The following is a 57671-nucleotide window of genomic DNA, read 5'->3' as shown; positions in this document are numbered from 1 at the left end:
AAACAATACATCGAAAGTCCAGTTACAATGTTGGCGTAATCGTTGTTAATTTTATAATTAAATCCCGTTTTGTTTATTCAAAACGGGATTTTTTATTTAATTTTCATCCTCAAATTCAATACCTCATAATATGAAGAAACTAATCCTTGTAACTTTGTTTCTGACAGCAATTGCCTGCCAGAAAAAAGAACAAACCGAAAAAACAACAGCCGTTGTCGATGAACACAGTTATTCTAAACCAGAACTTGCTGTTGCAAAACATCTTGACCTTGACATTAAAGTTGATTTTGATACGCAAACTATTTCAGGAAAAGCATCTTGGACAATTGACAATATCAGCAAAGGAAATGAAATTATTTTCGACGAAAATACACTAGAAATTACAAAAGTAACTTTAGGCAACGACGAAAAAGAAACCAAATTCGAACTTGGAAAAGACACTGAATTTCACGGAAAACCGCTTCATATTACCATTGAACCAAATACAACTAAAGTAAACATTTACTACAACACAACTAAAGACGCTGTTGCTTTGCAATGGTTAAAACCGGAACAAACGGCAGACAAAAAGAAACCATTTTTATTCTCTCAAGGAGAAAGCGTTTGGTCTCGTACTTGGATTCCGTGTCAAGACTCGCCTGGAATTCGTTTTACTTATAATGCAACAGTTACGGTTCCTAAAGATTTATTGGCTGTAATGAGCGCTGTAAATCCGCAGAAGAAAAACGGTACTGGAATTTATACTTTCAAACAAGACAAAGCAATTCCGTCTTATTTAATGGCGATTGCAGTTGGAGATATTGAATTTCAAGCTATTGACAACAGAACGGGAGTATACGCAGAACCATCAATGCTAAAGAAATCAGCATACGAATTTGCTGAACTTGGAAAAATGGTTAATGCTGCTGAGAAATTATACGGACCATATCGTTGGGGACGTTACGACGTTTTGGTTTTACCGCCTAGTTTCCCTTATGGCGGAATGGAAAATCCAAACTTAACTTTCTTAACGCCTGGCGTAATTGCAGGAGATCGTTCGCTGACAAGTTTATTAGCACACGAATTAGGACACAGCTGGAGCGGAAACTTAGTTACCAACGCAACTTGGGATGATATTTGGTTAAACGAAGGTTTTACAACTTATGTAGAACACAGAATTGGCGAAGCAATCTTTGGAAAGAAAGAATTTGAAATGCAAAACGTTATCACCAACAAAGAATTGGTTGATAATGTTACTGAATATGGCGATACAAGTCCAGACACTAGATTAAAAGTTAGTTTGACTGGAAGAAATCCTGATGACGGAATTAGTATGATTCCTTACGTAAAAGGTTATGCTTTTTTAAGAGTTATTGAAAATGCTGTTGGTCGTGAAAAATTCGATCCGTTTATTAAAAACTACTTTGATTCTCATGCATTCAAATCAATTACAACAGAAGATTTTGTTAAATATATCAATGAAAATTTAATCAAAGGAGACAAAGCTTTAGCAGATAAAATCAAATTAGAAGATTGGATTTACAAACCAGGAATTCCGTCAAATATTCTTCCTGTAAGTTCTCCTGATTTTGATGCGATTGACGCTATTCAAAAAAGCTGGAGAGAAACTGGTGTTGCGGGATTAAGCAAAAAAATCACCACAACTGCAGAGAAACAGCATTTTATAGACCATCTTCCTGCTGATATTACTGTTGCAGAAATGGATGCCATTGACAAAGAATTCAACTTTACAAAAGGTGGAAATTTTATCATTAAACGTCAGTGGTTTGTTCAGGCATTAATTCACCAATACAAACCAGCTTATCCTGCAATCGAGCAATTCTTAATTGGAATCAGCAGAACTGGATCTGTTATGATGCTTTATAAAGAAATGGTTAAAACTCCTGAAGGAAAAGTGTGGGCGAAACAAGTTTTTGAAAAAGCGAAGTCTGGTTATCATGCTACGACTATTCAGGCTGTTGAAGGTGTTTTGAAATAGTATTTAGTTTTCAGTCGCAGTCACAGTTTTCATCTCACAAACTACGACTGACAAATGAGACTGAGAACTAAAAAAATAATTTAAAAGAGGTTGTCTTTATGAAGACAACCTCTTTTAAATTATTGATAAGTCCCAGCGGGACGAAATATGTATAGAAATAATTAATTTCAATTCAAAAAAAGCTCCAGCGGAGCGACACATCTAGTTATCTCGATTATAAATATGTCGCTCCGCTGGAGCTTTTTTAAATATCCTAGACAATTAATCTATAAATATTTCATTCCTCTGGAATTTTTATTCCTAAAAAACATCTTATAAAAACGAGTGCCCTAGCCCAGATTGAAGTGGAAAGCCCGGAGCTCAAAAGCTTGATTTTTCTTGCCAGAAAACAGCGACCAACGGAAGCTCGTTTTATGGCTTAGAAAAATCAGGCTTTTGTGCGAGGACTTGAAGCGGAAAGCTGGATTAGCTCCTGAAAATAAAGAGAGGGAAAATTATCCATCACATAGCGTCAATCCTCCATGTTCTAAAATCTGTCATAGTTGCAACTTTGTAATGTCAAAAGACAACAACAAATAACAACTTTAAAAATTAAATAAAATGACACGATTAACAGCATTAAACCCAGAAGAAGTAACAGGAAAAACTAAAGATTTATTCAACGCTGTACAAGCAAAATTAGGCGTTGTTCCGAACATGATGAGAACAATGGGGAATTCTCCAGCAGTTTTGGAAGGATACTTAAATTTAAGCGGTGCTTTGAGCCACGGAAAATTGAGTGCAAAAACAGGTGAATTAATCGCCTTGGCAGTTTCAGAAAGCAATTCATGTGATTACTGTTTAGCAGCTCACACTTTTATTGGAGAGAAATTAGTTAAAGCAGATCCAGCAGTTTTAAAAGCAGCGAGAACAGGAAATTCTGATGACGCGAAAACAGAAGCTATTTTGCAATTGGCTAAAACTTTGATCAGCAAAAATGGTTTGGTAAACGACGAAGATGTAAACAAAGCTAAAAATGCTGGAGTTTCTGATGCAGAAATTGCCGAAACTGTTGCACATACAGCTTTGAACGTATTAACAAACTACTTCAACAATTTAGCGAATACTGAAATTGATTTTCCTGCAGTATAATTAAACAGCACTTTCACAATAACAAAAAACAATGTATAAAGATAGCTCCGAATTTATTTGAGAGCTATCTTTATATTTCCAAAAATGAAATAAATCATGAGTTCGCAAAATGTTTTCACTTTAACAAATCCGCAGAATGGTAATTTGGCTTTTAAGATTCTTTCTTTTGATGACAACAGCCATTTTGACCATTTACAGCGAAATAATTATTATTCTTTGATTTGGGTTACCAAAGGAAAAGGCAAAGTAAAAGCCGATTTTGCAGAACATCATTTTGAAGAAAACTCACTTCTCGCCTTTTCTCCATATCAGCCGTTTATGCTTTGCGTAAATGAAGAAATTGAAGGAATTGCGATTCATTTTCATCCTGATTTTTATTGTATTCACATGCACCAGAAAGAGGTTTCTTGCAATGGCGTTTTATTCAATAACATTTATCAGCCTCCTTATGTGAAAGTTACGGAACAAGCCGCATTGACTTTTAATATGGTTATTGATCAAATGAAAACGGAGATTCAGAATGCAGAATTAGCGCAATACGAATTGCTTATTTCGTATTTGAAAATCTTTTTAATTACAGCTTCAAGATTAAAAACGGAGCAATTAGAAGAAATGAAATCGGTTCCTGATACCAAAGAACCTATTATTCTTCAAAATCTAAAAGACGCAATCGAACTGAATTTTAAAACCAAACATTCAGCTGGAAATTATGCTGATTTACTGAATATTTCGCCAAAAGCTTTAGCCAAATTATCTAAGAATTATTTCAATAAAACCTTGACCGATTTGATTTCGGAACGCATTATTATTGAAGCCAAAAGAGAATTATACCTGACCAACAAAACAGTCAAAGAAATCGCCTACGAATTAGGTTATGACGACGAACATTATTTCAGTCGTTTCTTCAAAACCAATGCCGATGTTTCGCCACAAATTTATCGTGAAACAGTAGGCTTTGGAAAAATGGAAGCTTAGATTAGTTTTCAGTCGCAGTTTTCAGTCGCAGTCACTAGTTACTGCAAACTGTGACTGTGACTGTGACTGATTACCTATTCTTCGCTTCAATCCATTTTGACATGTACATGGTACTTTTAAATGCGTGGTGTTGCAATAAATTGCCCATAAAATTATGCAGACGATGATTTTTGGAATCTGCCAAAAATGAATTTGTCAATGCAATCAATTTCTCGGAATAAGTGCTTTTTTGATAACATTTATTGATGATTTCGATTCCGTTTTTTTGAGATTGTTTCCAAAGATTTTCTTCTTGATAAAGTGCAATTGCTTTTTTAGCAAATTCGGCTGGATTATCTTCGATGAAACCGTTCCAAGGTAAATTTTCATGCATTGCTTCAGAACCAATCGAAGTTGTTATACTTGGCGTTCCGCATTGCATGGCTTCTAATAATTTACCTTTTAATCCTGCTCCAAAACGAATTGGCGCTAAAACAATTCTTGCTTTTTTTACAATTTCATTGGCGTCTTCTGCCCTTCCTTTGATGTAAAAACCATTTTTAGGCTGATGCAATTGCAATACTTTTTGAGAAGGATATGCTCCATAAACTTCTAAAACAGCTTCTGGAAAATCCTTTCTTATCAAAGGCCAGATTGCTTCTTTTAAATGCTGAACGGTATTCCAATTGGGTTCATGAAGAAAGTTTCCGATGAACACAAAGTTTTTTCTTTCCTCAAAAGAAGGTAATTTTAAAAGTTCTTCTTCTTTCATTTCATCAACCAAAAACGGAAGATAAAACAGTAAATCTTCATTAATTCTGAAAACCTCTTTTAGAATATTCATTTCGAATTCAGAAATAATTAGAGACAAATCACATCTTAAAATACTTGCGATTTCTCGTTTTGCTACTTCTTCAGACAATAAATCAAAAAGTTCAAAAGTTCTGCTTTCTTTGAAGGCTTTTTGTCTTGCTGTCCTCAAACAATGCAAATCTTCTGTATCTAAAATTCGAATGGCATTTGGACATTTTTCGATTACTCGCCAGCCGAATTGTTCTTCAATCATAAAACGATCAAACAAAACAACATCTGGATTTAATTCTAAAACAAAATCATCGAAACTCGAAGAATTAAGCTCGATGCTTTTTTTGATTACGCCAAACTCAGACAAATCAACCATAAAATCACTGTCTTGCGCAGCACTGGCAAAAGTAACTTCGAATCCGTTTTGCTTAAAAATCGAAATCAATTGCATCATTCTTCCGCCCGCTGCAGAAGAATTTGGTTCAGGCCAGACAAACCCAATAATTAAAAGTTTTTTTATCTGATTCATTGCATTTTTTTTGAACATACAAAATAATGCTTTTTTAAGCTTAATACCACGATATTTCCTGATTTTTGGTCATAAAAAAACACTAATTTTGCAGAACTAAATTCTGGAAATTATGTTGGGATTAAAATTAGCTACAGACCCTCGTTGGGTAAATATCGTGGAATCGAATATCGAAGAAATTTTAACGGATCATGCTTGGTGCGAGCAAAAAGCCGCTTCAAACGCGATCAGTATCGTAACGTATAACTCTGAATTAGAAGAATTAGTAACCGAAATGCTTGAAATTGCACGAGAAGAACTAGAGCATTTTCAGATGGTTCACAACATTATAAAACAACGCGGACTTACTTTAGGTCGCGAAAGAAAAGATCATTACGTAAATGAGCTTTTTAAATTCATGAAAAAAGACGGAAGTCGACGTGATGCACTTTGCGATCGCTTACTGTTTTCTGCGATGATCGAAGCTAGAAGTTGCGAACGCTTTAAAGTACTTTCTGAAAACATTCAAGATCAGGATTTAGCAAAATTCTATCGCGATTTAATGATTTCTGAAGCTGGACATTACACTACATTTTTAGGTTTTGCTAGAAAATATCAAGACAATATCGACATCGATAAACGATGGAAAGAATGGATTGAATATGAAGGTTCTATTATTACCAATTATGGTAAAAACGAAACCGTTCACGGATAAATTACGCTCTTTTTTCTATAGTTTTTACATCTAAATACCACACAACTCGTTATGCAAAAAAGTAAATCCAGATCAATCGTATTTAAAATTGCGAAGTATTTCGGAATAACTTTCGCTGTTATTTTAGGATTATTATTTTTAACGCCTATCGTTTTTGAAGATCAAATAAAAGAGCAGATCAAAAAAACCGCTAACGAAAGATTGAGCGCAGAATTGAATTATTCTGATGTTTCCGTTTCTTTTTTTCGTCATTTCCCTTCGCTTACTTTAACCTTAGACAATTTAAGTTTAAATGGTTCTGCTCCTTATAAAAACGAAAAATTCATCACTGCCAAAGAGGTTTCTTTCGGAATAAATGTAGCGAGTTTGATCTTTAGTAAATCGGTAAAAATTGACCAGATTTATTTATCCGATTCTTTTATTAATGTAAAAGTGAATCCGAATGGAGAAGCTAATTACAACATTTATAAATCTCAAGAACAAGCTTCACAATCCAAAGACAGTTCTGATACGGCCTTAAAATTAGAACGAATTGAGATTTTAAATAGTAAAATTGTTTACGATGACAAATCGACAAAAGTTCATTTTGATGCTTTTGGCTTTAACTATTTAGGAAAAGGAGATTTGAATAAAGCCGTATTCGATTTATATTCAAAAGCTAAAATTGAAAAATTAAATATTGTTTATGAAGATGAGCCTTATTTAATGAACAAAAAGATTGATGCCGATTTGATTACTAAAGTAAACATCAACTCGCTTTCTTTTTTCTTTCAACAAAACAACTTAAAAATCAATCAGCTTTTGGTTGATTTTAAAGGGAAATTTGATATTTTGAAGGATGGCTATAATATGGATTTTGTTATTAAATCTGACAATAGCGAACTATATGATGTCTTCACAGCGTTTCCGCCAAAATACATTACTTGGCTTTCTCAAACAGAGCTAAAAGGAAAAACAGATCTTCTTTTTACTTTGAAAGGAAAATATATTACTTCGCAAAACTTGGCACCAGATCTGAATTTGGATGTAAAAATAAAAGACGGATTTGTGAATTATCAGAAAAGTGCATTTCCTGTATCCAATTTAAATTTAGATATCAAAACAACAGTTCCGTCGCTAAATCCAGATTTAGTAATTGTTGATGCTAAAAACTTGGCTTTAAACATCAATCAGGATTATTTGAAATCTAAGTTTTTGGTTAAGGGAATTAATACACCAGATATTAATGCTGATTTTAAAGCAAAAATTGATCTTGAAAAATTGACTAAAGCACTCGGAATTCCTGATATTGAATTAAAAGGAGCTTTGACTGGAGATTTAAAAGCAAACGGAATATTCGACCAGAAAAACAAACGTTTTCCTGTTACAAACGGTGTAGTTGATTTAGAAAACGGATATTTAAAAACACCTTATTATCCAAATCCAATTACAAACATTACCATTAAATCTAAGATTGAAAACCAAAAAGGAACTTTTCAGGATTTACAAGTAAGCTTAAAACCAACTCAATTTACTTTTGAAGGAAAACCAGTTTTCGTACAAGCTGATTTGAGCAATTTTGATGATTTAAATTATGATGTAAAAGCAAAAGGCGAATTGGACGTAAATAAAATTTATAAAGTTTTCTCGCAAAAAGGTCTTGATTTAGATGGTTTCATCAAAGCTGATTTAGCTTTAAAAGGAAAACAAAGTGACGCTGAAAAAGGAAACTACAGCAAATTGAACAATAAAGGAACTCTTGAATTAAGAAATATCGGAATTGCTTCTGAATATCTTCCACAAAAATTCATCATTAAAGAAGGAATTTTCAAAATCAATCAGGATAAAATGTCTTTCAATAATTTCTTGGCTGCTTACGGACAATCTGATTTTAAAATGAACGGTTATTTACAAAACGTAATCAATTATGTTACGACGAATACAGGCGTTTTAAGAGGTTCTTTTAAAGTTACGGCGCGATATATCAATGTTGACGAATTTATGTCTAGCACAAATCCTAATGCTTCTGTGACACAAAACAACGCACCGAAACCAGAAGCAAAACCAACCGACAATAAACAAACAGGCGTTATTATTGTTCCAACAAACTTGAATTTACAATTGCTAGCAAATGCGCAAAAAGTAAATTTTGACAAATTAAATCTGCAAAATGCAACTGGAAATCTAAGCATGAAAAATGGAAAATTAACCATGCAGAATACTGGTTTTGATTTAATTGGCTGCAAGGTTTCTATGAATGCCAATTATCAGGCTGTAACTCCTCAAAAAGCTAATTTTGACTATTCAATCAAAGCGGCTGATTTTGACATTAAAAGAGCTTATAACGAAATAGAAGTTTTTAGAAAAATGGCAAGTGCAGCAGAAAAAGCACAAGGAATTGTTTCTTTAGATTACCAATTAAAAGGTCGTTTAAACGGAAATATGGAACCTGTTTATCCTTCACTTGCTGGAGGCGGGGTTCTTTCTGTAAAAGATGTGAAAGTAAGAGGTTTGAAAATGTTTAATGCCGTAAGCAAACAAACCAATTCGGAATCGATGAAAAACCCAGATCTTTCAAAAGTTGATATTAAAACCACGGTTAAAAACAATATTATAACTGTAGAACGCTTTAAATTTAAGTTTGCAGGTTTTAGACCAAGAATCGAAGGAACATCAAGCCTTGACGGAAGATTAAATCTAAAAATGCGTTTAGGATTACCTCCTTTCGGAATTTTTGGAATTCCATTAACCGTTACAGGAACCCAAGATAATCCAAAAGTAAAAGTAGGACGTAAGACTGAGGATTTAGAAGAAACTAAGGATACGGATAATTAAATTTCAATTTTAAAAATTCCAAATTCCAATCTTTATCATATTGACCTTTGTCAAAGTTTTGAACTTTGACAAAGGTTTTTTCTTTTTAGAATGTTGGGTTCAGAATGAATATTACCTTAGAAACATATAAAATCCCTTTAGCTAACAACCACAGTAATAAAGCTGCCCCAAGCAGTTTCCAAGCCCAAGCTTTTCCTCTTTTCCAATCTGAGAAGAATGAAAAAATCTCAAAGTATTTTATCATAATATAAGTACTTGTGCCTAACAACGAAAACCACACAATCTCATTAAAATGATGCTTAAAACCATACCCGAAAATCAGACCTAAGAAAAGCATTATTATAAATTGCAGATAATAATAATTCCCAAAATGGTACCTATAATTAAACTTTGAAGACAAAATCAGAAACGATATTAACAACAAAACTAGTAACGCCGAGATGACATTATACAAAAGAGAATTATTTTGAAAAATAAGCGCAATGACCACAATTAGAGCAACTACTGTACAACCGGCCAAAGAATTTATACTTCTTTCCCTATTATCAGATTTAAAAGGCAACAAAACCGGATATAAATATTTTTCAAGAACACGCCAGAAAGGCAAAGCATAAATTGCCGCAATTCCTGAAAGTACGATTTCATAGTTATAAAAAACATCCTGAGGAACTTTATACAATACGTACAAAAGTGCAAGGGTAAGACATAATGCAGGCAAACAAATTGTTTTAACAGCCTCCCACGGATTTTCTCCCCAAAAATTATTCTCTATCTTAAAAATATATCGCTTCATTAGATATTCTCTGGCAAAAACAGCTGTTGTTTGACTCCACAACAAACACAATCCGACATGAATAAGGACTGTGCGCAGCACAAATTCTTCAACAGAAACCCCATAATAAATAAAAAGAACACTGATGACCAACAATTCATAAGTCAATAAAATTGGCGAAAACAAATACCTGAACAAAGGTGTAAAATGTTTAATTATGAAATCAATCAGCAAATTCCAATATCTTTTAAACAAAGCAATAATAGCACAAATAGCAATAAACGCAGACAAGTAAAACATCCAATTGGTTAGCGATTGTGCTTCTATCCAGAACTGAATAGATGAATTTTTAGGCGGAGTATATACAATATGAGAATGAGCATAAACTTGCGAGGCCAGTTCATTTCTCACTTTATCATCAAATTGTGGAAATTGATTTTTATGTTTCAGCCAGAATTGTTCTGTTTCAAAACCATTCTTTTTAAGAACCGCCAATTCATACAAAACGCTTTTTTGTTCCTCACTTAACGAATTCAAATAATTGTTAGTATTATCTGAAACAGCTTTTGCATACGTACTGAAACAGCACAGCAGTATAAGTAGTATTATTTTTTTCAACTTTTAATATTTAAGACATAAAAACAAATGCAAAAAGTAAATATAAGTTTTTAAAGTCTTTCTAAAAATATAAAAACAAAAAACCCGATCATTTCTGAACGGGTTTTTTATAAAAAGTAATCTATGATTATTATGCCTCGAATGGGATAATAGATACATAAGATTTGTTATCTCTTTTCTTTTGGAACTTAACAACTCCAGCAACTTTAGCATGCAAAGTATGATCTTTACTGATGTAAACGTTTTCACCTGGATTGTGTTTTGAACCTCTTTGTCTAACGATGATGTTCCCAGCAATAGCAGCTTGACCACCATAAATCTTAACGCCTAGACGTTTTGATTCTGATTCTCTACCATTCTTCGAACTACCGACACCTTTCTTGTGAGCCATGACGTATGAGTTTAAATATTGTTATTATTCTTTAGTAGCTTCTTTTTTTGCTTTTGGAGCTGCTTTTTTTGCTTTTGGAGCTTCTACTTCTTCAGTAGCTGCTTCTTCTGCTACAACTGCTTTTTTAGTTGCTGCTTTTTTAGTTCCTCCTGCTGCAGTAATACCTTCAATTACAATTTGTGTAAGATATTGTCTGTGACCATTTCTTTTTTTGTATCCTTTTCTTCTTTTCTTTTTGAAAACGATAACTTTATCACCTTTTAAGTGTTGTAACACTTTAGCTTCTACTGAAGCACCTTCTATAGCTGGGGCGCCTAAAGTTACATTTCCATTGTCATCTAATAAAAGAACTTTGTCAAAAGAAACTTTTGAACCTTCTTCGTTAGCTAAACGGTGAACATAAACCTTTAAGTCTTTGCTTACTTTAAATTGTTGCCCTGCTATCTCTACGATTGCATACATACCAAATTGATTTATTGATTTTTAAGGTTGCAAATATACAACTAAAAATTTACTGTGCAATCCCTAAAAGCAAAAATATTTCATTCGCAAAAAACACTGTATATCAAGCATTTTTAAAACCAAAAACGCATTTATTTAAAGTAAAAGATTGTTAAAATATCATGTAATTGTAAACAAATCTGTTATTGATAATTAAAAAAAACTATTTTTGATGTAACTAAAATCAACTCTTGTGTACCTACTCTTGTTTGATATATAAAATTATTAATCTTTATGAAAAAATCAATAATGATGTTAAGTGCTGCATTAATGCTTGGCGGAGTAGCTCATGCTCAAAAAGTAGCTTTTGAAGAATACAATTTAGATAACGGTCTTCATGTTATTTTACACAACGACCCTTCTGCTCCTGTTGTTATTACATCGGTAATGTATCATGTTGGATCAAAAGATGAACGCCCGGACAGAACTGGATTCGCTCACTTTTTTGAACACCTATTATTTGAAGGAACCCAAAATATCAAACGTGGCGAATGGATGAAAATCGTTACCGCAAATGGAGGAGTTAATAACGCCAACACATCTGATGACAGAACCTATTATTATGAAGTTTTTCCTTCCAACAGTCTAGAACTTGGTTTATGGATGGAATCTGAAAGATTAATGCATCCTATTATTAATAAAATTGGTGTTGACACCCAAAACGAAGTAGTTAAGGAAGAAAAAAGAATGCGTTACGACAACCAGCCGTACGGAAATATTCTTTCGGAAGTTAAAAAGAACATGTTCAAAAAACATCCTTACAGATGGACTACAATTGGTTCTATGCAAGATTTGGATGCCGCAACTTTAGAAGAATTTCAAGCTTTCAATAAAAAATTCTATACTCCAAACAATGCTGTTTTAGTAGTTGCAGGAGATTTTGAAAAAGCCAAAACCAAAGAATGGATTCAGAAATATTTTGGACCGATTCCGAGAGGTGAAGAAGTTAAAAAACAAACTTTTGTAGAAGATCCAATCACGCAGCCAATTAAAGCGACTTATGAAGATCCGAATATTCAGATTCCAATGATTGTTGCTTCATATAGAACGCCTTCAATGAAAACCAGAGACGCTAGAGTTTTAGATTTAATTTCTTCTTATTTAAGTGATGGAAAAAGTTCTAAACTTTACAAGAAAATAGTTGATGACAAAAAAATGGCCCTGCAAATTGGCGCCGTAGGATTCAGTCAGGAAGATTATGGAACGTATATTTTATATGGTCTACCAATGGCTCCAAACACAACTGCCGATATTTTAAAAGAAATAGACGAAGAAATAGTAAAAATTCAAACCGATCTTATTTCTGAAAAAGATTATGAGAAATTACAAAACAAATTCGATAACAATTATGTAAATGCAAATTCTAGCGTAGAAGGAATTGCAGAAAATCTTGCGTCTTACTATTTACTTTATGGCGATGTAAATTTGATCAATACCGAAATCGACATTTACCACTCTATAACAAGAGAAGAAATTAGGGAAGTTGCCAAGAAGTATTTAAATCCTAATCAGCGCTTAATTTTAGATTATATTCCGACGCCTAAATCTCAAAACTAAGAATATCGAATCATGAAAAAAATATATACTTTTTTAATCCTTTTATTCCTAACTGGAATTATGCAAGCACAAGATCGTCCACAACCTAAACCAGGTAACGCCCCAGTAGTCAACATCAAAAAACCACAGACCTTTGTTTTAGCAAACGGAATGAAAGTTTTGATTGTTGAAAACCATAAATTGCCTCGAGTAAGTTTTACACTTACTTTAGACAACGCACCATTTACTGAAGGCAATAAAAAAGGAGTTGACGAATTAACAAGCAGTTTGATTGGAAACGGGACTAAAAAAACAACCAAAGAAGCTTTTAATGAAGAAATTGACTTTTATGGAGCTAATATCAATTTCACTTCTCAGGGCGCTTATGCGAGTTCATTATCCAAATATTCTGGACGTGTTTTAGAACTTTTAGCCGAAGGTGCTTTACAGCCAAATTTCACACAAACAGAATTTGACAAAGAAAAAGCAAAACTTTTAGAAGGACTTAAAGCAGACGAAAAAAGCGTTCCAGCGATTTCAAATAGAGTTGTTGATGTTTTAGCTTTTGGAAAAAATCATCCAACTGGCGAATATCTTTCTGAAGAAACTGTAAAAAATGTTACGTTAGAAGATATTCAAAACAATTACAAAACTTATTTCGTTCCAGAAAATGCTTATTTAGTAGTTATTGGAGATGTAAAGTTTAAAGACGTAAAAAAAGCTGTAGAAAAACTATTTAGCGGATGGAAAAAACAAGCAGCACCAAAAAACATTTATCCTGATCCTATTAATCCTTCAAAATTACAAATTGATTTTGTAGATGTTCCAAATGCAGTTCAGTCTGAAATTTCACTGGTAAATACTGTGAATTTAAAAATGAGTGATCCAGATTTTTTCCCTGCTGTTATTGCAAATCAAATTTTAGGAGGTGATTTCAACAGCTATTTAAACATGAACTTGCGCGAACAACACGCATGGACTTATGGCGCAAATTCAAGTATTGGAAGCGGAAAATATGTAACTAAATTCAAAGCTTCTTCGGCAGTTAGAAATACTGTTACAGATAGTGCTGTTGTGCAATTCATTAAAGAAATCAAAAGAATTCGTACTGAAAGAGTCGATCCTGAAGTTTTAAGAAACGTAAAAGCTGGTTATATTGGAAGATTTGTTATGCAGGTTGAAAAACCTCAGGCTGTTGCACGTTATGCTTTGAACATTGAAACAGAAAAACTTCCAGCTGATTTCTACGAAAAATACATTCAAACGATCAACAATGTTACCGCAGATGACATTTACCGCGTAGCAAACAAATATTTCCTATTAGATAATATGCGAATTGTTATTGTTGGAAAAGGATCTGATGTAATTTCAGGTTTAGAAAAACTACAAATTCCGATTTCGTATTTCGACAAATATGGAAATCCTACTGAAAAACCTTCAACAAAAAAAGAAGCTCCAAAAGATCTTACAGCTAAAACTGTTTTTGAAAATTACATTAAAGCAATTGGCGGAGAAAAAGCGGTTAGTTCTGTAAAAACACTTTTTATGAATGGAACGACTTCTATACCACAAGCTCCTACTCCATTAACTTTTATTTCTAAATCAGATGCAAAAGGAAAAATGATGGTTTCTCTTTCAATGGGAACAATGACTTTAATGAAACAGGTAGTTAACGAAAAAGGCGCTTATGTAGAACAACAAGGACAAAGAAAAAACCTTGAAGGCGACGATTTAGCTGAAATGAAAGCCAACGCAGCTCCTTTTGAAGAATTACAACTGGCAAAAAGAACCGATTTAAAAGTAGATGGAATTGCACCAATCAACGGAAGCGATGCTTATGTTATCAAAGACGGCAAAACAACCTATTATTACGATGTGAAATCAGGCCTAAAAACCGCTGAATCAAAAGTTCGTGAACAGGGCGGAAAATCAGCAGAACAAATCACCAATTTCAATGATTACAAAGAAGTAAAAGGTGTTAAAGTTCCTTTTAATTTAGTTCAGAATGTTGGTTTTGAATTGGATATTAAAATGTCTGATGTAAAAATCAACGAAGGAGTTTCTGAGAAAGATTTTCTTTAATATAAGATAACTAAGGTACTGAGGTGCTAAGTTTCTAAGATTCTAAGGCTTTGTCAAAGTTTTGAACTTTGACAAAGCTTTTTTATAAAGTATGTAAGACCAAGCAAAGCAGAAAACTATTTCACAAATAACTTATAACTTATAACTCATAACTCATAACCAAAAAATCACTTTTTCGCCGATAAATAAACTCCAATCAAAATAACGAATGCTCCAATCGATTGAATTGGCGTTAAAAATTCATTATCCAATAATCCCCAGAAAAAAGCAACAATTGGAATCAAATATGTTACCGATGTTGCAAACACAGGCGATGACATTTGAATCAATTTAAAGAAAAGAATGTTGGCTATTCCGGTTCCCAGAACACCTAATATCATTACAAAAAATATAGAATGTTGCGTTTCTACCAAATGTATTTTCTGATTGATATCAGTTGTACTTAAAATAATCAATGCTGGCAAAAATAAAACTGCAAAATTTCCGGTTGTAATACTAACCGAATTCAAATCATGCAAATATTTTTTAATCAGATTTACATTGATCGCATAACTTAAGGTCGCAATAACAACCACCAAAATATAAATATAGTTTTGACTTCCTGAAGAAGAATCGCCACTTAAAACCAAAAGAAGACAACCTACAAGACCAACGAAAACACCTAAAACTTGTCTTTTTTGAAACTGAATTCCGAAAGCTATAATTCCTAAAACTAAAGTATTTAAAGGCGTCAGCGAGTTTAAAATGGCTACAATTGAACTATTTACCTGAGTTTCGGCAATTGCAAAAAGATAAGCAGGCATAAAAGTTCCGAAAAACGAAGTGATCGCAACATATTTCCACTGGCGTTTAGAGATTTTCTTTAAGCTATTAAAACCAAAAATCAACAGAAAAAGCGCTGCAAAAATAATTCGGAACGATCCTACTTGAATAGCAGTCAAGCCAATTAGTCCTTTTTTTATTAAAATAAAAGAACTCCCCCAAATAAGAGAAAGAATCGTTAGGTAAATCCACTTTGACTGTTTTGTATCCATAAATTGTAATTTACTGCAAATTTGTAATTATTTTACGAACTGAGCGCGCTCTTTTTATTAATTTTGCAGGAAAGTAATTCGCAATTTAAAATTTATATATAATGAAAATTTCAAAAATCTTAATCGCCGCAACAATTGCTGGTTTAGTATTTGTTGGTTGTAAAAAGGCAGAAGACAAAAGTCTTGAAGTTGTAAATGCCGAAAAAACTACTCCAAAAGAACACAAACCAATTGCTGCCGAAAATCTTCAAACAGCAAGTTTCCAAATTGAAGGAATGACTTGCGCTATGGGATGTGCTAAAACAATCGAAGAAGAATTAGCAAATCTTGACGGAGTTGACAAAGCAACAGTCGATTTTGACAAGAAAACAGCAACAGTAAGTTTCGACAAAACAATCCAAAATCCTGAATCTTTAACAAAAGTAGTTCAAGAAACAGGAGACGGAAAAACATATAAAGTTTCGAATTTTAAATCTTAACTCGAATTCAAGACAAAAAAAGGCGTTCAAATTTGAACGCCTTTTTAATTTATATTTGTTACAAAGCGAACGATTCATTAATATAGAAACATCATTCAAACAGATTTAGTTCATGAAAATTACTTTTCCAATTCTAATAACATGCATGTTGTTATTTTCTTGTAATGAAAAAACAAAGACACAAAAAGAAAAACCAAATAAAAAAGAGACTATAGCCAAAAAAGAAAATCTAAAATCCATTACAGAAAGAAAAAACAACTCAAAAGAAGATATCCAAATTCAATTTTCAGATTTATCGATTTCAATGAAAGATTTTGATACAAGCTGGAAAGACGAACACATAAATGATAATATTTACGAAACCAAAAATGATACAGCCGTCTTTTATCTAGACCCTGGTTATTTACTGGAAAGACCATTCAAAATCGATCAACCTGAATTTGATGAAATAGAATTGTTTGGACAATTTGAGACAAAAGTAGGGATATATTCCAAACAAGAACTCGAACAACCATTGTGCATTTTAGAAGACTGGAAAAATCACTTATCAGAATGGACAAAATTAGAAGTCAACAGAAAAGATTTACAATTTCCCATTATTAATGATAAAACAAACAATCCAATATCCTTTACTATAGACGAACTCAAAATTGCTGTTGAGAAGCATTGTGGATCTGAATGGTTAAATGAAGTCAGAAATATTAAATCTTTAGATAAAATTAATACCAATTTTTTCACTACTAGGTACATTTATAAAATTAAAGCAAAAAATAGCAGAACAAGCAAGACAGTTGAGAAATTCTTTGTTTTTTATACACCTACAAGTTGCTAAATTTTAGCTTAAACTTCTTTCCCATACCTTTCAACACATCCATCCTTTCCTTAGATTTATCATAAAAAAAGAGATCCAAATTTGGATCTCTTTTTTCTTTATTTCCATTTCAACGTTTCCATCAAACGCTGCATATCGTTTTTAACATAACTCGCGGCAGGCATAATGGAGTCAAAGTTTGGTTTTGCGTAAAAATACATCGAACCAATTAAAAAGTGTTTTGTACTGTCGGTAACGTAAAACTGAGAATTTGTCGCTGCATTTCCATCAACTTGATAAAACATTCCGTAAACCTTTTTTTGTGGGTTTAAATACGGTTGTTCTAAAATATCATCTGCCTTAATTACATGTTCGTACGTTAATTTTTGGGCATCACGTAGTAATTTATCAATATTACCGTTTACAGGCTTATAAGTCAAATAAATTGTTGCTTTCATTTTTGGATACGTGATTGCAAAACTGCATTCTTTTTCACCTTTAATAATAGCATCTTCATTCATTTCAAAAGCAAACGGACAAGTATTCTCAAAATTTACATATTTCGCTTCTGGATAATCTAATCGTAAAAAACTTGTTGGCTTTGGCAAGACATCATTTTTACAGCTTATAACCGTTAAAGCAAGTAAAATTGCTGCTATTGAAAGTATTCTATTAAACATTTTTATTTATTGTTACTTTTATTTGTTTTACGCGCTTTTTATCAACTGTTTCGACTGTAAATACACAGTTTTCGAAAGGCACTTTTTGATCTTTTTTCGGAAAATTACCTAAAATTTCCAAGATAAATCCAGCCAATGTTTCTGCTTCTCCTTTATGAGACTCAAAAACATCCTCATCAACATCTACAATTCTGTAGAAATCTTTAAGATTTATCTTTCCTTCAAAAAGAAAATTATTATCATCAATTTGCGAGAAGTTTAAATTTTCATCATCAAACTCGTCGCTAATATCTCCAACTATTTCCTCAATAACATCTTCTAAAGAAACCAATCCAGAAGTCCCTCCATACTCATCAACTACAATGGCTAAGTGGCTTTTTAAACTTTGAAAGTCCTTTAAAAGATTGTCAAGCTTTTTATTCTCAGGAACAAAGAAAGCTTCTCTAATCAAAGACGCCCAATCAAATTCTTCCTTATCAATATGAGGCAGTAAATCTTTTACGAAAAGAACTCCTTCTATTTGATCAATATTATCACGATAAACTGGAATTCTAGAAAAACCTGTTTCAATTATTTTTGGATAAATTTCAGCGAATGTTTCTGATATTTCCAATGCAAAAATATCAATTCTCGGACTCATTACCTGTTTTGTATCAGTATTTCCAAAAGAAACAATTCCTTCCAAGATTTTTTGTTCTTCTGTTGAAGTTCCTTCAGAATCGGTCAATTCCAACGCCTGAGAAAGTTGATTGATTGAAAAATTATTTTTTTGTTTCCCTAATTTATGCTGCAAATATATAGTAACAGCGCGCATTGGCAAACTTATAGGAGAAAGTACTTTATCTAAAAACGCCAACGGATAAGCCACACGTTTGGCAAAACGAATACTATTTCTACTCGCATAAACCTTTGGAAGCACTTCGCCAAACAATAAGATTAGAAAAGTAACCAAAACAACTTCGAGCGTAAATTTGAAAGCTGGCGAACTTACACTAGCAAAAATATTCTGCCCCATGTAAGCAAACAGAATAACCACACCAATGTTAAAAAAGTTATTTGCAACGAGTAATGTTGCCAAAAGCTTTTTAGGTTTATCTAATAAATTGGAAATAATTTTACCTTTTGCAAGATTATCATTTAAAGTATCATCGATATCTTGCTGCGATAAAGAAAAGAGAGCAACTTCAGCCCCTGAAACTATAGCTGAAAGAAATAACAAAATAAATATTCCGACGAAACCAATAATTAAATTGGCGTCAAGATTGGTAGAAAAAAGTAAACTGGGCTCTGGGTCCAAATTGCATAAAATTAGTTAAACATGTCTTAGAAAGGCAGATCATTAATTGGAAGCCCTTCATTAGGAGCATCAAAGTTAGTATTTTTTGTTGGTTCTGCCTCTTGATTTTGTTTGGTATGTGCAGTTTCTTTTTTGGTAGTCAGAAAAGTAAATTCTGTAACCTGAATTTCTGTCGTATATTTTGTAGTCCCGTCTTCGGCTTGCCATTGACGAGATTTGATTCTTCCCTCGACATATATTTTATCTCCTTTAGAGAGATATTTTTCGCAAATTTCTGCTGCTTTGTTTCTAACAACCAAATTATGCCATTCTGTGGAAGTTATTTTTTCATTGGTCGTTTTATTGATGTATACCTCATTGGTAGCCAGCTGAAAACGCCCGATGCAGTTTCCTCCATCAAAATAATGCATCTTCACATCATCGCCTAAATGGCCAATAAGCATCACTTTATTTAATGTTCCGTTCATAGTTTTTGGTGGTATTTCTACCAAAGATACATTTTTTTAGCAATTTATTTCTTGCTTTTCTATAAAATTGTAAATTACAATAGGAAAAGGAAATGTTTTTAATTCTTCTGCATCTACTCCATTTTCAATTTTTTCTTTCACTCTAATTTTCCAAAACTGTATATGAAGGTGTTGATGCGAAAGCTTGTGCACAATCGTAGATTCATTATAATCTTCTATACCTATAATAGTATATTGATTAAACATTTCTTCTTTGGCTATTTTTGAAACGGTTTCAAAATCTGCAATCGATAGTGTTTCTAAAAGCGGAAACTCATATAAATTATGCCAGATTCCTTTTGCCGTTCTTTTTTGAATTAAAGTATTACCATTAACATCTTCCAATATCAAATAATTAAAGAAACGATTGGATATTTTTATTTTTTTGGACTTAACAGGAAGCTGATTGACTTTTCCTTTTTGTAATGCCGCACAACTGTCATTAAATACGCAATTCGTACAATCTGGACTTTTAGGCACACATTGCAACGCACCAAACTCCATTATAGCCTGATTAAAAACTGCAGGATTATCTTTAGGCATTAATTCTTGAGCCAAAGCTGTAAATTCTTTTTTAGTTGCAGGAAGAGCAATATCAGACTCTACATCAAAATATCTAGACAATACCCGAAAGACATTTCCATCAACAACAGGCACCGATTCATTATAAGAGAAAGAGGCAATTGCAGCGGCTGTATATTCTCCAACTCCTTTAAGTTTTAATAATTCTTTATAAGAATCCGGAAAAACCCCATTTAAGTCGTATGCAATGTACTGAGCTGTTTTATGAAGATTTCGAGCTCTCGAATAATACCCCAAACCCTGCCAAAGTTTCAAAACTTTCTCTTCTGAGGCATCTGCCAAATCTTTTACAGTAGGAAATTCCTTGGTAAATGCAAAAAAATACGGCATTCCTTGCGCAACTCTTGTCTGCTGAAGCATAATTTCTGAGAGCCAAATTTGGTACGGATCGACCGTTTTTCGCCATGGCAAATCACGCTTGTTTTGTAAATACCATTTTATCAATATGTTAGAAAAATCCATTCGAAAATACTTAGAATACAAAAGTAAATGTTTATGTAATTAAAATTTAACGAATTAGCTTGATTAATTATTTTTTTAATTCCTATATTTGCAAACTCAAAAAAATAGTACACCATTTATAAAATAAAATAGGAAAGAAAATGACGAAAGCAGATATCGTAGCGAAGATTTCAGAGAAACTAGGTCTTGAAAAAGGAGACGTTCAAGCAACAGTAGAAACTTTTATGGAAGAAGTTAAAACTTCTTTAGAGACTGGAGACAATGTTTACCTAAGAGGTTTTGGTAGTTTTATCGTTAAAACTAGAGCTGAAAAAACTGGAAGAAACATTTCTAAAAACACTACAATTAAAATTCCAGCACACAACATTCCTGCGTTTAAACCTGCAAAAGTTTTTGTAGAAGGAGTTAAAACAAACAACGAAGCAAAATAATATTAATTAACATAAATCAGACACGATATGCCAAGTGGTAAAAAAAGAAAGAGACATAAGGTAGCTACTCACAAACGTAAGAAAAGAGCGAGAGCTAACCGTCACAAAAAGAAAAAGTAGTTTTAAACTACTTTTTTCTTTTTAAAAGTTCATTGAAATTGGAGTTTGATAGTCTCAGTCACAGTTTAAAGTTTGCAGCATAAAACTGCTTACTGCCACTGAAAACTGGCAACTAACTCCTCCGGGTAAATACCTGTTAAAAATATTGTTTAATCCATCTGTAGATAAGATTTTAGATTTTAGATTCCAGATTTTAGATTTTTACAAGTCTATTTTCTTTTCTCTTAATTCTATTTTCTGAAAAAACAGATAAAAATTTACAGTGTGAATAAAGAATTAATCATTAGATCTAGTTCTGAAGCCGTAGATTTTGCCTTATTAAAAGATGGAAAACTAATTGAATTACACAAAGAACAAGAGACAAGCAACTTTCAGGTTGGTGATATTTTTATTGCCAAAATACGAAAACCAGTTGCTGGACTTAATGCTGCTTTTGTAAATGTAGGCTTCGAAAAAGATGCTTTTTTACATTATCATGATTTAGGTCCAAACTTAGCTTCCCAACTGAAATTCATAAAACTTGTAAGCGCAGGTAAAATAAAAGATTTCTCCCTAAAAACCTTTCAGTTTGAAAAAGAGATTGACAAAGATGGCATCATTACTGATATTTTAAGTGCCAATCAATCTGTCTTAGTCCAAGTTGTAAAAGAACCTATATCGACCAAAGGCCCAAGGATAAGCGCTGAGCTTTCATTGGCAGGAAGATTTATCGTTCTGGTTCCGTTTTCTGACCGCGTTTCTATTTCACAAAAAATAGAAGACAAGAAAGAAAAAGACCGTTTAAAAAAACTTGTTCTATCGATCAAACCTAAAGGATTTGGTGTTATTGTTCGTACAGTAGCCGAAGGCAAAAATACAGCCGAATTAGAAAAAGATTTGCAGAACCTGCTTAGCAGATGGACTGCAATGTGTAAAAAATTACCAACTGCTCATCATCCGTCAAAAGTATTAGGAGAGCTTAACAGAGCTTCTTCAATATTAAGAGATGTATTTAATGATACCTTCAGCGGTATTCAAATAGATGATGAAGAGTTGTACCATCAAACGAAGGATTATCTGCAAGAAATTGCGCCTTCAAAACAATCGATTGTTAAGTTTTATCAATCAAATGACACTCCGATTTTCGAGAAATACAATATAGAGAGACAAATCAAAACTTCTTTTGGCCGAACTGTTTCCATGAGTAAAGGTGCTTATCTTATCATAGAACACACTGAAGCTCTTCACGTTATAGACGTAAACAGCGGAAACCGTTCTAACAAAGCAACCAACCAGGAAGATACAGCCATGGAAGTAAATATGATTGCCGCTGCAGAAATCGCAAGACAACTACGCTTGCGAGATATGGGTGGAATTATCGTAGTTGATTTTATCGATATGTCTAATCCAGAAAACAGGAAAGTTTTGTTCGACTTCTTGCGAGAAGAAATGAGCGACGATAAAGCAAAGCATAAAATATTACCGCCGAGTAAATTTGGTTTGGTCCAAATTACAAGACAGCGAGTAAGACCAGAAGTAAATATAAAAACTAGAGAAGAAGATCCAAATAAAGTAAATGGTGAAATTGAAGCACCAATATTAATAATTGACAAGATCACCTCTGATTTAGAAAGACTTTTAAAAACCCACAATAAAGTTGTGCTTAACACACATCCGTTTGTGGCTGCATACCTCAGTAAAGGTTTTCCATCATTACGTTCAAAATGGTTTTTTGAACATAAGAAGTGGGTGAAAATCATACCTCGTGACGCTTACACGTACTTAGAATACCATTTCTACGACAACAAAGGAAATGTTATTTCAGAATAAAAAACAAAAACCGCCTCTCGAAAGATTGGCGGTTTTTTTGTGTCTTTTTTTAGTTTTTCCGCCACGAATTCACGATTTTTTTTTGCAATAATTCGTGAATTCGTTGCGGAAAAACTATTCTCTAACTATTTCAATTTTTCTTCTGATTTCATTTCCAGAAGCATCAACAACTGTAATAAAATGCGTTCCTGTAGTTGGCGTGATGGGCAATTCATGAAACGTTTTGGTTGTGGCTTTATAAACATCATCAACATACCAAAACAATTCTTTATCTCTTTCAGAATACGCCACTTTTAAAATTACAGGCTGTACGTTACTATTAAAATCCTTAGTTAAATAGATTTTACTGTTTGCTTTCGGATAAATAAAATCCATTGTAGTGGTTTGCGTTCCTTCGCATCCTTCTTTAAATGGAGGCAAAGGCAAATATTCTATATGCTGGCTTTTGTAATACCACCCCATAACTGGTGGCAGTACAAACCAATTTTTAGTCACAATATTATCTATACTTTCACAACTGCTATTAACCTGAAATTGTTCTGTTTTATCTAAATGAACAGTTTTATGATACGGACAAACTTTAGTCGATTTTCCTTTTTTAGGAACCCATTGTTTGATTTTCGGGCAATTATCTTTTGCCAAATAACCGCTTAATCGACAAACCTCAACCTCTGCCAAATCATTATATGGTGTATCAAACCACCTTTGTCTTGGCAATAAATTAAAAACATCAAATAAAATTGGCGCAGCGCTGGTAACTCCGGTTAGCGTTGGTCTTCCCTCGCCTGTTGCATTTCCAACCCAAACTCCCACTACATATCTGGAGTTTGTTCCAATGGCCCACGCATCTCTATTTCCGAAACTTGTTCCTGTTTTCCAAGCAATTTTAAGCGAACTGTCGTAAAACTTCCAAGCTTCGTCTCCTTCTGGTCTGTTGACTTCTTCCATTGCATTGTAAGTCAGCCAAATTGAACCTGCACCCAAAATATTCTTCTGGTTCGTTTCTGATCCAAAATCGGGCTTAAAATCGTTTTTATAATTGAGTTCTGTAAATTCGTTCGTTCGGTATTGCCCTTTATTTTTAGTATAATAATTGACTGTAGAGGAAAGATTCGCATATGTTCGGCACAAATCCCACAAATTACTTTCTGCACCCCCTAAAATCAGCGATAATCCATAATGATCGGGCGTTTTATTAATATTTCTTAATTTGAATTTCTGTAGTTCTTCGTAAAATTTGTTTACACTGAAATCCTGCAACATTAAAACTGCTGGAATATTTAACGAACGTGATAATGCACGATGCGCTGGAACAGCTCCATCAAAAGTCAGATTGAAATTTTGCGGTGTATAACCTGAAATCTGCGTTGGAATATCCGCAATCAAAGTATTGGGCAGTAATTCGCCATCATCTAACATGGCTCCGTACAAAAGTGGTTTTAAGATACTTCCCGTACTTCTTGGCGCATCAATAATATCGACATCTTTTTGGTGATCTGCATCGGCTGGAGAATTTCCAACATAACTCATTACATTTCTGTTTTGAACATCAATTACCAAAATCGCCAGATTATGAACTTCATTTTGTTTGTATTGATTGTAATAATATCGCGCAATTTGATTGACTCTGTTTTGTAATGCATAATCAATTGTGGTTTTTACTCTTGTTCCTTCTTCATTTTTAGCCACTCTTTGAAGCAAATGCGGTGCTATTTGGGGCAAATCATACGGTTTTTGAGGCAATGGCTCTTCTATTGAAAGTTCATACGTCTGCTTGTCGATTATACCTTCTTGATGGAGTTTTAATAAAAGTCGGTTTCTTTTTTTTAATAATTTAATTTGATTTTTTCCCGGATAAATTAAACTGGGTGCATTCGGCAAAACAGCCAAAACTGCACTTTCCGCCCACGACAATTGATTCGACTGAACTCCAAAATAACGCCATGAAGCCATTTCCAATCCAACAACGTTTCCTCCAAACGGAGCGTGCGCTGCGTACATTTCGAGGATTTCATTTTTAGAATAACCTAATTCCAATCTTGTCGCAAGAATAATTTCTAATATTTTTTCGAAGTAGGTTCTGTTTTTTCCTTTTCGGGATAACCGAATAACTTGTTGCGTCAATGTGCTTCCTCCTCTGACTACTTTTCCTGCTTTTCTATTTTGCTTGAAAGCGTTAATCATTGCACCAGGATTAAAACCTGGATGTTTATAGAAGTATTCATCTTCAAAATAAACAATGCATTTTTTGAATTTATCCGGAACGCTATCTTGCGCTGGAAAACGCCATTGTCCGTCACGAGCAATTTTAGCTCCGAGAAGTTCTCCTTCTTTGCTTTCTATGACGGTTGAATAGGGTTCTTTAAATAAAGTTCGGGGTATCGAAAAATAGTAAATCAGCAAGAGCAGAAATGCAAGTGCTGATTTTATCTTATTCTTTTTTATCCAGTTTATAATGCGTTGAAAGAACGCTTTTAATTGATTTTTCAATGCTTATTTTTTTAACCGCAAAGGCGCTAAGACTTACGCAAAGTTCGCTAAGTTTTTTCGCCACGAATTCACGAATTTAAATTATTAAAATTAATTCGTGAATTGCTTCGCCTGTTCGCTGTCGCTCGAGTCGTGGCTAACAACTTTATTTCACAACCTCAACCCAGAATCCTTTTGTTCTTGCTAAGAATGTATTATCGTACATCGCTTCACATTGCAATCCTGGCAGGTAATAATTTCCTAAATATGATGCATTCAATAGAATACGGAAAACTTTAGTTTCTCTCGCTTTCATTCCGAAATAGAAATTCGTTCTGTCATCACGGATATCAATATAATCTGCGATGTTGTTTACTGCATCTCCATAATCGGTGAAACGAGTATTTACAATTTCGAATCCTGAAGGCAGAATTTGCGACAATGCCACATTTTGAATGCTTTCTCCTCTTTGGTTTTTAATCGTTACTTCTGCAACAAATTCAGTTCCTTGATTAATTCTTGAAACATTGATTACGCTTCCTTTTCTGTTTTTGAAAACAATAGAAGCCGTAACATCACTTTGGACTGCATTTTCTTGTCCGATTGGCAGAATTCCGGTGTTCAATACACGAACATAAACCGTATTTGCTTTATTGTTTTTCAGCGTGATACTATTTGTGCCAGAAGCAACAGACAAACTGCGATCTGCAACTGATTTTCCTGTATTTATGGTTTCTCCTTTTCCGTTTTTACTGAATTGAATATTAATTCCTTTTGGACCATTGCTCACCGCAAATTTCGACATTGCATACAAGCAATAAGCTGTTGTCTGCGTACTCATCCATTGGTTAGCCGACATTTCTTTAGCCAATTTTGTTGCCGTTACAAATGCTTTTTGCTTTTGGTCTAAAAGAAGCATGGTTTCCAGAGCCATTGCTCTATTTCTTTCGCTTGAACCATAATAGTAATAACTGTAACCATCTGAACTTCCGTCGATACTGGTTTTTAAGAACAAACTTTGTCCTGCTGACTTTTGACCTGCTAAAACATAAGCTGCAGCTAAACGAAGCATACTTTCATTCGAAATACCTTTTGTTTCTCTCAATCTGTTCATTGCTGATAAATCGGCATTTCCTGCTAAAGCCAAAGTGTATAAACGATACGCTTGAGCCAGATCATTTCCGTATTTCGGTTCAAAACGCCATTGTTTCGCTTCTTTCTGCTGATACGACAGCCATTTTGATTTGAAGTTAATTGGCAATACATATCCTTTTTTCTCTGCTTCAATCAAGAAATGTCCAGCATAAGAAGTTCCCCAATCGTCTGCAATTGCATTTCCTTGCCAGTATGGCAGACCACCGTTTGATAATTGGAAATTACCCAATCTTGCAATTCCAGCAGCAATATTTTTCTGAATCAAATCTTTGCGTTTTGCATCAATATCGGCTACATCACCTAAATACAATTGAGGGAAAACTGATGACGTAGTTTGTTCAACACATCCATGCGGATACTGAATTAAAAATTGTAATCTTCCATTCAAATTCATTGATGGCATTGATGAAACTTCCAATCTTGCTTTGTTGCTTCCTGCAATTCCGAATGTTTTCCAAGAAATTGTTTTTGAACTATTTGGCGTTAAAACAACATCCGTAAAAGTACTCGTAACCGGATTCGGATTCGTCATATCAATTTCAACATCATAAACCGATTTTTCGCTTCCAGATGTTGCAATTACTTGAACTTTTGCAATTCCGGTAGCAGAACCAACAACCAAATTAAAATACGCCATTTTTTCATCTGGTTGTGCAAAATTTAATCTTTGAACGGCACTTCCCATTACTTTCAATCCGTTGCTTGTTTTTACCTGAATCGAAACATTTTTGATTTTGTTTTCAGTTGCAAAAACCGTTACTGGAAGCGTTACTTTTTCTGATGGTGAAATTTTTCTTGGCAACGAAGCCAGAACCATCAACGGACTCTTAACCTGAGTTGCTTTTTCAACACTTCCGTAAGCACTTGTATTGGCATCTCCCGCTACAACCATTGTTCGAACCGAACCGATGTATTTTGGCAATTTTAATTGATGTGATTTTGTTTCTCCTTTTCCTAATTTAAATGGTCCGTAATATAATACGACTGGTTTAAAACGGTTCGCTTTTTTAGCTTTTCCTCCGCCTAAATCCTGATCCCCACCAATACTGAAAATCTGATTTATTTTTCCGCCATAAGCGCCAATTACATCATCATAAATATCCCAAGTTTTTACACCTAAAGCTTCACGAACATAGAAACTATCCCAAGCATTTGGCGTTTTAAAACGAGTTAAATCCAGAAGTCCTTCATCGACAACTGCGATGGTATAAGTCATTTCTTTACCTGATTTTTCGGCCACTTTTACTGTAAATGCTTGTTCTGGTCTTAAAACATCTGGCATATTAAGAGTTGGTGCCAAAATGGTGTTTTTATCTACCACTTCAATCGGCACGATTCCATACATACGAATTGGTGAATCGTTTTTGGTTGAAGCGTGAGGCTGTAATAATGTAATGTTGAAATACACGTTTGGTGCCATTTCTCCTGTAATCGGAATTTCAACTTTCGTTTCTCCTTTCTTGGTTTCCGCCCAAATAGTTTGTACCACTCTTGATCCGTTTTCTACAGAAATCAAAGCGCGACCGCCTTCACTTGAAGGGAAAGAAATCTGTGCTTTTTCTCCAACAGCATAGTTTTTCTTATCAGTAGAAAATACCAACATATTAGCTGTTGAAGCGTCTCTATTTCGCGTTTTTCCAGACCAGATTGGCCAGTCGATATTTACGGTTAACGAAGTCGCGTGACCGTCTTCCTGATCGGCAACACGAATTAAATAACGTCCCCATTCTTCATCTGTCAAAGCAAATTGGAAACTTCCTTTTCCGCTCGAATCGGTATTGATTACAAAAGTTTTGTATGAAGTCGTTGCGTTCGATGAATTATAGTTTGATAAATTATCGCTTGAAGAATCCCACCACCATCTCCAATCTACTTTATAAACTCGTACTTCGAGATTTCTAACCGATTTTGGTCTTCCGTTTTCATCAACTGTTACGACATCAAAACGATTATTTGTTCTCGTTTCAAGCATGCTGTATTTATTCAGTTCTGGTGTTTTTAGTCCAACGTACGTCTTGTATGGGGAGTAAGTCGTTGACATCACATCTGTACTGAAATCTCCTCCTTCTTCATACACTTTTGTAATGAATGAAGCTCGAAGCATTCCTGGTGCCTGACCTTGTAATCGTGGCTGAATGTTTACGGAAGCTTTTCCACTTTCGTTTAATTTTCCTGAGAAAACGTTGATTTCTTCTGTACTGAATTGACGTGCTAAATCATCAAAAGTATATTTTTCGTATCCTTTGAAAGTTGTGGTTTGTTGAGAGAATTTTGCCTGCATTTCTACATTCAAATTCTTCGCAATCGCACCGTGAAGCCACGTCACTTCTAGATTATCTGTATTTGGATATGATGCCGAAAGTGTTTTTCTGCTAAATGTATTTTTGATTTTCAAACGATTTGGTTTGATCGTTTCAATTTTAATACTCTTATAGAATTTTGCTCCTCCAACACTTACCATTGCTTCCCAGTTTCCTGTTGGTGCATCTTGGTTTGTTGGCACTGTAAAAGCATAATGATTGAGATCATTCGTTTTTTGAACCGTTTGATAAACAGTTTTTCCATTCGGATCGTTTAATCTAAATTTAATTGGATGTGATTTTGGTAGTTTATTCGCAGCATCATTCAAAATAAATGACAGATACAAATTATCTCCCGGACGCCAAACGCCTCTTTCTCCGTAAATAAATCCTTTTAAACCTTTTTGTAAAGTCTCACCCGAAACATCAAAATTACTTACAGATAATGAAAGTCCGTCATCCAGCTTCACGTAAGTCGATTGATCTCCTAAAGTAACAATAGCGAAATAAGCGAATTTGTCTAATTGGAAAGACGCAATACCTTCACTGCTTGTCGCTTCAGAACCTATTTTTTGCTGTTGAAAATTGTACAAATCTACTCTTGCATTCGAAACTGGTTCTGTTGTAACGATATTATTTACAGCAAATAAGTACGATTTATTTTCTCCTCTTTTGGCAATAACTCCTAAATCTGAAGCTAAAATATTAGTCGCAATTCTGGCATTGTAATAATAGGAACCTGTACAAGGATCCTGACTTTCTCTCCAGTCGTAATCGTCGTAATAATAGTAATCATCATAAGAATTACCGCTGTAGTTTACGTCGTTTTCATCAATCTCTTCTTCCTCAACTTCATCATCATTTCCTTCTGAAGTTTCGCATTTGTAAAGTGAATATTTCTTTTTGTAAACAAACTCCACTCTGTAAATTGCTCCTGGTTCTGGTTTGATAATTTTAGATAAATCTAAAGCATAGGTATTCCATTTTGAGAGATTTACGAGCGTACTTTCTCTTAAATTTAAAGTCGTTTTGGCAATTGGCTGCGCGACTTTTTTGAGGTTTTGCCCTCCGTTTAATTCATTGTATTGAAGGAACTGCAGAATGTTATTCTTGTAAATTTTATACACTTTTACATCTACAGCACTCAGATTTACAGCCTCAAAATTCAATTTTAAATTATTTGAACTTGGCAGAATGGTTCCATTTTTAATAAAACGGAGACCTGGTTTTATCTGGTCAAAAGAGATTTTCTCGCTGTAATTATTTTCCAGTTTTTTACCATACTGACTTTCGATTCCTTGAAAAATTTCTAATAATAATTCACCAGTAACGACTTGTTCCGGTTCTTCATCTGGTACATATTCTACGGCTTCTTCTACAACAGCAGCCGCTGAGTCTACTGCTACTGCAGCTGAATCAACCATAACGGCAGCCGAATCTACAGCAACCGCAACAGGTTCTTCTACTGCTACTGCTATTGGTTCTTCTTTTTTAGGTGCATTTTGGTTTGTAAAATATACTTTAAGTAAATTCCCTTGTGTTGAAAACTTAAGGTTATTAGTGTTCTGAATAGAAACCAATCCAGCAAAATCTTGCCCTTTTTCTAAAGGCTCAGAGAAATTAATTAAAACCTGCTGATTGTTTCCGTCTGGAACTTCAACTTTTATGACTTTAAATTCGTTGATACTTGTAATTGGGAAATCGATTTGTCCTTTTTGATCAATATCAAAATCATTTCCATCATAAACAATCTCCAAATTTGAAGCTTCTGATTGACGCTGGATACTGTCAATTATAAAATGAAATTCTTTACCCGAAGCTGGATTTTTATCAAACTTAATTTTAAGATCATTCCCATTATGTTTGGCTTTTACCAATTTAATCGCAGTTTCCAAATCAATATTATCGGCTGTTTTTAAAGTGCAGTTTAAATACTGATATTCTTTGCTGTACGACTGAATATCGGCTGTATTGATGGTAAAATCCTGCTTAACAGTCTTAACTGTAAAGTTGAATTTTGAAAGTTCCTTTTCTTTCTCTTTCGGAATCGCAGTCAGTTTATCTAAGTTTAAAGTCACTTGATATTCTGTTCCTGCTTTTAGTTTTTTCTCTGGAATAAAAGCTAAAGTATTGGTAGAAAGCGCTATTACTTTTCCGTGAACACTTGGCGAAATATCGAACAAATCATCATCTAATTCCTGATTGGGTTTCCAGTCGTTTTTATCGAATGCCAAAACCACACGAATATCAGAATCTGCAGAAACGATACCGCCTGTAAAACTGGTAATGTAATCTTTAAATAAAGAAAAATCGGAATTAAAATCTGCAGCTGATTTGCGTCCGCAGGATTGAAAAATAAAAAACACAAAAAATACGAGAAATAGTCCTTTTGCTTTCACTTTTATCTGGAGTTAATTGGTTAACATTTTTTAAGATTTAATAGGTGTCTTCTTTAAGCCATAACAGCAAAACACAAATTAAATTATGATAAAAGTAAAATATTTTTGTAATCTTTTAAGAAGAAAATTCTTTAGCAATGATTATTTAACTTTTGTTGAAGTTTTATGTTATTGGATCAGAAAAATATAATATATTTCTCACTTTTAAAATTTGATTTCATGACACGTAATTCAAAAACATATTCTACTGAAAATGAATTTATTATAAAAAACAAAAATGTAATTATTTATTTGCTGGGTGTAATATCCTTTTTTGTTTTGATTGCTTTTGCAGATTATTACGTTTTACCTACTTCAAAAACTAATGATGTAATTACTCATTACGCTGTTCAGACATCGGGAAAATCCAGACAAAAGGTTTCTTATCATTATTTTACGCAAAAAGGATTTACTTTTTCTACGGCAAAAGAATTTATCGATGAAAATAATATTACAATTGAAAATTCTTTATTTTTCAAATCTGTAACAAATGTAAAGTCTAAAACAAAAGATTACACCTCTTTACTTTCTAGTAGCCTAAGCATTAATGGAATTCAATTTTATACTTGTCTTATCCTCCTTGTTTCGCTAGGAATAAGTATTAGAATATTGCTTTCAAAAAAGGGGTTTTCGGAGAATACTTTTTACAATATTGTTTGTTTTAATTGCTTTATGATATTCTTATGCGCTTACATGGGTTATCTGTTTTAAGCCAAAATATTCGTAAAAAAAGTATTTTAAAGTTCTGTTCCTAGTTTAGACAAAACTTTATCCATTTCAAGAAAGTGGCTTTCAGTATTTGAAGCATAAAAAACCTGATTATTGCTCATCACCACAATAACGTCATCATCTTGGTTCCCATAAAATTGGACTCCCTCAACCCATTGCCTAAAAGAAACTCCTTTGTTCGAAAAATTTTGAGCGATGAAATCCAATTCATTGGGCTCGATTTCATAAAATGTATCACAAGTAAAATCTAATGCAAATCCAGCTTGTAAATATGCCATTGCAGTAAAAAAGTCTTTTAAAGTTTCCGTTTCCAGATTCCAAGTCTTTTCATCATAACTCATATACACAGGCGGATTCGGTTTTGACAAATCGTCTTTATGAATTCCCCAAACACAAACTCGTTGATTTTCTGCATAAAAAATCAAATAATCTTCATGCTGAAAATGTTTAAAATCGTTTGGAGTATTTAAAGAATCTTGCGTTTGATTTAAATTCTGAATTTTACCCAATTCAGTATAATAATCAACAAAAACTTCTGGAAGCTGTCCGAAAATATTTTTAACTTCCTGAATTTCATCTTTTGCAAAACCATTTGATTCACTAATGTGAAATAGCTTTTTTATTGTTGAGAAGTCTGTCATGCTATTTTTATTTACGTCTTTCCAGAAAAAAACGTTTCATTAAATCGGCTGCTTCATTTGCCATTACACCAGAAACAACAGTTGTTTTAGGATGCAGTTTTGTTCCCATGTTTAGAAATCCGCGTTGTTCGTCACGTGCACCAAAAACGATTTTAGAAATCTGACTCCAATACAAAGCACCTGCACACATTTGGCAAGGTTCTAAAGTAACATACAGCGTACAATCTTTTAGATATTTCCCGCCAAGGAAATTAGCTGCTGCTGTTATAGACTGCATTTCGGCATGTGCCGTAACATCATTTAGTAGTTCTGTAAGGTTATGACTTCTTGCAATTACTTTGTCAGCCACAACAATTACAGCTCCAACAGGAATTTCGCCTTTTAAGTAGGCTTCTTGTGCTTCCTGCAGGGCTTTTTTCATAAAATATTCGTCGGTGAAAGGATTTTCCATAATTGCAAAAGTAAAACTTTACACATTATTATTTTTATTACATTTAAATTTTGAAATTCGAACATGGAAAAAAAACATAAAATAACCATAGCAGAACCTTGCCATGAAAACTGGGATCAGATGACACCAAATGAAAATGGGCGTTTCTGCATGAGCTGTTCTAAAACGGTTATTGATTTTACTTCTATGCTTCCTGAAGAAATCCAACATTTTTTCATTCAAAATAAAAATGAAAAGATTTGTGGTAGATTTAGAAAATCGCAATTAGAAAGTATTACTATCCAAATTCCTAATCGTGTTTTATATACACAAACCCATTATCATAAAATATTTTTGTTGGCATTATTTATCACTATGGGAACTACGTTATTTAGCTGTGCTGATAATGAAGGAAATAAGATAACAATTGACAAAATAGAAGTTGTCGAAGATAGTGGGCCAAAAGATCTTACCAAACCTAATAACGACAAAAGTTTATCGCAAAAACCACCTTCCACTCTTCCATCATCTATCAGCGTAGAGACTATAAATGGCGGTACTGCAGAAGCTGTTGGGTATTACCATGATGATTATTCTGGAACTGTTACTGGTTTACCTGCTATTGAAAACTTTGAAATATCATCTCCTGAATATCCTGGCGGGTTTGAAAGATTTAATACCTACATTAAAAATGAATTTCAAATTCCTAAAAAAGCCAGACGAATTACGGGAGAAATTGAGGTTTCTTTTGTGGTAAATAAATTGGGAACTTTGGAACAATTTAAAGTTTTTGACAATATTGGTCATGACGTTGGAGAAGAAATGATTCGGGTTTTAAAAAATTCAAAAGTAAAATGGATGCCCAGAATATTTAACGGAAAAGCAATCCCTGATACTATTAGAATGAATATTGTTTTGCAAAAAGACAGTTTGAATACTGAAAGAAAGAATAGAAAATTTTCAACAATAGCTTCCATTAATCGTGTCAAAAAGAATGATAAAGTGGTGAATAAAGAAAATCAGTCTTTATCAGAAAAAAAAGCTGCTCAAGATTGTTTAGTAGAAGATGATTCTGTAGTTTACATGGGAGGTGCAATTATAACAAGCGCAGATTATCCAAATGGAATTAATGCTTTCCATGAGTTTTTCAACAGAGAATTTAAAATTCCAGAAGCATTTAAAAATACAACGGATCGAATTATTGTTTCGTTCATTATAGAAAAAGACGGATCGTTAACATCAATTGAATTTCCAAAAAACATTGATTACCAATTAGAATCAGAAATAAAACGCGTTTTAAAACTGTCTCCTAAATGGATACCTGGCGAACAAAATGGTAAAAAAACAAGAGAAAAATACAGTTTCCCAATATCACTTGACAAATGGAAAAAAAACATAAAATAACCATACCAGAACCTTGTCACGAAAATTGGGATGAGATGACACCAAATAAAAATGGGCGTTTCTGCATGAGCTGTTCCAAAACGGTTATTGATTTTACTTCTATGCTTCCTGAAGAAATTCAGCAGTTTTTCATTCAAAATAATAATCAAAAAGTTTGCGGAAGGTTTAGAAAATCGCAATTAGATTCTGTTACAATTCGAATTCCAACTCAGATTTTGTATTCACAAACCAATTATCATAAAATGTTTTTGCTGGCTTTGTTTATTGCCATGGGAACAACCCTATTTAGCTGTGCAGATAAAGAAGGCAAAAAGAAGAAAATAGAAAAAATAGAAGTTGTTACAGACACTAAACCGAGCGAGCCTATTATGGTTGGCGAACCAGCAATTGACGAAAATGACACCATTCATAATGCTGTACCTCCGCCACCTCCGCCCAAAATTGATCAGGTTAAGTTTATCAATCCTAAAGGAAAGGATAAGTCTGTATGCGTTAAATCTGAGAAAATAAACAGCACAAAAAAGAATGTTAGCAAAGAACCTATCTATATCAATGGAGAAGTTGCCAGTTATGTTAATGCCGAATTTCCAGGAGGAATTGATCAGTTCTATACTTTTTTTGCGAAAGAATTTAAAACTCCGGAAGATCAATATCTCAAAAATTCTAAAATAAAAATTTCATTTGCAGTAGAAAAAGACGGTTCAATGTCTTACCTACAATCTGAACCTGCAATTGACAAGAGTTTAGAACAGGAAATCATTAGAGTTTTAAAAGTATGTCCTAAATGGCAGGCAGGTTTAATGGATGGAAAAAAGGCCAAAATGCAGTATTCATTACCAATAGCATTTTAATCTCCATAAAAAATAAATTTAAAACCGTAAATTTGCTTTTTACCTTGATAATGAAAAGCGATTTACTTTCTAACATATACAATCCGGCCGATTTACGTCTTTTAAAAGAAGAACAGCTTACTCAGGTTGCTCAAGAATTACGTCAGTTTATTATTGATGTCGTTTCTGTAAAAGAAGGTCATTTAGGAGCGAGTTTAGGTGTTATAGAACTTACTATTGCCTTACATTATGTTTTTAATACTCCCGAAGATTTATTGGTTTGGGATGTTGGACATCAAGCTTACGGACATAAAATCCTGACCGAGAGGCGAGAAATTTTCCATACCAACAGACAAATAGACGGAATTTCTGGTTTTCCAAAAAGAAGCGAAAGCATTTACGATACTTTTGGTGTTGGACATTCTTCGACTTCTATTTCTGCTGCTTTAGGAATGGCAATTGCTTCTAAAATTAAAGGAGATTCTGAAAAAGAACATATTGCCGTAATCGGAGATGCTTCTATTGCAAGCGGAATGGCTTTTGAAGGTTTAAATCATGCAGGAGTTACCGATGCTAATTTATTGGTGATTTTGAATGATAACGCCATTGGAATCGATCCGAGTGTAGGTGCATTGAAAAAATATCTTACTGCTGTAAAAGAAGGTAAAAATCCGAGGAAAAATAACATGATCAAATCATTGAATTTTGATTATTCAGGTCCGATTGACGGACATGATTTTCCAACTTTAATTGCCGAATTAAATCGATTAAAAAAGATAAAAGGTCCTAAATTTCTTCATATTGTAACAACAAAAGGAAAAGGATTGCAACAGGCAGAAGAAAATCAGGTGAAATATCATGCTCCTGGAAAATTTGATGCATTAACGGGAGAACTTCAATTAAAATCGGAGGAAAATCTTCCACCCAAATATCAGGACGTTTTTGGTTTAACGATTTTAGATTTAGCCCGAAAAAATGAAAAAATAATCGGAATCACGCCAGCAATGCCATCTGGAAGCTCATTAAAATTTATGATGGATGAACTGCCTGAACGTGCTTTTGATGTTGGAATTGCCGAACAGCATGCCGTAACACTTGCCGCTGGAATGGCAACGCAGGGTATGATAGTGTATTGCAATATTTACTCTACTTTTTTACAGCGTGCTTACGATCAGGTTATTCATGACGTTGCTCTACAGGATTTACCCGTAATATTTTGTTTGGACAGAGCTGGTTTGGTTGGCGAAGACGGCGCAACACATCACGGCGTTTTTGATATTGCCTATCTGCGCTCTATTCCAAATATGATGATTTATGCACCTCTTAATGAAATTGAACTCCAAAATATTCTTTACACTGCTCAATTAGGATTACCTCATCCAATTGCAATTCGATATCCGAGAGGACGTGGCGTTTTACCCAATTGGGAAGTAGAAAATTTCGGACATTATGAAAAAATACAAATTGGTCAGGCAAAATGCTTAAAAGATGGTACGAAAATTGCTGTTCTGTCGGCCGGAACAATTGGAAATAATGTTATAGAAGCTCTGAAAGAATCAACTCATTCTGAAACCATTGCACATTATAACTTTAGCTTTATTAAACCACTAGACATCAATACATTAAAAACTATATTTTCTAACTTCGAAAACATTATTACAATTGAAGACGGAGTTAAAAAAGGCGGTTTTGGAAGTGCCGTTTTAGAATTTGCAGCATCAAATAATTTCAAAAATAATATTGAAATTTTAGGTATTCCAGATGAATTTATAGAGCATGGAACTGTAGCACAACTGCAACAATTATGTAATATTGACGTTAAAAGTCTAGTAAATCTTTTTTCTAACGGTTCAAAATAAGTATTTTGCGACACCAAAACAATTACCAAATGAAATTATTACGTTCAACCCTTTTACTATTTTTACTACTAAGTAATTCGACAATCTTCGCCCAAATTATACAAACCACTTTAAGTCCGAATCAAGTGCCTAAACCGCCCTCGAACTGGGCACAAAAGAACCAATTAGGTTTTGACATTTCAGAAATTGCTTTTGTCAACTGGAGTGCCGGGGGAACAAGTTCTATTTCAGGTTTATTTAAAGGGGAATTTGGTAGAACTTATACAAAGAAAAATCATAAATGGGTTAACGAACTTATTGTAAAATACGGTTTAAACAAACAAGACGGAACTGAATTAAGAAAAACAGACGACGCTCTTCAGTTTAACTCGACTTACGGGTTTAGAAAAGATACTGCATCAAACTGGTATTATTCTTCAAAATTAAACTTCAATACACAGTTTACAAACGGTTACAATTACCCAAATAGAGAGGTCGCAATCTCTAAACCTTTCGCACCAGCGTATATCTTTCTGGGAGCTGGAGCCGAGAATGCAAATAAGAAGAAAAACAGAGTTTTTTACTTCTCTCCTATTACGTTAAAAACTACTTTAGTATTAGATCAATATCTAGCAAACCAAGGTTCTTTCGGGGTTAAGAAAGCGGTTTATGCACCAGATCCGCTAGATCCTACACAACAAATATTAATTGAAGAAGGTCAAAAGGTAAAAGCCGAATTTGGTATTCTTTTTACAGCTTATATGAAAAACGAAATCTACAAAAACGTTTTTTATGAGAACAGATTAAGCTTGTATACCGATTATCTAAATAAATTCGGAAATGTCGATATTGATTATGATACTCGTTTAGACCTTGTGGTTAATGCTTATGTAAAAGCCAATATCGGAGTTCATTTAATTTATGATGATGATATTAAAACCAAAAAAGACGTTGTCGATCCAACAACTGGAAACAAAACGCAAGTAAACGACGGACCAAGAATGCAGTTACGACAAGTTCTTGGAGTTGGTCTTGTTTACGCTTTCAAATAAGAAAACAAAATTTACAGCCATAAAAAAAAGCTTCTTTAATTACTAAAGAAGCTTTTTTTATATTTTCAAGTGAATATTTTAACGCTTTTTCTGTCCTTGAATTGTTTCGTACAATTCCAATGCATTTCCGTCTGTTAGTAAGGAAACATAATGGCAGATATGCAATAAACGTTCATACAAATTACCTTTATCTAAATGATGCTTTTCTGGCAACATTTTCAAAATCAGTTTATCGTAGTTTGAAGCCGTTCCTTCGTATTTATTGTTGAATGCAGTAATAAATTTATCTAATAAAGTTTGAATGATTTGGTAACCAACAATTTCTTTCTCAATAACTTCACGACTTTGGTAGATTTTCTCAACACTCAATTTGATGATGTCGTTCATCTGAGCTTTATATTTGCTTTTATCTGTTAAAGCATAAGGAAATTTTCCAGCCAGAATTGCTTCTTCATTTTCAACAAAAACTTCTACAGCATCATTTATTAAAGAACCAATAGCAAGTGCACGCAAATAACTAATTCGGTCCTCTTTTGTTTCTAATGTTTTGTATTTGGCAACACCAATATTATCTTTTACCAATTTGATAAGATATTCTAAAGCATAATCTTCAGACACTAAACCTAGATTGATACCGTCTTCAAAATCGATTATGGTATAGCAAATATCATCTGCTGCTTCGACTAAATATGCCAACGGATGTCTTTCAAAACCAATATCATCTCCAGATTTAGATATCATTCCCATATCTTTTGCTACTTCTTCAAAAAATAATTTATCTGTTTGAAAGAAACCATATTTTTTGTCCGAAATATCATTTGTTGGTTTTTTAGGCAAACTTTCTTTTGGATATTTCATAAAAGCGCCTAAAGTAGCGTACGAAATACGAAGTCCGCCTTCAATTCCAGGACGACTTGCCGTAAGAACTGAAAAACCATTGGCATTTCCTTCAAAATCAATTAAATCTTGCCATTGTTTATCTGTTAACTGATTTCTATATTTCTGTCCTTTTCCAATCGAAAAATATTCTCCGATTGCTTTTTCACCAGAATGCCCAAAAGGCGGATTTCCGATGTCGTGTGCCAATGAAGCAGCAGCAACAATAGCACCGAAGTCATTCATATGATAACCGTGAATTTCTTTTAGATAAGGATACTTTTCAATGATTTTTTTTCCAACCAAACGCCCAAGCGAACGCCCAACAACAGAAACTTCCAAACTGTGTGTTAATCTTGTATGTACGAAATCCGTTTTAGAAAGCGGAATAACTTGTGTTTTATCTTGTAAACTTCTAAAAGCAGAAGAAAATATAATTCGGTCATAATCGACTTCAAATCCCAAACGAGTATCATCTTGTTCTACACGTAATCTTTTGCTTGTATCTCCCTGACGCCTTAAGGATAAAAGTTGTTCCCAGTTCATTTTATTATTTTAGATTGCTGATTTTAGATTTTAGATTGAGAATCTAGACCTCAAAAATACGTTTTTATTTTAGGATAATATTCAATAAAAACAGACCAAAGCTAATTTGCTTTAAAAGATAAAATGATTTGTTAGCCACGATCGGTATTATTTTTTTTGAAGCAGAAAATTTCGTTTTCAAAATACGTTCTGTCCCGTTATCCGTTATATCTTTTGTGGCAAACCCTGCCACAAAAAGATATCACTCCTACCGGGGCTAAACAAGAACTTTTAGTTTTCATAAAACCTTTAGAAAACAAAAAAGCGCTCCAATTGGAACGCTTTTTATTATTTACAAAATCTAAAATTAGAAATTCTTAGAAATTCCAATATTAACTGTTTTACCAAAATTGAAGCCAAAACTTTTCACATCTGGACCATCGTTATCAAAACTTAGTGATTCATATCCTAAACCTCCAATACTGAAGTTCAGACCAAATCCTTTTTTCATGTTAATGAAAAGCGCTGGAGTAATTCCTGCATAAAATCCATCTGCCTTGATTGTAGAACTATCTGTCCCATCATCAGTTGTTGTTTTCTGATTTTGAAAACCAGCTCCTAAGTCAGCAAATACTGAAAAAGTCTCATTTAATGGCATTGTATAACGCACAAATGCACCAAATTTATTAGCATTTAATTTTGCTTCTCCATTACTGTTCTCATCTTGCTGTTTTGAAGAAGACAATGTAAATTCACCTCCAACAGTCCAGTTGTCATGAAACTGGTAACCCACTCTTGGAGAAAATTCAAAAGCATCTGTTTTAAATTTGACTACACCGTAATCAACAGTTTGAGAAGTGTAACCAACATTTCCACCAACTAAAACTGTCCCCTTTTGGGCATTTGCAAAGCCAAATACTGACAATGCAAGAATAAGTAGCATTTTTTTCATAATTGATTAGTGTTTAAATTTTATAGTTATTTACCAACAACGATGCCATCAGAAAACAAAAAAGTAAGTACAAACCTATATTTACAATTAATTAATGAAGCCAAAATGCGCTCTTAACAAATACGACTTTTATTACAAATTTTGATGCGGTTAAATTTACATACACATAAAAAAAGCACTCCAATTGGGAGTGCTTTCTGAAATTGAATTTATAAAACTTAAGATTAGAAGTTTTTAGAAATCCCAATATTAAATGTTTTACCGAAATTGAAGTAGAACTTACTGTAATCCTCTCCATTATCATCGTAATTTAATGTTTCATATCCTAAACCACCAATACTGAAGTTAAGACCAAAACCTTTTTTCATGTTGATAAAAAGCGCTGGAGTTACATCTACATAAGCACCATCTCCTTTATATCTTACATAGTTATTAGCATTGATATACTCTTTGTTTTTTACCGTTTGGAAACCTGCTCCCATATCTGCAAAAACAGAAAAAGTTTGACTTAATGACTTAGTGTAACGTACAAAACCTCCTGTTCTAAATTTATTGTTTTTGTATTTTTCATCTGCATTATCAACATCAGTTGAGCTTAATGAAAGTTCTCCTCCAACTGTCCAGTTTTCGTGAAATTGGTAACCTACTTTAGGAGAGAAAGTAAAAGTACTTGCTTTTGCCTCACTAAATCTGAATTCTGATTTTTCAGAAGTGTATCCGATGTTACCACCAACTAAGATTGTTCCTTTTTGTGCGTTTGCAAAACTGCAGATAGCCAAAGCAGCCATCACTAAAATTTTTTTCATGATTTGGGTTTATTTTTAATTTTAGCATTCCTTTAACAATAACGATGCCGTGAATCAAAGGGTTGTTAATTTTTTTTAGAAATACTTTAGAAGGCAAAATGTAGTAATCGAAACTATTTCTCGTTACTTTTGTAACAAATAAAAAGTCCATGTCGATAGAAGTAAACAGCATATCAAAAAGTTACGGAGAGCAAAAAGCATTAAATGAAATTTCTTTTAAAATTGAGAAAGGAGAAATTGTAGGATTTCTTGGTCCTAACGGAGCCGGTAAATCTACCTTAATGAAAATTTTGACTACTTATTTACTTGCCGATAGTGGCTCAGCCCTTGTAAATGGTCACGATGTCATGACAAAGACAAAAGAGGTACAACGTTCGATTGGGTACTTACCAGAGCACAATCCATTATATTTGGATTTGTATGTTCGTGAGTATTTGGCTTTTAATGCTGACGTTTATAACGTGCCAAAATCACGAATTGAAGAAGTAATTCAACTGACAGGACTGACACCAGAAAGCCATAAAAAGATTGGACAGCTTTCTAAAGGATACCGCCAGCGTGTTGGATTGGCAAATGCTTTGCTTCATGATCCAGAAGTTTTAATTTTGGATGAACCAACTACCGGACTGGATCCTAACCAGTTAATGGAAATTCGCAATGTGATTAAAAATGCAGGAAAAAATAAAACTGTTTTTTTATCTACACACATCATGCAGGAAGTCGAAGCTATCTGCGATCGTGTCATAATTATTGACAAGGGACAAATTGTTGCAGACAATAAATTAGACCATTTGGTTAGCGCCGATAAAGAGCAAGTTATTGAAGTTGAGTTTGATTACAAAGTAGAAGAACAACTTTTAGCGAAGCTAGAAAATATTTCTTCGTACATTAATACACATGACATGACATGGGAACTAACTTTCATCACCGATAAAGACATGCGCCCTGCAATTTTTGATTTTGCAAATGAAAATGGTCTTAAAACTTTACAATTGAATCAGAAAAATAAAAACCTAGAGGCTGTTTTTAGAGAAATCACGAAATAGGTACTCAGTTTTAGTTACTGTTTTCACTTAGAAAAGCGGTTTGTTTTTAAATAAAACAAACCGCTTTTCTATTTTTCTTTCTTCTTCTTTTTACTAAAAATCAACAAATTAAAGGGTTTTGAATAAAAATATTTTCTATTTTTATTTAGACTTGTTATAAATAGTGTTATATTTGGCAAATCAAATTTTAAATGCCACGGTATGTTACTTACACTCCAAACCTTAAAAAAAACTATTTCTGTTGTTTTAAATCAAGCAATAAATCTTCAAAAAAGGTTTTCAGATCAATTAGAAAAAATTGTTCTACAATAAATTCTAATTCAAAAAATAACCAGATTACATTCTAAATACAATTTAGAATTTGCCAAATTATAAACAACATGAAAAATATTATAACATCCATTATGCTTGCTTTTTCGGTATATGGATTTTCGCAGGAAAAAGAAAAAACAGACAGCATTGTCGAAACGGCTATAAACGCACTAGATGAAATTGTGATTACAAAAAAGAAAGTTTTATATACACAAAAATCAGATCGTCTTGTTTTTAATGTAGAAAACAGTATCGTGTCTGAAGGTGGTACGGCACTTGATGTTTTATCACGTGCGCCAGGCGTTGTTGTATCTCAAGATGGCGATTTATCAATTCGCGGACAACAAGGTGTTGCGGTAATGATAAACGGTAAATTGACGCAACTTTCACAAAAAGAATTAGCTAATTATTTAAAAGCAACTACTTCATCAAACATTAAACAAATAGAGGTTATTACCAATCCTTCAGCAAAATATGATGCAGCTGGAAAAGCTGGAATTATTAATATCATTTTAAAGAAACCAAATGCATCAGGTTTAAAAGGAACTGCTTTTGCCAGCTATGGAAGAGGCCGAAAAAACAGAACCAATTCTGGTTTCAATTTAAACTACAATAAAGACAAATGGGGTGTTTTTGGAAATTACAGCTATACATTCCGTGGAGAAGAAGAACGTAAAGAGTTCAATCAAACTCAGTTTACAGATCTTACACGTCAGGAAATTGCGAGCAAGAATCACCAGACTTCGATTACAGATGAACCTTTAACTTCTAATAATTTCAAGATTGGAACACAGTATGAAGTTTCACCAAAAACCAATTTAGAAGTTTATGTCGATGCCAAAATCGGACGTTATCAAAACATGGCTGACGGAACCAATACGGTATTCAACACTGCCAATCAACCTATTTTTGATGCTTTGACTTATAACGACAGTAAAGAAAAATGGTTTGATTATACCTACGCTTTTTCGGGAGTTCATAAATTTAATACCGAAGGAAAAAACATGACTTTCGATTTTGAATATGAAACTTCTAAGTTCAGATCGAATCAATTTCAAAGTGCTAATAATACAATTAGCGCAACAACTGTAAATGATCGTCGTGGTTATATTCCGTCTCAATTAAGAGTTTTTACAGGAAAAGTTGATTTTGTAAATCCTTTAAAAGAAAAGCAATCTATAGAATGGGGTTTTAAAGGAAGCATTAAAAACAATGACAATCCTTCTGTTTACGAATATTACGACAACAATCAATGGTTAATCGATTTTAATTCGACGAATCATTTCGAATACAATGAGCAGATTTATGCCGCTTACGCGAATTATAAATATCAGTTGGAAAAATTGAACATTCAAGCTGGTTTAAGAACAGAATATACTGCGATTAACATTGATCAGAAAACGTTAAATGAACAGCATAAAGATGATTATTTGAAATGGTTTCCGAGTCTTTCTTTGAAATACGAGTTTACAAGCAATCATTCTGCTCACGCTTCATACAGTAAAAGAATCAACAGACCGAGTCAGTTTGATTTGAATCCGTTTCGTTTTTATGATGACTCGTTCAATTATTCACAGGGAAATCCAAACTTGATTCCGGAGATTACTCACGCAATGGAAATTGGTTATGCATGGAAAAGCAATTTTATGGCTTCTGTTTATTTTAACAGCACCAAAGATGTTTTCACGGAAGTGTACAATTACAATCCCGACACGAATACAACGGTTACCACTCAAATAAATGTTGACAACTCATACAATTACGGAATCAACATTACGAATACAACAGAATTTTACAAATGGTGGTCTGTGAATACTTTATTCAATGTTTTTGAAAATAAATTCATGGGAAATACATTAAACAGTAACACCATCGATCCAATAATGACTTTGAACGTAAGTGTTCAGAATTCATTTACGATAAGCGAAACTTGGAAAGCGGAAGGAAATGCTCAGTATCAATCAAAATCAAATCTTGGAGTTTATCAGAGAGATGCTTTTTTTGATTTCAGCATCGGAATTTCAAAACAGGTTTTGGCTAAAAAAGGAAGCATCAAATTGAATTTTACTGATGTTTTCAATACCAACAATTTTTACATTAAGTCTGTAGTTGCGCAAACGAGTATCGACAAAAGATATGATCTAGACAATCGTATTGCGACAATTGCATTTACATACCGCATTTAAAATTCGTTCTTTAAATACCTTGTTTTTTGTTTTTTTTTGTGTTAGTTAAGAGCCTGTTCCTTCAAACAGGCTCTTCTTTTTTTGTTTGTTTTTTTAGCCACGACCCGAGCGATAGCGAACAGGCGAAGCAATTCACGAATTTTTCTAATTACAGAACCCCTTAAATTACTCTCTCTTTAAATTTCACATATACAAATTGTTATTTAACTATGGGACGCAATTAAACACATAATCATAAACATTTGAAATCCTTAAAAATTAAATCTTAATCTGTTTTTATATAAATATAACCTTTCGATTAAAACCATAAAAAAAGTCTTTTCAAAGCTTATCTCACTTTAAAAAGACTCTTCAAAAACAATTGTAATTCCTTAGTTTTTCTTTGTTTTTTTCTTTCTTCCCCACCAGATATAAAAACCTGTGATTGGTAAACTGGCACAGATTAAACTCGCTGTAAAATAGAGGATTTTCGTTGTTATACCACCAATTGCACCTACATGAAGACTGTAATTAGAACGACTCATCCAGTCGTGGAATTTTTCGTCACCTATATATTTTCTTGAATTTGGAAGCAATTCTAAAGTTTTCTGATCAAAATATAAATCTCTCCAATTTCCGTTATGCATGTCGGTACAGGCGTAAAAATTATCTTTTGGCTCGTCTGGAAAATGAATGATGACAGCTTCGGTATTATGTTTTGCAATTTCATTTCTAACTTTATTAAAAATAATATCTGCAGAAGTCAGCATATCGTATTTAGGTTTTGAGAGTGTGTCTGGTTTTATTTCGGCTATCAATTCTTTCTTAGTCTTTTCATTAGAAAAACCTCCCGTAATCCAATACGTGCTCTCTCGAACCCAATGAAAACTCATAATTAAACCTGTCAATGCAATCAAAAACGCTAAAAGCAGTGAGTAAAAACCTAAAACATTATGAAGATCATAATTCAGTCTTTTAAATTTGGCACTCCATTTAATTTTAAAACTACTGTTGATGGTCGTTTTATTCCACTTTTTTGGAAACCATAAAATGATACCACTTATCAATAAAAAGAAGAAAATTAAAGTCGCCCAAGATGTTACCGTTGTTCCTATTTCTCTGCCGAGCCAGACATAACGATGGCCTTCATCAATTTCATGGAAAAAATCTTCATGATCGACCATTCCAGTAATTTTTCCATTATAAGGATTTACATAAATCAAAGAATCGGATTCTATATCCACTTTTATGGTTTTATCTAAGCCGTTATACCATACACCGTGAATGTCTTTTTCTGGCAAAGCTTTTTTTACCGCGGCATATATTTTAGAAGGCGGCAAAACTTTATCGGCGCTTTGGGCTTCGACTTTAAGCCACGGAGAAGTCATTTCTTTAATCTCCTGTTCAAAAACCAAAATACAGCCTGTAATTCCCATTATAAAAACTACAATTCCAGAAGCCAATCCGAGCCATAAATGCAACCAGGCATTGACTTTACTGAATGTGGATTTTCCTTTATTCGGAGGTTTGTTTAAGCGTTTTTTAAAAATATTCATTGCATTAATTTGTAAAAGCAAAATGGCCTGAGGATTATGCGAATAATACCTCAAGCCATTTTTTTATGTAAAAAATTAGTATGTAAGTTTACCGATTGTAGGCAAATAAAGTCCTTCTTTGATAAGCGCTCCCGCTTTTGCTACACCAGTTGCAACATCGATTTGGTAAACACGTGCTTCGTCTCCTGTAACAAAACTTTTGTATGCTTTTCCGTCTTCAACAAACAAACTTCCAACTCCAAAAAACTCATCTCCACCGTGGTCAGGCAAACCAGTTACATTAAGAATAGTCTGATTGGCTAAATCTAAAATTGCCGACTTGAAAATTGTTTTTGTATTTAAGAAACTGTAAACGGCATTTGTAGCATCATCATCGTTAGGAATATAAGAGATAAAAACTTTTTCTCCTCCTAATGGGTAAGCCGCAAGAACTTTTCCTTTTAAGGTACTTTCTTCCAAATTGAAGAAATAACCTGGATCAAACTTAGCATCTCCTTTTTTGATACGTAAAACTCCTGATTTAGCAGTTGTAACAGGATATCCACCCGCACGTGCATTCGAAGAAAATGTGTAAATATCTCCAGATGCTGTCTGAACAATTCCAGTATTGGTATAATACATTCCAATTGCAGTTGTTCTGGTATCTTTTATCGTTGTAACATATTCTAAAGAAGGATATTTGTACACTCTGATTGTGGCATCAGATGATAAAACTTTGTTTGTTCCGTCTGTTACATCTTTAGTATAAACTGGAACAAAAAGTTTATCTCCTGATACAGAAGCTCCAGTTGGCCAGTGTAAAACTTTTTTGTTTGCTGGGTCTACAGAAAAATCGTTAAACTTACGTCCTTCAACAGAAACAGTTGCAGGATTGTAAATCATAAGTTCATAATCTGATGAACTTCCGTCCCAAGTTGCTCCAATATTGATTAGTTTTTTATCATCTGTATAGCCAACTGCATAAGATGATTCGAAAGCTAATTTTCCGTTTTGCACTAATTTTCCTGAGCTGTTAAGATGAAAAGAAGCAGATCCTTCATCATCAGTACTCAAAGCAAAAAATGTATTTTCTATAGGGAAACAGCTTCCTGCTTGTTCGATTCCAACTCCTTTAGCGCTTATTTCGCCAGTCATTAACTGGTCTATAGAATTGAAATCAAGAATATACTGCGTATAATCGTCAAGCCAATAAGAGGCTACATATTTAGCTCCATTTACATTTGGTTCTGTTGAATCTGTTGAATCATTATCACTACTACATGAAAAAGTAGAAAGTGACAGACAAGCCAATGCAAAGCATTTTGCAAATTTGTTTACAAACATGATTTAAAGTATTAAAGGTTATTATAATTTAATTATTGAAGAAAATATCTGAACTTAACGGAAAAAGAACGACCTGGTTTTTGAACCTTGAAATAGTCGTAAACCTTTACATCGGTAATGTTTCTGCACTCAAAAGCCAGATTATATTTTCCGTTTAAGAAAGAATAAGCAATCATTGCATTTTGAGTAAACTGCTCCGGAATTGCCTTTTTAGTTTCTAAGCTTCCTAAAACCGGCCATGTCAGATAAAAATCGTCTATGTAATTTGCACTTGCGTTAAGAGAAAGTCGGTCTCCTTTAGATTTGATATTTTTAAAGTTGAAAGTCAAATCGGCATTTCCAAAAAAGATTGGAACGTTTGGCAATTGCGCATCATACAATGCATCCGGAATTGTTGTACCAGCTTTAAATTTGTTTTTATTGAGACTTTTTTGGTAAGTACCGTTTACTTCGAAAATTAGCAAATCTTTATAGCCATATCTTAGAACTCCATCAATACCCATTATTTGTACATTTTGAAGATTCTCAAAAACAGTTTTATCTCCATCTTGCCTTTCTCTGATAAAATCTTTTGCCTCTCTGTAAATCAAACTGGTTTCGGCACTAAAATGATTATGGGTTTGCTGAGTAAGAAATGCCAGTCCAAAATTGGCATTATCACTGCTTTCCGGTTTCATTCCGATATTGCTGTTGATTGTTAATCCGTCGCCCAGCATTTCCGTCGCCGATGGCAAGCGATAAGCATGTTCATAAGAAGCTTTTATCTGAAATTTGTCTGATAAATGATAAGCCGAACTCGCTCCATAACCATAATTGGTTGACGACGCAGATTGATTAATTGCATTAGAAACCATTTTGGTAGACAATTCATACATCTTACCAAAAGCAGAAATTGCAAGTCGATTGTCTAAACCGCTAAAATTGTAGCCAAAACCTAAAATACTTTTGTCAATAGTTGGTTCACCAAGGTCAACTATTTTTGCAAATTCTTCGGTTGCCTTTCTTTTGTATGCCAGATAGGTATAATTTAAAGCGATAGAATGCTGATCATTTAGCTGATATTTTAAATTGGAAGTTAGTTGCGCATTTTCCTCATCGTATACATAAATCGTTTTATTGCCCAATTCTCCTTTATCTCCTGCATTGGCAAACTGTCTGTAGACGTAATCTCCGGTCCAATCATAAACTCTCGAAGAAGTATCAATAGAACGATTGTTTACCAGAGCGTAGGTCGAATTTACATTCAAAGACAAACCTTTGGTAAAAAGATTGTCCTTTTTGTATTTCAAAGATGTGATAAAACTCTGACTGTCTGTAAAAGCCTGCCCAACGACTTTCTGCATGGTTCTTCCCTGCTGAATTTCTTTCTTATTTCCTGCCATTGCAAAACCAACAAGCAAATAATCTGCAAAACTTTTATTCTTAAATCCAGCTTCGGCCATTATTGTTCCTGACTTATAACCATCGTGAAAATGTCTATATTTCTGTTCAGGCAAGAATTTAGAAGTGTTTTTATCTACCACACTTACATCAACTTTATAATCGTTATCGGAGTAATTTGCAAATGCATTAATGTTGGCGATAAAACCATCTCTTCCAGAAAATCGAGTATTAACAGCAGCTCTATGCGTATTAAACGAACCGTAACTGTAAGAAGCATCAATGTAGCGGTTTACATTTTTGTTGGTTACAATATTAACCGCTCCGCCCAATGCGTCGGCACCTAATTCTATTGGCACAACACCTTTATAAACATCAATTCTTTCTGCCATATTCACCGGAATATTATTCAGCGTAAGCGCAGAACCATAACTATCCATAGGAATTCCGTCAAGGAAAAACTTCACTTGGCTTCCAGAAAATCCATTTAGGGAAAAGTTGAAGGCAGAACCCAATCCTCCATATTCGCGAATACGAACTCCAGTTGTTTTGTTCAACACCTGATTCAAATCTGCAGAAGTATTGTATACTTTTTTAAGGTCGACTGCCGTAATATTATAAGCTTGTTCTCGAACGCGCTGTACTTTAGATTTGCTTGTAACAGCCACTTCGTTTAAGGCAGCCATATCTTCTTCAATACTAATATTTTCAACTGTTTTACTGCCTGCTTTTAAAACTATTGTCAGCTCTTTCGTTTTAAAACCTATGTATGCAATCACCAATGTATAAGTACCCGGTACTGCGGTAAGTTTATATTCGCCTTGACTATTTGTTAGCGTTGCGTGAGGAGTTCCTTTCAGTGCGACCGAAACACCTTCTTCTGGTTTTCCTGAATTTAAAATGACTCCGTTTAGACTCGCTTTGTTCTTTTGTGAATACCCTTGAAGTGAAGTTAATAGAATTGTAATCAAGAGCAATAATCTACGTAATTGCATTATAATTTTTTGATTTTGAAAATTAAAGTGCTCCAAAAATAAGGCCTTCAGCAAGTTTTTACAAGTCTATTTTTTAATTATTCTAAATAAATATAGTATTTAACTTTTGAAAGAAGAAATCGATAAAAAAAATATAGTTTCTTAATAAAAAATTAAGATTAAATTAATATTGCCTTAAAATTTGCAGTAATAAAAGTTAAAGACTTTCGCATTCTTAACGTCAAAATCGAAAAAAAAGACACAAAAAAGCCCGCTTATCAAATAAGCGGGCTCTATTATAGTAAGGCGAAACTTTAGATTTGTATATCCAAAATGATTTTTTTCATTTCTTCAATCACCATTTTTATGTCATTTTCAGTTGTTCTCCAATTTACAAACGAGGCACGGATCCCTTTCTTATTCTGATAAAAAGTAGGTGTCATAAATACTTTTCCGGTGTCATTTAATTTAATTAGAAAGTCATTTACTTTGTCCTGATTTTCATTTCCTTTTAAAGTAAAACAAACATTGTTTAATCGAATTGGTGCCAAAAGTTCAAAATGTTCTTGTTCAATTAAAGCATTTCCGAAGTGAAGTGCCAGTAATGTGCTTTTTTCAATAATATCACAAAAACCTTCTTTTCCGTAAGCCATCAAAGAAAACCAAACCGGCAATGCTCTCAAACGACGTGAATTTTCTGGAACTACATTCAAATAATTAAAATTTTCTAAAGGATTTCCTAAATAGGGCGCATTGGAGTTTTGGAAAGTTTCGATTTGTAAATTAATATGCTCTTTTTTAACTAAATAAAAAGCACTTTCATAAGGCACATTCAACCATTTATGACAGTCAATCGTAATACTGTCTGCTCCTTCCCAACCTTCTACCAAATGTTTGTATTTTTCTGAAACAGCCGCAAAACCGCCAAAAGCGCCATCAATATGCCACCAGAAATTGTATTGTTCTTTTAGTTTAGAAATTGCTTTAAAATCATCGAAATCGGCTGTGTTTACTGTTCCTGCACTCGAAATTAGAATAAAAGGTTTTCCGTTTAAAGCTTTTATTTTTTCCTCCAAATCAACCAAATCCATTGCTTCTCGATTGCCTTCTATTGTTTTTACAACGGTATAATTCTGGCTTCCAATTCCTAACATCGATAATGATTTTACCGAAGAAGAATGCGGTGTTGCTGTTAGAATAGTAATGGTTTCTGAAATTCCGTTTTTAGCGAAATCTTTTCCAAACTGTTTTCCGAACCATTGTCTGGCAACTCCTAGAGAAGTAAAATTAGACATTGTTGCACTGGTTACAAATCCGCCCATAAACGAATCTGGAAGTTCTAATAATTGAAGCAATAAATTAATCGTTTCAAATTCGATTAAAGCTGAATTTCCTCCCTGCGATGTTACCGATTGCGTGTTTTGATCGTAAACCGATGCGAGCCAATCACCTGCCACAGAAGCTGGTGTAGAACCTCCAGTTACAAATCCCCAATAACGCGGTCCTGGCGAAGAAACTAATAAAGGCGATAATCTTTGTTTAAATTCTGCTAAAGCTCCCAACGAACCTAATCCAAGTTCGTTTAATTCTTTCTTGGGTTCAATAGAATAGTTATTTGAGGTTGGAAGGTTTTCGAGATTATTTAGGAAATCAATTCCCTGCTGTTTTGTTTTTTCTAAGATATTTTCAAAATCGTTTAGGTCTTGTTGTAATATTGAATTCATAAGTTTGTTGTATTAATTATTCTCACGCAGATTGCGCGAACGAAAGCAGATTAAAAAGATTTTTATTTTTTGTTTGAAAAAGCTACCACTTGGTTTTCTCGGAGAACCTCGAAACAAGCATTGATGAAATTACGTCGCCGTTAGCATTTAATAAAGTTGCAATTGGGTCAACTAAAGTTCCTAAAATCATGGCAACAGGCAAAGCTTGTTCCATCGGGAAACCATAAACGGTAATGGCTAAAACTTCTCCAATATAACCGCCGTTCGGAATTCCGCCTTCGACAATGGAAACAATTATGGTAATTCCTAAAGCTAAAAGAATCGTTGAAGGTTCTGTAAAATCTTTTCCAAACATGGCAAACAGAAAAGTAATTTTTAAGATGGATGACATACTCGAACCGTCTTTATGCAAAGGCGCTCCAAGCGGAATTACAAGATTCCGAACATGAGCCGGGATTCCCATTTTTTGTGCGGCATCCAGATTTGCGGGAATGGTTGCAATACTGCTACAAGTTCCTATTGCGGTTAAAGATGGCGTAATATTATTGCTCCAAAAAACTTTAAAAGCTCGTTTCCCGCCAGCCACAAGTGCATATAAACTAAAAAAGGTAAAGAAGTAAAAAACACAAGCCGCATAATAAACCGCCATAGGTTTTGCATAAACACCAAATAACTGAGGTCCGAAAATACCAACTTGATAAGCAAAATAAGCTCCTAAACCAATTGGTGCAAATTTCATAATGATGTTCAGCAATTGCTTCATTACTTCATTCCCAGAATCTAGAAAGCTTTTAAAAGCATTTCCTTTTTCTCCTGATTGTAACGTCGCAAAACCAATTAAAAATGAAAATATAATCAGCGCCAACATGCTTTTTCTGGACAACAATTCGAAGAAATCATTTGTCGTAACCAACTTTGCAATCTGATCGCCGACAGAACCTGATTTAATTTCTTCAAAAGGAACCTTCGCAACTGCTATATCTTGATGAATTGGAAAAAGATAAACGGCAAAAATCATAACGACAGCAGAAATAAGAATCGTTGAAAGGAAAACCAAAACCATAATAAAAAACAGTTTCCCCAACTTTTCTTTCTGTTCCAAATTGGCAATTGAAGAACCGATTGTAAAAAAAATTAAAGGAATAATTGCGGTAAAAAGCAGATTCAGAAAAATATCTCCCAAAGGTTTTATAACCTCAACTTTTTCTCCAAAAACTAATCCAAAAATACTTCCAACCATAATACCTCCAAGAAGTAAAAGGATACTGCTGTAACTTTGTAGAAAATTGATTTTTTTAGTTTCCATAAATTTTTAGAGAGACTACAAGTTGATATTTTTTTAGCCACAGATTTCACAGATTAACACAGATTTAAAAATCATTTGAAATCGTATAATCTGTGGCAAAAAATATAATAAATTATTTCTCCAGAACAATCGTAGTAAAAGCTCTGTCAACCAATTCGCCTGTTTTGCTTTTTACTTTTTCGGTCTGAGTTTCGGTGTAAACAATCTTGAAAGCTGTTTTTTCAATCAATTTTTGCGCTTTTTCGGTGCTATAAAGCTCAAATTCAAATTGCGTAAAAGGCAGTTTTTTCATGAAATCTTCTTCAGCAAAGGTCAAACAGAAATTTCCATTTGGTTTTAAAACTCTGTAGATTTCTGAAAGCAGTTCTTCTGGCTTCTGCCAAAAATAAATAGTATTTACTGTGAATATTTTATCGAAAGATTCGTCTTCAAATGGAATTTTGTTTCCGTCATAAAGCGAAAAGAACGCCTGCTTTTGAGAAACAAAATTTCTATTGATTTGGCGCGCTTCCTGAAACATTAGTTCCGACATTTCAAGTCCGTAATATTTTAGGTTTTCTCCTTGTTCGAAAAGAAATTCGACGTGGCCTGCGTTTCCGTGACCTAATTCTAGAATTTTATTTTCCTTTGAAATATTTAGATTTTGAATGGAATGTTTGGTCATATTGATGTTCGTTTCGTTCATCATATTTCCCATTTCAATTCCTTTTTCTCCTGATGGATGTTTTAATTGAGAAGCAATGGCTTGTAATTCTTCATTTTTCATGATATGAAAATTTTAAAAGTTCTAAATTAAGCAATATCTTAATTCAAATTCCAAATTTTGAAAATTCCAAATTCCAATTTTACAAACTATACTGGAATAACTTTGTCAAAGTTTAAAACTTTGACAAAGTTCTATACGCGTACAATTAAAAAACCTGACTAGCAATCTGACGAATATTCTCAGATTTACCCATTGAATAATAGTGTAAAAATGGAACTCCGGCTGCTTTTAATTCTAATGATTGCTGAATCGCCCACTCAATTCCGACTTGTTTGATTTCAGCGTTATTTTTGCATTTATCAACTGCATCGATTAAATCTTCTGGTAAATCGATTCTGAAGATTTGCGGCAAAACCTGTAAATGTCTTTGAACCGCAATTGGTTTAATTCCAGGAATAATCGGAATTGTAATACCCATTTCTCTTGCTTTTTCTACAAAGGCAAAATATTTTGAGTTATCGAAAAACATCTGCGTCACTACATAGTCAGCTCCTGCATCTACTTTTTCTTTTAATCTTTTCAAATCAGATTGCAAAGAAGGAGATTCTAAATGTTTCTCTGGATAACCTGCAACTCCAATACAAAAATCGGCTTTGTTATCAGCATCGATTACTTCATGCAAATATTGTCCGCAGTTTAAATCTTTGATTTGTTTTACCAAATCAACTGCATAATGATTTCCACCGTCTTTTGGAGTAAAAGATTGTTCATGTTTCATTGCATCACCTCGAAGTGCCATTACGTTATTGATTCCCAAATAATGACAGTCAACCAGCATGTATTCGGTTTCTTCTTTGGTAAAACCGCCGCAAAGCAAATGCGGAACTGTATCAACATTGTATTTGTGTTTTATAGAAGCGCAAATTCCAAGCGTTCCCGGACGCATACGAGTCAGTTTTTTATCCAAAAGTCCGTTCCCTTTATCAATATAAATGTATTCCTCACGAGAAGTCGTTACATCAATAAACGGCGGATTAAACTCCATTAACGGATCAATATTATCGTATAATTCCTGAATGCTTTTCCCCTTTTGAGGCGGAATAATTTCAAATGAGAATAATGTTTTTCCTTTGGCGTTTTCTATATGTTCTGTTACTTTCATTTTTAAAGTTATGAGTTATGAGTTAAGAGTTTTGAGTCTGTTCGTGTAAAAAAATCTGAAATCAAAAACTTAAATCAATTGTCTGCTTTATATAAATTATCATTTTGAGTTAAATCTAAAATCTGAACTCTAAAATCATAAATTAAATTAATCTGCTATATTAGGGTTTAACCATTTCATTGCGTAATCAAGCGGTACATTTCGGCGTTTGGCGTAATCTGTAACTTGATCTTCTTTTATTTTTCCTAATCCGAAATACCTACTTTTTGGATTTCCAAAATAATATCCAGAAACTGAAGAAGCCGGCCACATCGCCATACTTTCTGTCAGTTTCACTCCAATTTGTTTTTCAACATCTAAAAGTTTCCAAATCGTTGGCTTTTCTAAGTGATCCGGACAAGCTGGATAACCTGGTGCAGGACGAATTCCTTTATAATTCTCTTTAATTAATTCTTCGTTGGTTAAAGATTCTTCTGAGTCGTAACCCCAGAAATCTTTACGCACTCTTTCGTGAAGATATTCGGCGAAAGCCTCAGCAAAACGATCTGCAAGCGCTTTAACCATAATCGAATTATAATCGTCTAGATTCTTTTCGTATTCTGCAGCCCATTCATCAACTCCAAAACCAGTTGTTACACAGAAAGCTCCCATATAATCTTCGATTCCGCTTTCTTTTGGAAGAATAAAATCGGCTAAAGCGATGTTTGGCGCACCTTTCGTTTTTTGTGACTGCTGACGAAGCGTTAAGAATTTCTCCAGAACTTTTCCGTTTTCATCTCGCAATTCGATATCATCATCATTTACCTGATTCGCAGGGAAAATTCCATAAATACCTTTCGCTTTTAGTTTTTTCTCTTCTAAGATCACTTTCAGCATTGCCTGAGCATCATTGAAAACAGAAGTTGCTTGTTCGCCCACAACCTCATCTGTTAAAATTGCTGGATATTTTCCGTACAATTCCCAAGTTTGGAAAAATGGCGTCCAGTCGATATACGGAACCAAAACATCCAATTCTACTTCAATAGTTTGTGCTCCAATTACTTTTGGTTTCACTGGAGTATATTCGCTCCAATCCAATGGCAATTTGTTTTTACGTGCATCTTCAATCGTCAGGAAGTTTTTATCTCTCGAACGATTTAAGAACGTTTCTCTAAAAGAATCGTATTCTGCACGAATATCTGCTGCATATATTTTTCGGTTATGATCTAACAGGTTTCCTGCAACGGTAACGGCTCTCGAAGCATCGTTTACGTGAATTACAGTTTCTCTGTATTGAGGCGCAATTTTCACGGCTGTATGCGCGCGCGAAGTTGTTGCCCCACCAATCATAATCGGGATTTTAATATCTTGTTTATCTAACTCTTTAGCCAAATACACCATTTCATCAAGCGAAGGCGTGATCAGTCCACTTAATCCAATAATGTCAACTTCATGTTCGATTGCCGCTGCAATGATTTTCTCTGGAGGAACCATTACACCTAAATCTACAATCTCGTAATTGTTACAAGCTAAAACTACCGAAACGATGTTTTTTCCAATATCGTGAACGTCACCTTTTACAGTTGCCATCAAGATTTTTCCGTTTCCTTGTTTGTCGCCTGCTTGTTTACTTTCTTCGATAAAAGGCAATAAATAAGCAACCGCTTTTTTCATTACACGAGCCGATTTAACTACCTGAGGCAAGAACATTTTTCCGCTTCCGAATAAATCTCCAACGACATTCATTCCGGCCATTAAATTGATCTCGATAACTTCAATTGGTTTTGTTGCTGCCAAACGTGCTTCTTCAACATCTTCTTCAATAAAAGCATCAATTCCTTTTACCAACGAATGTGTAATACGATCCTGAACCGATCCTAAACGCCATTCCTGAACGGCTTTTTCGTCGCTTTTTACTTCACCTTTTACATTTTCTGCAAAATCTAAAAGTCTTTCTGTAGCATCGTCGCGTCTGTCCAGAATTACGTCTTCAACGTGTTCTAATAAGTCTTTCGGAATATCATCGTAAATCGTCAACATCTCCGGATTTACGATTCCCATCGTCATTCCTTCTTTGATAGCGTGATATAAAAATACCGAGTGCATCGCTTCACGAACCACATCATTTCCTCTAAAAGAGAACGAAACGTTACTCACACCACCACTGATATGTGCATGTGGCAAGTTTTCGCGAACCCATTTTGTTCCTCTAAAAAAGTCCAGTGCATTCAAACGGTGTTCTTCCATTCCTGTTGCCACTGGGAAAATGTTCAAATCGAAGATTATATCCTGTGGAGGAAACCCAACTTTGTTCACCAAAATATCATACGAACGCGCGCAAATTTCCACACGACGATCGTAATTATCTGCCTGACCTACTTCATCAAAAGCCATAACAATTGCCGCCGCTCCATAACGCTTGATTAATTTAGCGTGATGAATAAAGGCTTCTTCTCCTTCTTTTAACGAAATCGAGTTTACAACACTTTTTCCTTGTACTACTTTCAGACCCGCTTCGATAATTTCCCATTTCGAACTGTCGATCATAATCGGCACTCTCGAAATATCTGGTTCTGCA

At 33.9% G+C, this 57671-nt stretch carries 43 protein-coding genes (1 of these 43 running past the window's edge); 19 read left to right on the top strand and 24 right to left on the bottom strand.

Annotation, left to right across the window (positions count from 1 at the left end; all coding sequences use genetic code 11):
- The 4 genes from VGE71_RS01150 to VGE71_RS01135 all read left to right on the top strand — a co-directional run.
- On the top strand, positions 1-39 hold part of the coding region annotated (locus tag VGE71_RS01150; RefSeq protein WP_331136658.1) for a 2-oxo acid dehydrogenase subunit E2 (this coding region is incomplete at its 5' end). 1546 nt of the annotated region lie to the left of the window's left edge; 39 of 1585 annotated nt are visible.
- A 91-nt stretch (positions 40-130) separates the two neighbouring features.
- Entirely contained in the window at positions 131-1978 is a 1848-nt protein-coding gene (locus tag VGE71_RS01145) for a hydrolase/aminopeptidase (RefSeq protein WP_331136657.1), read from the top strand.
- A gap of 600 nt (positions 1979-2578) precedes the next feature.
- On the top strand, positions 2579-3109 hold the full coding sequence (locus VGE71_RS01140; RefSeq protein ID WP_331136656.1) for a carboxymuconolactone decarboxylase family protein: 531 nt from the start codon (positions 2579-2581) through the stop codon (positions 3107-3109).
- A 96-nt stretch (positions 3110-3205) separates the two neighbouring features.
- Complete coding sequence (locus tag VGE71_RS01135) at positions 3206-4084, top strand: helix-turn-helix domain-containing protein (RefSeq protein WP_331136655.1); 879 nt, start codon at positions 3206-3208, stop codon at positions 4082-4084.
- Between the two features lie 70 nt (positions 4085-4154).
- On the opposite strand, the gene VGE71_RS01130 is transcribed toward VGE71_RS01135, so the two are convergent.
- The gene (locus tag VGE71_RS01130) at positions 4155-5396 is read right to left on the bottom strand and encodes a glycosyltransferase (protein ID WP_331136654.1); all 1242 of its coding nucleotides are present in this window, start codon (positions 5394-5396) and stop codon (positions 4155-4157) included.
- 112 nt (positions 5397-5508) lie between these two features.
- Here VGE71_RS01130 and VGE71_RS01125 point away from each other — a divergent pair, with 112 nt between their 5' ends.
- Together VGE71_RS01125 and VGE71_RS01120 are read left to right on the top strand one after the other, a co-directional pair.
- A complete protein-coding gene (locus tag VGE71_RS01125; RefSeq protein WP_144215565.1) occupies positions 5509-6090 on the top strand; it encodes a tRNA-(ms[2]io[6]A)-hydroxylase in 582 nt (193 codons plus the stop codon).
- 51 nt (positions 6091-6141) lie between these two features.
- Entirely contained in the window at positions 6142-8904 is a 2763-nt protein-coding gene (locus VGE71_RS01120) for an AsmA-like C-terminal region-containing protein (protein ID WP_331136653.1), read from the top strand.
- Between the two features lie 85 nt (positions 8905-8989).
- Here VGE71_RS01120 and VGE71_RS01115 read toward each other — a convergent pair whose 3' ends face one another.
- From VGE71_RS01115 to rplU, 3 genes are all read right to left on the bottom strand, one after another.
- Positions 8990-10294: a hypothetical protein gene (locus tag VGE71_RS01115; protein WP_331136652.1), complete on the bottom strand. Its 1305-nt coding sequence runs from the start codon at positions 10292-10294 to the stop codon at positions 8990-8992.
- 130 nt (positions 10295-10424) lie between these two features.
- Positions 10425-10685, bottom strand: a complete 261-nt coding sequence (rpmA, locus tag VGE71_RS01110; RefSeq protein ID WP_111367867.1) for a 50S ribosomal protein L27 — start codon at positions 10683-10685, stop codon at positions 10425-10427.
- A gap of 24 nt (positions 10686-10709) precedes the next feature.
- Complete coding sequence (rplU, locus tag VGE71_RS01105) at positions 10710-11147, bottom strand: 50S ribosomal protein L21 (protein WP_331136651.1); 438 nt, start codon at positions 11145-11147, stop codon at positions 10710-10712.
- A gap of 273 nt (positions 11148-11420) precedes the next feature.
- Here rplU and VGE71_RS01100 point away from each other — a divergent pair, with 273 nt between their 5' ends.
- Together VGE71_RS01100 and VGE71_RS01095 are read left to right on the top strand one after the other, a co-directional pair.
- Positions 11421-12743: a M16 family metallopeptidase gene (locus tag VGE71_RS01100; protein WP_144215567.1), complete on the top strand. Its 1323-nt coding sequence runs from the start codon at positions 11421-11423 to the stop codon at positions 12741-12743.
- A 12-nt stretch (positions 12744-12755) separates the two neighbouring features.
- On the top strand, positions 12756-14804 hold the full coding sequence (locus tag VGE71_RS01095; RefSeq protein WP_331136650.1) for a pitrilysin family protein: 2049 nt from the start codon (positions 12756-12758) through the stop codon (positions 14802-14804).
- A 167-nt stretch (positions 14805-14971) separates the two neighbouring features.
- Here the strand turns inward: VGE71_RS01095 and VGE71_RS01090 are convergent, their stop codons facing one another.
- Positions 14972-15838: a DMT family transporter gene (locus VGE71_RS01090; RefSeq protein WP_331136649.1), complete on the bottom strand. Its 867-nt coding sequence runs from the start codon at positions 15836-15838 to the stop codon at positions 14972-14974.
- 101 nt (positions 15839-15939) lie between these two features.
- Here VGE71_RS01090 and VGE71_RS01085 point away from each other — a divergent pair, with 101 nt between their 5' ends.
- Together VGE71_RS01085 and VGE71_RS01080 are read left to right on the top strand one after the other, a co-directional pair.
- Positions 15940-16317, top strand: coding sequence for a heavy metal-associated domain-containing protein (locus tag VGE71_RS01085; protein WP_331136648.1), 378 nt, complete (start codon positions 15940-15942; stop codon positions 16315-16317).
- Positions 16318-16429: 112 nt separating this feature from the next.
- Entirely contained in the window at positions 16430-17149 is a 720-nt protein-coding gene (locus VGE71_RS01080) for a hypothetical protein (RefSeq protein ID WP_331136647.1), read from the top strand.
- 98 nt (positions 17150-17247) lie between these two features.
- Here VGE71_RS01080 and gldD read toward each other — a convergent pair whose 3' ends face one another.
- From gldD to mutY, 4 genes are read right to left on the bottom strand one after another with little or no spacing between them, the layout of a single operon-like run.
- Positions 17248-17808 carry a gliding motility lipoprotein GldD gene (gldD, locus tag VGE71_RS01075; RefSeq protein WP_144215572.1) on the bottom strand — a complete coding sequence of 187 codons (561 nt, stop codon included), beginning with the start codon at positions 17806-17808 and terminating at the stop codon, positions 17248-17250.
- Entirely contained in the window at positions 17801-19105 is a 1305-nt protein-coding gene (locus tag VGE71_RS01070) for a gliding motility-associated protein GldE (protein ID WP_331136646.1), read from the bottom strand. Before VGE71_RS01070 ends, gldD begins: the two co-directional genes overlap by 8 nt.
- A gap of 26 nt (positions 19106-19131) precedes the next feature.
- Positions 19132-19572, bottom strand: a complete 441-nt coding sequence (locus VGE71_RS01065; protein ID WP_144219780.1) for a single-stranded DNA-binding protein — start codon at positions 19570-19572, stop codon at positions 19132-19134.
- Between the two features lie 36 nt (positions 19573-19608).
- Positions 19609-20655, bottom strand: a complete 1047-nt coding sequence (gene mutY / locus VGE71_RS01060; RefSeq protein WP_331136645.1) for an A/G-specific adenine glycosylase — start codon at positions 20653-20655, stop codon at positions 19609-19611.
- 140 nt (positions 20656-20795) lie between these two features.
- Here mutY and VGE71_RS01055 point away from each other — a divergent pair, with 140 nt between their 5' ends.
- Both VGE71_RS01055 and VGE71_RS01050 read left to right on the top strand, forming a co-directional pair.
- Entirely contained in the window at positions 20796-21086 is a 291-nt protein-coding gene (locus VGE71_RS01055) for an HU family DNA-binding protein (RefSeq protein WP_007805026.1), read from the top strand.
- Between the two features lie 384 nt (positions 21087-21470).
- A complete protein-coding gene (locus VGE71_RS01050) occupies positions 21471-23015 on the top strand; it encodes a ribonuclease E/G (RefSeq protein WP_331136644.1) in 1545 nt (514 codons plus the stop codon).
- Between the two features lie 114 nt (positions 23016-23129).
- Here VGE71_RS01050 and pbpC read toward each other — a convergent pair whose 3' ends face one another.
- Both pbpC and VGE71_RS01040 read right to left on the bottom strand, forming a co-directional pair.
- The gene (pbpC, locus tag VGE71_RS01045) at positions 23130-25505 is read right to left on the bottom strand and encodes a penicillin-binding protein 1C (protein ID WP_331136643.1); all 2376 of its coding nucleotides are present in this window, start codon (positions 25503-25505) and stop codon (positions 23130-23132) included.
- A 145-nt stretch (positions 25506-25650) separates the two neighbouring features.
- Positions 25651-31338, bottom strand: a complete 5688-nt coding sequence (locus VGE71_RS01040) for an alpha-2-macroglobulin family protein (protein WP_331136642.1) — start codon at positions 31336-31338, stop codon at positions 25651-25653.
- A gap of 219 nt (positions 31339-31557) precedes the next feature.
- Between VGE71_RS01040 and VGE71_RS01035 the strand changes: the two genes are divergently transcribed.
- On the top strand, positions 31558-32088 hold the full coding sequence (locus VGE71_RS01035) for a hypothetical protein (protein WP_331136641.1): 531 nt from the start codon (positions 31558-31560) through the stop codon (positions 32086-32088).
- A 26-nt stretch (positions 32089-32114) separates the two neighbouring features.
- Here the strand turns inward: VGE71_RS01035 and VGE71_RS01030 are convergent, their stop codons facing one another.
- Positions 32115-32747 (bottom strand): hypothetical protein, encoded by a 633-nt coding sequence (locus VGE71_RS01030; protein ID WP_144215580.1) that lies wholly within the window; start codon positions 32745-32747, stop codon positions 32115-32117.
- Between the two features lie 7 nt (positions 32748-32754).
- The gene (locus VGE71_RS01025; RefSeq protein ID WP_331136640.1) at positions 32755-33198 is read right to left on the bottom strand and encodes a nucleoside deaminase; all 444 of its coding nucleotides are present in this window, start codon (positions 33196-33198) and stop codon (positions 32755-32757) included.
- A 63-nt stretch (positions 33199-33261) separates the two neighbouring features.
- On the opposite strand from VGE71_RS01025, the gene VGE71_RS01020 reads away from it, so the two are divergent.
- From VGE71_RS01020 to VGE71_RS01005, 4 genes are read left to right on the top strand one after another with little or no spacing between them, the layout of a single operon-like run.
- Positions 33262-34581: a hypothetical protein gene (locus VGE71_RS01020; RefSeq protein WP_331136639.1), complete on the top strand. Its 1320-nt coding sequence runs from the start codon at positions 33262-33264 to the stop codon at positions 34579-34581.
- On the top strand, positions 34560-35432 hold the full coding sequence (locus VGE71_RS01015) for a hypothetical protein (RefSeq protein WP_331136638.1): 873 nt from the start codon (positions 34560-34562) through the stop codon (positions 35430-35432). The genes VGE71_RS01020 and VGE71_RS01015 overlap by 22 nt, the downstream gene beginning before the upstream one ends.
- 50 nt (positions 35433-35482) lie before the next feature.
- Positions 35483-37270, top strand: a complete 1788-nt coding sequence (locus VGE71_RS01010; RefSeq protein ID WP_331136659.1) for a 1-deoxy-D-xylulose-5-phosphate synthase — start codon at positions 35483-35485, stop codon at positions 37268-37270.
- A gap of 29 nt (positions 37271-37299) precedes the next feature.
- Entirely contained in the window at positions 37300-38301 is a 1002-nt protein-coding gene (locus VGE71_RS01005) for a DUF3078 domain-containing protein (RefSeq protein ID WP_144215584.1), read from the top strand.
- Between the two features lie 78 nt (positions 38302-38379).
- Here the strand turns inward: VGE71_RS01005 and VGE71_RS01000 are convergent, their stop codons facing one another.
- The 3 genes from VGE71_RS01000 to VGE71_RS00990 form a co-directional block, all read right to left on the bottom strand.
- Positions 38380-39723, bottom strand: coding sequence for a deoxyguanosinetriphosphate triphosphohydrolase (locus VGE71_RS01000; protein WP_331136637.1), 1344 nt, complete (start codon positions 39721-39723; stop codon positions 38380-38382).
- Positions 39724-40069: 346 nt separating this feature from the next.
- A complete protein-coding gene (locus VGE71_RS00995) occupies positions 40070-40654 on the bottom strand; it encodes an outer membrane beta-barrel protein (RefSeq protein ID WP_331136636.1) in 585 nt (194 codons plus the stop codon).
- Positions 40655-40878: 224 nt separating this feature from the next.
- Positions 40879-41460, bottom strand: coding sequence for an outer membrane beta-barrel protein (locus tag VGE71_RS00990; RefSeq protein WP_144215587.1), 582 nt, complete (start codon positions 41458-41460; stop codon positions 40879-40881).
- 149 nt (positions 41461-41609) lie between these two features.
- On the opposite strand from VGE71_RS00990, the gene gldA reads away from it, so the two are divergent.
- Both gldA and VGE71_RS00980 read left to right on the top strand, forming a co-directional pair.
- Positions 41610-42506 carry a gliding motility-associated ABC transporter ATP-binding subunit GldA gene (gldA, locus tag VGE71_RS00985; protein ID WP_331136635.1) on the top strand — a complete coding sequence of 299 codons (897 nt, stop codon included), beginning with the start codon at positions 41610-41612 and terminating at the stop codon, positions 42504-42506.
- Between the two features lie 380 nt (positions 42507-42886).
- Positions 42887-45004, top strand: coding sequence for an outer membrane beta-barrel family protein (locus tag VGE71_RS00980; RefSeq protein ID WP_331136634.1), 2118 nt, complete (start codon positions 42887-42889; stop codon positions 45002-45004).
- A gap of 371 nt (positions 45005-45375) precedes the next feature.
- Here VGE71_RS00980 and VGE71_RS00975 read toward each other — a convergent pair whose 3' ends face one another.
- From VGE71_RS00975 to metH, 8 genes are all read right to left on the bottom strand, one after another.
- Positions 45376-46539 carry a PepSY-associated TM helix domain-containing protein gene (locus tag VGE71_RS00975; RefSeq protein WP_331136633.1) on the bottom strand — a complete coding sequence of 388 codons (1164 nt, stop codon included), beginning with the start codon at positions 46537-46539 and terminating at the stop codon, positions 45376-45378.
- Between the two features lie 75 nt (positions 46540-46614).
- Positions 46615-47862, bottom strand: a complete 1248-nt coding sequence (locus VGE71_RS00970) for a DUF4374 domain-containing protein (RefSeq protein WP_331136632.1) — start codon at positions 47860-47862, stop codon at positions 46615-46617.
- 32 nt (positions 47863-47894) lie between these two features.
- Positions 47895-50237, bottom strand: coding sequence for a TonB-dependent receptor (locus VGE71_RS00965; protein ID WP_331136631.1), 2343 nt, complete (start codon positions 50235-50237; stop codon positions 47895-47897).
- Positions 50238-50530: 293 nt separating this feature from the next.
- A complete protein-coding gene (locus VGE71_RS00960; RefSeq protein WP_331136630.1) occupies positions 50531-51940 on the bottom strand; it encodes a pyridoxal phosphate-dependent decarboxylase family protein in 1410 nt (469 codons plus the stop codon).
- A gap of 82 nt (positions 51941-52022) precedes the next feature.
- Entirely contained in the window at positions 52023-53246 is a 1224-nt protein-coding gene (locus VGE71_RS00955; RefSeq protein ID WP_331136629.1) for a dicarboxylate/amino acid:cation symporter, read from the bottom strand.
- A 112-nt stretch (positions 53247-53358) separates the two neighbouring features.
- The gene (locus VGE71_RS00950; protein ID WP_331136628.1) at positions 53359-54012 is read right to left on the bottom strand and encodes a class I SAM-dependent methyltransferase; all 654 of its coding nucleotides are present in this window, start codon (positions 54010-54012) and stop codon (positions 53359-53361) included.
- Positions 54013-54157: 145 nt separating this feature from the next.
- Positions 54158-55114 (bottom strand): methylenetetrahydrofolate reductase [NAD(P)H], encoded by a 957-nt coding sequence (gene metF, locus VGE71_RS00945; RefSeq protein ID WP_331136627.1) that lies wholly within the window; start codon positions 55112-55114, stop codon positions 54158-54160.
- Between the two features lie 147 nt (positions 55115-55261).
- Positions 55262-57671 (bottom strand): methionine synthase (gene metH, locus VGE71_RS00940; protein ID WP_331136626.1); only part of this gene is annotated, 2410 nt, incomplete at its 5' end.

The sequence above is a fragment of the Flavobacterium sp. genome, assembly GCF_036405015.1.
Classification (GTDB): Bacteria; Bacteroidota; Bacteroidia; order Flavobacteriales; family Flavobacteriaceae; genus Flavobacterium.
Note: the sequence above shows the minus strand (reverse complement) of the source record. Positions and strands in the feature narration are given on the sequence as shown.

Coding starts and splice junctions, on each gene's coding strand:
- VGE71_RS01145 (WP_331136657.1), top strand. CDS start 131: ATGAAGAAACTAATCCTTGTAACTTTGTTTCTGACAGCAATTGCCTGC.
- VGE71_RS01140 (WP_331136656.1), top strand. CDS start 2,579: ATGACACGATTAACAGCATTAAACCCAGAAGAAGTAACAGGAAAAACT.
- VGE71_RS01135 (WP_331136655.1), top strand. CDS start 3,206: ATGAGTTCGCAAAATGTTTTCACTTTAACAAATCCGCAGAATGGTAAT.
- VGE71_RS01130 (WP_331136654.1), bottom strand. CDS start 5,396: ATGAATCAGATAAAAAAACTTTTAATTATTGGGTTTGTCTGGCCTGAA.
- VGE71_RS01125 (WP_144215565.1), top strand. CDS start 5,509: ATGTTGGGATTAAAATTAGCTACAGACCCTCGTTGGGTAAATATCGTG.
- VGE71_RS01120 (WP_331136653.1), top strand. CDS start 6,142: ATGCAAAAAAGTAAATCCAGATCAATCGTATTTAAAATTGCGAAGTAT.
- rpmA (WP_111367867.1), bottom strand. CDS start 10,685: ATGGCTCACAAGAAAGGTGTCGGTAGTTCGAAGAATGGTAGAGAATCA.
- rplU (WP_331136651.1), bottom strand. CDS start 11,147: ATGTATGCAATCGTAGAGATAGCAGGGCAACAATTTAAAGTAAGCAAA.
- VGE71_RS01100 (WP_144215567.1), top strand. CDS start 11,421: ATGAAAAAATCAATAATGATGTTAAGTGCTGCATTAATGCTTGGCGGA.
- VGE71_RS01095 (WP_331136650.1), top strand. CDS start 12,756: ATGAAAAAAATATATACTTTTTTAATCCTTTTATTCCTAACTGGAATT.
- VGE71_RS01090 (WP_331136649.1), bottom strand. CDS start 15,838: ATGGATACAAAACAGTCAAAGTGGATTTACCTAACGATTCTTTCTCTT.
- VGE71_RS01085 (WP_331136648.1), top strand. CDS start 15,940: ATGAAAATTTCAAAAATCTTAATCGCCGCAACAATTGCTGGTTTAGTA.
- VGE71_RS01080 (WP_331136647.1), top strand. CDS start 16,430: ATGAAAATTACTTTTCCAATTCTAATAACATGCATGTTGTTATTTTCT.
- gldD (WP_144215572.1), bottom strand. CDS start 17,808: ATGTTTAATAGAATACTTTCAATAGCAGCAATTTTACTTGCTTTAACG.
- VGE71_RS01065 (WP_144219780.1), bottom strand. CDS start 19,572: ATGAACGGAACATTAAATAAAGTGATGCTTATTGGCCATTTAGGCGAT.
- mutY (WP_331136645.1), bottom strand. CDS start 20,655: ATGGATTTTTCTAACATATTGATAAAATGGTATTTACAAAACAAGCGT.
- VGE71_RS01055 (WP_007805026.1), top strand. CDS start 20,796: ATGACGAAAGCAGATATCGTAGCGAAGATTTCAGAGAAACTAGGTCTT.
- VGE71_RS01035 (WP_331136641.1), top strand. CDS start 31,558: ATGACACGTAATTCAAAAACATATTCTACTGAAAATGAATTTATTATA.
- VGE71_RS01030 (WP_144215580.1), bottom strand. CDS start 32,747: ATGACAGACTTCTCAACAATAAAAAAGCTATTTCACATTAGTGAATCA.
- VGE71_RS01025 (WP_331136640.1), bottom strand. CDS start 33,198: ATGGAAAATCCTTTCACCGACGAATATTTTATGAAAAAAGCCCTGCAG.
- VGE71_RS01020 (WP_331136639.1), top strand. CDS start 33,262: ATGGAAAAAAAACATAAAATAACCATAGCAGAACCTTGCCATGAAAAC.
- VGE71_RS01015 (WP_331136638.1), top strand. CDS start 34,560: ATGGAAAAAAAACATAAAATAACCATACCAGAACCTTGTCACGAAAAT.
- VGE71_RS01010 (WP_331136659.1), top strand. CDS start 35,483: ATGAAAAGCGATTTACTTTCTAACATATACAATCCGGCCGATTTACGT.
- VGE71_RS01005 (WP_144215584.1), top strand. CDS start 37,300: ATGAAATTATTACGTTCAACCCTTTTACTATTTTTACTACTAAGTAAT.
- VGE71_RS01000 (WP_331136637.1), bottom strand. CDS start 39,723: ATGAACTGGGAACAACTTTTATCCTTAAGGCGTCAGGGAGATACAAGC.
- VGE71_RS00995 (WP_331136636.1), bottom strand. CDS start 40,654: ATGAAAAAAATGCTACTTATTCTTGCATTGTCAGTATTTGGCTTTGCA.
- VGE71_RS00990 (WP_144215587.1), bottom strand. CDS start 41,460: ATGAAAAAAATTTTAGTGATGGCTGCTTTGGCTATCTGCAGTTTTGCA.
- gldA (WP_331136635.1), top strand. CDS start 41,610: ATGTCGATAGAAGTAAACAGCATATCAAAAAGTTACGGAGAGCAAAAA.
- VGE71_RS00980 (WP_331136634.1), top strand. CDS start 42,887: ATGAAAAATATTATAACATCCATTATGCTTGCTTTTTCGGTATATGGA.
- VGE71_RS00975 (WP_331136633.1), bottom strand. CDS start 46,539: ATGAATATTTTTAAAAAACGCTTAAACAAACCTCCGAATAAAGGAAAA.
- VGE71_RS00970 (WP_331136632.1), bottom strand. CDS start 47,862: ATGTTTGTAAACAAATTTGCAAAATGCTTTGCATTGGCTTGTCTGTCA.
- VGE71_RS00965 (WP_331136631.1), bottom strand. CDS start 50,237: ATGCAATTACGTAGATTATTGCTCTTGATTACAATTCTATTAACTTCA.
- VGE71_RS00960 (WP_331136630.1), bottom strand. CDS start 51,940: ATGAATTCAATATTACAACAAGACCTAAACGATTTTGAAAATATCTTA.
- VGE71_RS00955 (WP_331136629.1), bottom strand. CDS start 53,246: ATGGAAACTAAAAAAATCAATTTTCTACAAAGTTACAGCAGTATCCTT.
- VGE71_RS00950 (WP_331136628.1), bottom strand. CDS start 54,012: ATGAAAAATGAAGAATTACAAGCCATTGCTTCTCAATTAAAACATCCA.
- metF (WP_331136627.1), bottom strand. CDS start 55,114: ATGAAAGTAACAGAACATATAGAAAACGCCAAAGGAAAAACATTATTC.